This is a genomic window from Anaerostipes hadrus ATCC 29173 = JCM 17467, assembly GCF_030296915.1.
Lineage (GTDB): Bacteria > Bacillota > Clostridia > Lachnospirales > Lachnospiraceae > Anaerostipes > Anaerostipes hadrus.
In genome coordinates this window covers 15,001-72,671 of sequence record NZ_AP028031.1, presented here as the reverse complement: position 1 = coordinate 72,671, position 57,671 = coordinate 15,001, and the positions used below count along the sequence as shown (strand labels likewise).

The window sequence follows — 57,671 nt, the reverse complement described above, 5'->3', positions numbered from 1 at the left end:
ATCATGATTGAGATCCCTGATCATTGTCAGGATCTCATCTGCCGTAAGAGATGTATCCATCTCTCCTTTTGGCTGTGCAAGCATCAATACATACTGTTCCGCTTTAGAAAGCGGTTCTTTGTAAGGATTCACATCCATAAACGGCATGAGGTTATCTGTCGTTTTCAATTCTGTGATCGCATTTTCCAGCTGCATTTCGTATTTGGAAAGGTAAGATGCACTTACCCTGTCAATATCAGTTCTCGGTCCGGAAATGCTTAAGAATTTCATCTTTACGATCATGATGCATTACCTCCTTAACGTCGTTGCTTTTGCACCAGATACTGTAATGTCTCCCGTTGCGATAATCCATAGCGAATACATTCCAGTGCCGTGGTGATCTTATAAATCTCTTCCTCCTTTAAAAATAAATATTGTTGTATACTTGCCAGAGAATACGGATGGTTTCTGTAAGCGATCGTTAAGATATGTTCCACACATTCATTCACAATACTCTCAATCTGCACCTGTTCTCCGAACTCATATTTCTTTCCGTAATAAGTTTCATTTAATCTTCTTTTGAATTCTTCCACTGATGGCGCTTCGACCAGATCTTTAAATTCCTGATTCGAAAGTTTATGTTGAATCGGAATTAACAATGTGTAAATATCTGGTGCGAGCATATGGTAATATTTCTTTGCTCGGTAAATCCATTGAAGATTTAATAGATCGATCTTTGCTCCTAATTCTTTAGTCAGCATTTCCTTATCTTTTTTATCCCAATTTCCCTTGCGTTCTTTCCACATCATAGAAAAATAATATAAATCCAATGCCAGTTCATAATCCGCTAATGTCGATGCCCCTGACTGTCGGATTCTTGACAGTGGTGCGTAATATTCTGTATTCTTCAGGTAATCTACCAGATGATCAATATTCTTTGCCGTCACTAGCTGGTCAATCCGTATCTTTGAATATTTATCAAAAAATGGCTTTTTGTAATTCAGATCAAATGGTACATTACTGTGATTAAATACAATTCTTAAGCAATATCGAACCAAATCTACTTCATACCGCTTCATAAAGATCTTTAAAAAATCTTTTTGCTGCATATCTGCGAAACGATAAAGTCTTGTGTAATCATCATATAATGACTGGATCAGGACTTTTTCGATATTACCTCTGTGATACAGTGATTCATCCATCTGTGTGATAAATTTTCCGTACGATTTTGTCTGTTTCAGATATTCAATGATATCTGTCACTGTATCCATAGAAGCCAGCTGTTCATAATCCTGTGGTTTTAAAAGCTTTGCACGCATTGCTGCGACTTTCGTCACAATTCCGCTGTAGCGCATCACATCTCTCAATGCTATCGCCTCCTATACTTTGATCACCCGCTCTAATATCTGTTTTGCATATTCGCTGTGATGTTCTTTGAAGTCTTGTTTTAAAGATTCTATTTCATTGTTATTCTGTTCTTCTTGTTTCTTTAGAAGTTTTTCCATGTTTGTTGCAAGATCCGACTGAATCTTTAATATCTTTTCGTTCGTCTCCTTTTCCATATCTGCATCAAATGCATCCCTCTTTTTCTGCATCTGCATTTCCATCTGATGCTTTTGTTCCTGCGCATTATCTACGATCGCACGCGCTGTCTTTTCGATCTCTGAAAGTTTCTCTGCTATTCTTTCCATCAGTAAAACCTCCTTTCATACCAACCATTGTAGTCCTTTCTATTTATTTTTGCTAGTATTTTATCTGTTTTTTTACATGTTTTTAGCAATTATTCACAATGTTTTGACAGTTTTCATGCAATGTTTTACAATCTGTTGTATTATTATTTAAAATGATCGACTTTCCCACAATAATTCGCGATCGTCTTAATCAACACCTCAGATTCCAACGGTTTCGCCAAATGCTCATTCATTCCCGCTTCTAAAACTCTCCTACGATCTTCCGTAAATGCATTCGCTGTCATCGCAATGATCGGAATATCTCTGGCATTTTCTTTATTGCTCCATCTTATATATCTCGCTGCTTCTAATCCGTCCATCACCGGCATCATCACATCCATTAAGATAATATCAATTTCTCCTAGTTTCGATTCTTTGAAAATTTCCAATGCTTCTTTTCCATTAAATGCCTTAATTACATTCGCCCCGGCACTCTCCAGAACAAATTCTGCAATTTCCATATTCAATTCATTATCTTCGGCAAGCAATACATTGACACCCTTGATCGATGCTTTTTTTATCTCTTTTGTCTTAAGTTCTTCGTGCTTTATATTATGATCGATCTGAAATGGAAGCTCAATATAAAACGTCGTTCCCACACCTTGCTCACTCTCAAATGAGATTGTTCCTCCCATTTTCTCTACAAGACTTTTTGTAATCGGCATCCCAAGTCCCGTTCCACCATAAACTGTTCGTGCCCCTGCTTTTTCCTGTGCAAATGGCTCATAGATCGTCTTTTGGAATGATTCACTCATTCCAATTCCAGTGTCTTCACATTTAAATCGAATAATAATAGTATTGTAATTTTTCTGAATTTCATTAAATTCTATGCAGATCTTTCCATTATTTTTGTTATATTTGATCGCGTTTGTTAAAATATTCATCACAACTCTTTTTACATGCACTGGACTTCCGATCAAATCTTCATGAATCACATTATATTTATGTACAACTATATTGATTCCTCTCTCTCTAGCCTGTTTTTCAATAACCGTTCGAATCTCTTGAAACAATTGAAAGAAATTAAAACTTCTTCTCTCCAGGATCACTTCTTCCGATTCCAATTTTCCCATATCCAAAACTTCATTGATCAATTCTAGTAAGAAGCCTGATGCTTCCCATATTTTTTTGCGGCATTCTGATTGTTTTTCTATATCACTTTTATAATAATCTCCAACTTCTACCATTCCCCGGATTCCATTGATCGGTGTCCGGATATCATGGCTCATTCTTTGCAGAAATTCTGTTTTGGCAATATTGGCTTTCTTTGCTTCTTTTGCTGATTTTTCTAATTCTTTTTTATACTCTTCTTCTCGTTGTTTCTGAATGCGTTCATATTGTTGATTGGATCTTGCCTTGATCATCATTAAGATTGCCACAAAAATTCCATATAAAATAACCGCTATTCCAATGTTACTCGTCAATGTTTTTACAAGATTCCTGTCTTCTGCATACACGTAAATATAATAATTTCGTCCCTTATCAAGACTTGTAAAATATTGTTTGATACCGTTTCGAATGATTGCAAACTGTCCTACTTTTACACTTTGTCGGATCTCATTAATAATAGAATCTTCCTGTACCTTTGTATCAATTAATTTTTCATCATTTGATGCTATAATATCATTTCCATTTGTGATTACGATCGTTCCATCATTTTCCCGCTTATATCCAGCAAGCACGTTTTGGATTGTAAGATTATTGTTTTTCGCATATTCGGTTTTTACATACTGATATCCTATAACCGTTCCTTTTGCATCCTTTCTTCCATACGATGCCAGATCAATATAGCCTCCATTTTTCAGCTCAATTCTTGCCATATATGATTTTTGTGGATAATTCTTTACATCACGAAGTGTTTCTTTCTCCATGACATAACCCAAAACTTTTTTAAATCTTGGTCCAGTATGATATTGTGCAATTTGTTTATTCTTATCATTTAATACAATAATCCCCGTAAGTCTTTGTTCCCTTGCATACTGTTTTAAATATTCTTTTTCCAATGCCTGTTTATCTGTTTTGAAATTTCTCGCCGTCTGCTGGACTTTTTCAACCATTCTGACAAGACTTCTTGCTTCAACTGCTTCATTAAAACTGTTATACATGGAATATTGATCCTTGATGTATTCCATCGTCGAATGAATCCTGTTTTTGGTATTGTTTGTTTCTATTTTTACGGACACAAAAAGAACTGTCAAGACAACGATCACACAGCCAACAATACTCAATGTCCATAACCTTTTATCCGCTTTATCTCTCAAGGCTGTTCACCTCCAGATATTTTTCTGCATCAGGAACATATTTTTGTAGAATTTTTTTGGCACTTCCATCTTTGACCATTGCTTTTAATGTCTTTGACAGTTCTTTTTCTATTCCTCTTTTATCATTTTTTGCAAACGCAACACCAATTCCAGTCTCAAGAATATCTTCATCAAGAATTCTGTATTTTGCTTCAAAATCAGACATATACTGTCTGATCGAGATCTCATGTGCTGCAATAGCGTCTACATATCCTCTGCTCAGAGAAGTATAGATCAATTCTCTGTTTTCCATACTGTAGACTTGTTTTACTTTTGGTATTTTGGGATCTGTTTGTTTTAGAAATAATTCCTCTGGTTTGGTTGTAGACTGAACCGCAATGATTTTATTCTTAAGATCAGACAACTTATTGATCTTGCTGCTGTCGTTCACTGCGATCACCTGACGGCTCAGCATATAAGGACCTGCCCAGTGATAATCATTTTCTCTTCCTGTCACTGAAAAGCACGCCCATATACAATCTATTTTTCCTTGTTCCACAAGATTTTTCTTATTCTCCCAATCAATATTTACAAAGACCGGCTTATAACCCATACGATGAAAGGCTTCTCTGGCAAATTCTACATCGATTCCTGCCATATTGCCATTCTCATCGGTATAGTTAAATGGCGGATAATTGTCTCCACCGATCATAATCTCTTTGTTCGCATCTTTTGTTGTTTTTCTAGTCTGATCTTTTGTCTTTCCACATGCACAAAGAAAGCAGCCTAATACGAAAAAGACCATGACTTCAATCATAAGCTTCTTTAACTGCATAGTTTACCTCGTATGATCTGTTTGTAAATAATGTCCTAAACTCTTGTAACCATTGCCATCAATCTTCTTTGTTTTGCATATAATTTCACTGTATTAGATACTCTCTGATAGACAATATTGGCATCAAATGGGCGGTTAATATAATCAGAAACTCCCATCTCATAAGCTCTTCTGATATAATTCGCAGAATCCTCACTTGAGATTATAATAACTGGAATATCTGAGATTAAACGCTCTTCTTCCATATATTTCAAAACTTCAAAACCATCCTTTTCTCGCATAATGATATCTAATAGTACAAGCGAAATTTTCATTCCATATTCATCGATCTTATGCAATGCTTCATTTCCACCATCAGCTTCTATGATTTCGTAGGTTTCCTCTAAAATCTCTTTCAAGATCGCACGGTTAAATTCTGAATCATCAACGATCAAAATTTTAGGTTTATTCTGAATTTTTTCCTTTTTAAATATCGTTTTATCACATTCTGTTATGACCTGTGCCTTATGATCTTTTGCCTTATACATCAACTGGTCTGCTTTCGCGATCGCCTCATCGATCTGCCCATCTTCCGATATCACTCCTCCAATACTTGCTGTAAGCTTCAATCTAGAGCAGTTTGGAATCGTTGCATTCTCAATAGCCTCTTGAATCTGAAGCAATTTCCCACGCAAAGTACCTCTTACCATATCCGACAAGATCAATAAAAATTCATCTCCGCCATAACGTATTAACTTATCTGTCTTGCGAATACAATTCTTGATCACATCCGCAACAATACAGAGAACCTGATCTCCCATATCATGTCCATAAATATCATTATACAATTTAAAATCATCCAGATCGATCATCGCAACCCCTGCCGAATTCTGCATATTACGAATCTCATCTTCAAAATATCTTCGATTGTAAACGCCTGTTACCGGATCTATGTATAATTTATCCTGATACCCTTTTAACTTGCCAACAAGTTTGTCCCTTCCATCGGTATCGATCAACGTATCATTCTCAAGATGCTTAACAAGTTCCATAACACATGCTTCATCATCTATTTCCAGATATCTTGAAATGACCAGAAAAACATCCGCATCCAAAAATTCCAGTTTTGTTTTTTGTTTCTTCTCCGCGTATGCTTTCATTGATGTACAATTCTCACATGGTTTATTCTTCTTCCAAAAATCATAGCACTGACACATTCCAATTTTTACTCCGATGCGTGGATCATCTTGCATCTGCTCAAAAAAATCCCCCTCCAAAAACCTGACAACATCAAATACTTTCTCCAGCATTTTAGCTTCTTCTTCTGCCTGTTGTCTGGTTATCTTTATATTCTGGTTCACTTCTTATCCCCTTCCTATTTTTATTTGATATATTCCCCTAATTCACTTAAATACCCTTTTATGATAGCACATCATTTTGTCGTTTTCCATCGAGAAACCTGAATTTTACAAAGATTTCCTAAATTAATATCAAATTTATTTTTTTATATACAAAAAGAAGGGCGATATAACATTAAAGTATGTGTATCTCCCTTCTTATTCTTATGATCTTTTATAATACTTTGCTTAAAAATGCCTTTGTTCGCTCTTCCTGTGGATGGTCAAAAATCTGTTCTGGTGTTCCTTCTTCAAGGATTCCTCCACCATCCATGAAAAATACACGATTGGCAACTTCTCTTGCAAATCCCATCTCATGAGTTACGACAACCATTGTCATACCTTCTTGGGCAAGCTGTTTCATAACTTCTAATACTTCTCCAACCATCTCAGGGTCAAGTGCTGAAGTTGGTTCATCAAACAGCATGACTTCTGGTGATAATGCCAGTGATCTTGCGATCGCTACACGCTGTTTCTGTCCACCAGATAACTGCGCTGGATAATTATCAGCTTTATCACCAACGCCTACACGGTTTAACAATTCCATCGCTTTTTCTTTTGCTTGCTCTTCTGTCATCATCTTGTGACGGATCGGAGCTAATGTAACATTCTCAAGGATTGTCAGATGTGGGAATAAGTTAAAATGCTGAAATACCATTCCAACTCGTTTTCTCATCGCATCTACATCAAAGTCTTTCTCTGTCAAATGCATATCATCGATGACAATATCTCCCTTTGTCGGAGTCTCTAATAAGTTTAAGCATCTTAAAAATGTACTCTTTCCAGATCCGGATGGTCCGATCACGCAAACGCATTCTCCTTTGTCAATATGGCAGTCAATGCCTTTTAACACTTCCAGAGATCCGAAATATTTATGTAAATTCTTAACGTCTATCACTTTGTCTCAGTCTCCTTTCTAATGCGTTTAATCCAAGAGTCAGGATCTTAACGATCACATAATAGATCAATGCTGTTCCAAGCAATGGTGCCAGTGCTTCGAAGATTCTTGAAATTACAAAATCTGATACCTTTGTCAGGTCAACGATCGCTACATATCCTAATATAGATGTTTCCTTGATCAGTACGATAAATTCATTTCCAAGGGCAGGAAGAATATTCTTGATCGCCTGAGGCAAGATAATATCTTTCATTGTCTGTACATAGGATAATCCAAGAGAACGTCCACCTTCCATCTGTCCCTGATCAACCGCCTGAATTCCTGCACGGATGATCTCAGCAACATAAGCTGCACTGTTCAAACCAAAGGTTAAGGAACCTACAAGCAGTCCATTCTGACCTTTTAAAATAACGAAATACATGATCATCAACTGTGTCAATGTTGGTGTTCCACGGATGATATCAATGTACACGTATGCGATCTTCGATAAAAGTGTACTCTTTCCTTTCTGCTCTGCCGTCAAGCGCATTAACGCCAAGATCGTACCAAGTGCTACACCAATAAGAATTGCAATGACAGATACTAAGATCGTCACCTTTAATCCATCAAGATACAGCAGATAGCGCTGCTCGGCGACAAACGCTCTGTAAAATGAATCTAACATTTTGAAACCTTACCTTCCTAATTTCCTAGTTTGCGGAATCAATGTATTTTGCTTTCAGCTTATCATATGTTCCGTCTTTTTTGATTGCTTTGATCTGTTTGTTGATCTCTTCTTTGTATGCTGTGTTACCTTTTGTAATTGCGATACAGTAGTATTCCGCACCTGCAGAGTCAACAACTAATTTTAACTTCTTCGCATTGTTTTTCACAAATTCCTGTGCTGGTTTTTCATCAATAACAACCGCATCAATTGCACCGTTTTTCAGATCCATAACAGCGTCAACACCCTTTCTATAACGTTTTACATCTGTCTTTACGATGACTTTGTTCTTTTCACCAAATTTTTCTCCAGAAGCAATGATGTCACCAGTTGTTCCTTCCTGAACACCAACTTTCTTTCCTTCTAACTGAGATAATTTTTTGATCTTGCTGTCTTTCTTTAAGATAATTGCCTGATTAGATGTATAGTAGCTATCAGAAAAATCTACAGATTTCTGACGTTCTTTTGTCTTTGTCATTCCTGCAATGATCGTATTGATTGAATTAGACTCCATAGCCCCGATCAGAGATTTGAATTCCATGTTCTGGATCTCAACCTTTTTGTCCATACGTTTTCCGATTTCTTTGATCATAGCAATATCGAAACCGTCTGGCTGTTTCTTATCATTCATATATTCGAATGGTGGAAATTCTGCGTTTGTTCCTACGATCAGTTTGTCTGGAACCTTGCTTTCTTCTTTTTTACTACATCCTGTAAACAGCATAGATGCTGCCAGTACACCAGCTAATGCGACTGTTAAAAACTTTTTCATAATCTGTTCTCCTTTTTAATAATAATTTAGCTTTTATGGAATTTTACATTCCATAATTATATACGTAACTTCTATTTTACAATATCTTACGGAATATTTCAAATGCTGACGGCAATGCATACGTATTTTCTAGTTCTTTTTTTAGTACCCAGACGTAATTTTCACTCTGAATCGGTGTTTTCAAGGAAATTCTTACTCCTTCCATGTGCCATTCCACATGACTGAAAATATGTTTTCCCTTTCCTGCTGCTTTTGTCTTTGCATCTTCCATATGATGCTCTGCCATCCATTCCTTGATATCTTCGGCATCCATTTTCTTATCTTCATTCGGGAACTCCCATAGTCCGGCAAGCAATCCTTTGTCTCCTCTTTTATGGATTGCGATCTGCTCTCCGCATTCTAATAAAAATACAGTCTTATGTTCAATCCGTCTTGCCTTCTTTGGTGTCTTGACCGGTAATTGATCAATGAGATCTTCTTTATATGCCTTACAGACTGTATCCCATGGACATTGATCACATAATGGCTGCCCATTCGGCACGCAAACAGTTGCTCCAAGTTCGATCAATGCCTGATTAAAATCTCCCGGTCGGTCTTCCGGCATAAATTCCATGACTCTTCTTCCCATCGCTTTCTTTGTCTTATCTTTGAGAATATCAGAATCATCTCCCCACAATCTAGTCAGCACACGAAGAACATTTCCATCGACTGCAGGAACCTGTAATTCAAATGCGATCGATCCGATTGCTCCTGCTGTATACATTCCAATGCCCTTCAGCGATAATAATTTATCATAATCAGCAGGCAGTTGTCCACCATATTCTTCAACGATCGTCTGTGCTGCTGCTTTTAAATTCCTTGCTCGATTGTAATAACCAAGTCCTTCCCACAATTTCATCAACCGGTCATCATCTACTTTAGCAAGATCATAAACCGTTGGCAGCACTTCCATAAAACGATCAAAATACGGCTTTACCGCTTCCACTCTTGTCTGTTGCAGCATGATCTCGGAAATCCAGATTCTGTATGGATCTTTATTCTCTCTCCATGGTAAGATCCGTTTATTATAATCGTACCAGTGAAGCAATGATCCGCTTAAATCATATCGTTGTTCCATCTATTTTCCTCTTTCTAAATAATATCCTTCAACAAATATACCAGCCCCTATTCTGACTACTCCCATGGGCAAGCCCGTGGGGTTCTGATTGTCAAGTGTAGCTTGTAATCGTACATCATTTTCAGACTTTGGAGTTACAAGTGTAAGTCTATTTAAATCAGAACTTTCATTACCAAGCAGTCCAACGACCACATTGACGGTAAATTTCTACTTTCGTAAGGAAGTATAGTCAATCTCCCTAAATATGTTTTACGCTATCTTAATTCCGCTATTTAATATTTTGATCTTATTAGCCTTGATCCATTCGATCAGGGCTTTTTCTTTGTTGTAACACTTATCAAATTCAGAAATACATTTGTTTTTATCTATATCTTTAGTTCTGTAATCGTAACAGTATAATAAGAATGATGAATACCAATCTCTTTGTACCAATGTTCCGTCAGTAAGTTTATATATTCTATCAGACAGCTTTTTCTTGATATAATCATCTGCTGTATGGTCATATTGACTTGCTCTGTAATTATTAGGTACTTCAATATATATACCACCTGATGTCTTAAATTTCCGCTCTACAGTAGTTTGAAACCCAGAAGGACATCTGTTCTTTATGGATCTGCCAAAACGCTTTTTCTTATGAAACTTACCTTTACTATTGACTGTAGTATCTTTAGTTCGTTTCATAAGTTTACTTGCATTTTTAGGTTCCGTGATAAATACATCCCCAAGACTTCTTAAATGGTTAGCGTCTTCATTTATTGCAAGCTGTCTGTTTATAGCATTGATACGACATAGTTCAGAGTGTTTAGCTTTTAGCTTTTTATAATGATTAGAATATTTCCAAGTTTTGCGGCCTTTTTTAACAGTACCATCATCATTATAGTTTTGCGGATCAGTTGCACGTCTTGACCTGTCCATCGCACGGTAAAGCAGGCGTTCTCTTCTTTCAGAAGTCTGAATACTGTTACCACGCTCTGAAAGATTTTTCAAGCCCACCTCAGTATTTGATGTATACGCAACAGTCTGTGTACCAATATCTGCACCTATAATACCTTTGCCAAACTTATGTCTTGGATTACCAAACCTATCATATTTAGGTTTCGCCTTACCTTCAATAGTAAGATGCAAATACACCCTATATTTTCCACGAATAAATTTAGGTACAAGAGTAGCATAGCAAGGTCTGTATGTATCAATACAGTATGCTTTATCTAAAAATTTATTTATTGCTTTATCATTTATGATCTCTGATCTTAATAAATATTCTAAAACTGCACAAACTTCATCTGTTTGAAATCTATCTTTAACCTGTATCCCAAATACATTTCCCTTTAATTTGAATTTTAATCCATTATCTTTAACAGACATTGAAATGCCACGATTTATCTGTTTTGCCCTGATACAAGGCAACTCACCATATTTAGAAAAATGAATCGTTTTACCATTGTTATAAAGACATTTTTCAATACCACGCCATATATCTTCAGCTTTTGTAAGGGCAAATACAGCATCAATACTATATTTCTTGCCTATATGTATCATAGCGTTTCTGCAATGATCCCATGTGACATTGTATTGTTTTTGCATTTCATTGAGCTGATCTGCTAGATCTCTGCGTTTCTTTTTATCTTTGGTAGAACCATAGAGTTTTAGCAGCTTGCGATATTTTTTAGTACGCATAAGTTGGTCATAATTCTTTCTCATAAGACCAACAAGCTCATTACCTGCTTTTCTGATCTTATCAGAAAGAATCACGACCTTTTGTACATCAGAAGATGGCATATCGGTTTCTACAACCAAGATATGCCTGTCAGAAAGTTTATGAAATTGTTTTAGAAGTTTTTTATATTCTTTATCACTTATCATTTTTCTGCTCCTCAATATACTTAATCACTGTAGCTTCGCTTATATGTCCGACAGTAGATACAAAGTATCCTCTTGACCATAATACTCCACATTTCGCATAGAACTGTTTTAATTTTGGAAATACTTTAAATAATTCGATAGCACTGATACTTTTTAGAGTTCTTACAACATCACAAGGAGCAACTGTCTGCGGAACATCTATGAAAATATGTATATGATCTGGCATCACTTCGAGTGCTTTGATCTTGTATTTATAATCATTACAAATTTTCTGTAATATCTGTTTAAGAATGATATCGACATTTCCTTGTAATACTGAAAATCTGAACTTTGGACACCAAATGATATGATACTGTATCAAATATTTACAATGTGAAGCACTATGATATTGTTCCTCACTCACTGTCTTTTTCTCCTAATTGATATTTTTCCTGAATACCTCTACGCATTAAGTCAAGAAAAGTGATAGTTTTTCCTTCTTCAACAGAATAGATACGAGCAAGATTTTCAAGTTCTGTTTTCCATCCAGTAGGAATGGAAATATTTATTTGTACATTGTCACTTTTAGTTCGTGCCATTATTTTTTCCTCCACGACTTGAATGATATTGTGCAGCATTATTTTGTGTTGTTGTATGCGTGTTTATATCATAGTTGCTCTTACTCATGTTCTGTTTCCTTTCTATATTTTAATATACATAGATTGTATATTTAATCTATGTATATGTCAAGTGAAATGTGGCTTTCATCCCATACGCAAGCGTGTGGGGTTTCGCCACAAATTTATAACAAACCAGTACACAAAACACCATGACGGAAATATCAGGAAAATCCTTTTCCGATCGCTATGCAAAATACATAAACTTCCTGCACTCCCAATTGTTTTAACGCTGTCGTCACTGCTTCCGCTGTTGATCCTGTCGTATAAATGTCATCTATCACCAATATCCTTTTCGGCGTCCCTGCTTTCTGATATTCTTTCAAATTTCCACGAAAAGCTTTCTTTAAATTGTTTTTTCTCTCTCCTGGGCTTAATTGTTTCTGTGGTTTCGTATCATGGATTCTTTCCACAATCTTTGTATACATCGGTTGATCCAACATCTCTGCAATCCCCTTTGCAAAGATTTCTGCCTGATTAAACCCTCTCTTTCTTCTCTTTTTTTTATGAATCGGCACCGGAATTACCGCATCTGCTTTTAGTCGCAGCAATTCCCTGTATTTTCTTTTTCGAATTTCTTCCAAATAATACTGTGCAAATTTTCTCTCATTCTTATATTTGATCGCAGCCAGTGAATCAGTAACTGGTTTCTGGTAAATACATAACCCCATACCACGTTCAAAATTCTTCGGATGCCGTCTGCAGTCACTGCAATATTCTTTTTCCTGATTCTTCATTGATTTTCCACAAGAATAACATGTGGGTTCTTTGATAAAAATCTGCTTTTTACTGCATATTTTACAGATATGTTCTCCTTTGTCCAATAATTCTTTGGCACATAACGGACAGATCGGAGGAAATAGAAATGATAACATAAGATACCCCCTTATTCAATCACATCATTTGATCTTGTTTTAAAATTGTAGAACTTTGTTTTATTTGTATATTTTATCCAATTATACATGTAAGAAAAAGCACCCAAAAATTAATGTGGTGCTCTCTCTTTATTGCCAAATTTGGTGTATTGTCCGAGCCATACAAGCTCTACACTACCTGTTGAACCATTTCGCTGTTTGTCGACGATGATCTCTGCAATTCCTTTCTTCTCGGAATCTTCATTATAATATTCATCACGATAAATAAACATAACAACGTCGGCATCCTGCTCGATCGATCCTGACTCACGAAGATCTGATAGCATTGGCTTGGCTGGTTTTCTCTCTTCAACTCTTCGACTTAGCTGAGATAATGCGATCACTGGTGCATTCATCTCTCTTGCTAATGCTTTTAACGATCTTGAGATCTCTGAAATCTCCTGCTGTCTGGATTCAGAACGCTTACCACCTGACATCAACTGCAGGTAGTCGATAATGATCAGGTCCAGTCCATGAATCTGTTTGTATCTACGACACTTAGATCGTAATTCTGCAATCGTAATACCTGGTGTATCATCAATGATCAATGGAGAACGACCGATCGTTCCCGCACTTTCCATGATCTTCTCCCAGTCGGTTTCCTGAAGATCACCAGTACGGATAGATTGTGAATCTACCATCGCTTCCATCGCCATCATACGGGTTACAAGCTGTTCTTTCGACATCTCCAGACTAAAGATCGCTGTTGGAACGTGATCCCTGACTGCCGCTTTCTGTGCGATATTCAACACAAATGCTGTCTTACCCATAGCAGGACGTGCCGCCACGATGATCAGTTCTGATGGATGTAGTCCCGATAATTTGTAATCAAGATCTGTAAATCCTGTTGCAATACCTGTGACTCGCCCAGCAGAACTTGCCGCTTCTTCGATCGCATCCAGTGTATTTAACACAACTTTGTCAATTGGAACAAACTCTTCTCTTCCACTTGCCTGCTGAAGAAGTCCGAATACATTCTTCTCTGTGTGATCCAAGATCTCGGTCACATCATCTTTACCAAGATAACATTCTGTTGTGATATCTTCTGTAACTTTGATCAATTTACGAAGTGTTGCCTTTTCCCTGACGATCGTTGCGTATTGTTTGGCATTGGCTGACGTTGGAACAACTTCCAGAAGATCCCTGATAAATTCAAGACTCTTCATAGATTCCGGCACGTCTTTTTTCTTTAATTTATTCTGAAGCGTTACCAGATCGACCGGCTTTCCTTCCCGGTATAATTCTGTCATCGCTTCAAATAAGATGCCGTTCTGCTTCTGATAGAAATCATCGGCATTCACAATATCGATAACATCTGCGATCGCATCCCTGTCCATGATCATCGCACCGATCACAGACTGTTCTGCCTCCGGGCTGTTCGGCTGCACTTTCTTGATAAATGCTTCATCCATAAATATGCCCTCTTATTTTTCTTCTACTTTAACTCTTAATGTTGCTGTTACCTGTGGATGAACTTTGATCGCAACATCATGGAATCCAAGATTCTTGATTGGTTCACAATGCATTTTTTTCTTATCTAAATCATATCCTAACTGTTTCTTTGCTTCTGCTGCGATTTCTTTTGTGGAAATAGATCCAAATGTTCTTCCACCTTCTCCAACCTTCATCTTTAATACCAATTGTTTTTCTTCAATCTCTTTTGCTAAAACTTTGGCATCTGCTAATGCTTCTGCAGCCAGTTTATCATCATTTGCCTTTCTTAATTTTAGATCATTTAATGCTTTATTTGTAGCTTCAATTGCTAAATTCTTGCGGAATAATACATTTCTTGCATATCCGTTGTTAACCTCTACTACTTCATCTTTTTTTCCAACTGATTTTACATCTTCTAATAAAATAACTTTCATCGCTTATATCTCTCCTTTTGATATCAAGTATCGTAATGTCTCATGAATAATATTCTTGGCTTCTTCTAATGATACATCGACAAGCTGTGCACCTGCAACTGTCAAATGTCCGCCGCCTCCGAATTCTTCCATGATCTTCTGGACATTCACTTCATCGATCGATCTTGCACTGATATAGACTCTCTCATGAACACCTGTTAATACAAAAGATGCTTCAATTCCATCAATATCAAGTAATTCATTCGCTACCTGTGCGCCAATAACAGTAGGGCTGTCCACACCGATTCCTACCAGTGTTGCGATCGCGAACCTGCCATATAAGATCTCTGCTTCACTGATCGCTTTCGCACGGATTCTGTAAGTTTCCATGCTTTCTCTTGACATCTTTCTTACCTTTGTAAGATCAGCTCCATTTCTCTTTAGATATGCCGCTGCCTCAAATGTTCTGACACCTGTTTTATTCACAAAATTGTCCGTATCTACAAGCATTCCATAATACATGGCATTCGCTTCCATTGGCTCTAACTTTGGTTTTGAATCTACATATTGAAGAATCTCTGCTACCAATTCACATGTAGAAGACGCATATGGCTCTACATATGAAAGTACCGGATTCTTGATCATATCTTTATTCTTTCGATGATGATCTAAGATCACCGTTGTCTTTGTCTGACTTAATAACTGTTCACATTCTGTATAATTTGCATGATTTACATCCACTACGATCAATAACGTGTTTTCATCTGTGATCTCAATTGCTTGTTCGTTATCAATGAACATATCTTCATCATAAATACCACTTTTATTTAATTCATCAACCATCGCACGGACAGAGATCGTTACTTCATTCATAACGATATGTGCCTTTCTTCCCAAAGAAAGTCCAAGTCTGTACAGACCAACAGCTGCACCGATCGCATCTGGATCCGGAATCTTATGTGCCATGATCACGACCTTTTCCTTTGATTCAAGAAGTTCTTTTAACGCATGCGCTTTAACTCGTGCTTTGACTCGTGTGGTACGTTCCATAACCTCACAATTGCCACCATAATAGGAAATATCTTCCCCATCCTTGATCACTGCCTGATCACCACCACGTCCTAATGCCAGATCCATACCTGCACAGGCTGCTTCATAGTTTTCCTGATACGTATTTCCATTAATTCCAAAACTGATGCTTAATGTCATATGCATAGAATTCCCAAGATTGATCGTCTTGATCTCATCAAGAATCGAGAATTTGTTTTCTTTGATCTTGTCCAAATATTTCTGTTCAAATACAACAAAATATTTATCTCTCTCTGTTCTCTTCACAACCCCAGAGACATTCTGGATAAATTTGTTGATCTTACGATCTGCCACTGCGATCAGCATAGATCGTTTCACCGCATCAATATCATCAAGGATTTCTTCGTAATTATCAATATAGATTAAACCAATGACCATTCTCTGATTCTCATTTTGTTCCATATATTTCTTAAGTAATGTCTGATCAAAAAAATATACTGCGATCAGATCGTTGTCCTTAAGCATCTGTCTAGAACAACTGTTATCATTCTCATCAGAGAAATCTTCTACACGAATACGATTCATCTCTACTTTATAGAATAGCGTCTGTTCTTTTTCCTTATCTCCCTCTTTGCATTTCTTTTTATATTCAATATGAGAAATAGAGTGCATCACATCCGACGGAAGCAGATTACGGTTCAGGTTCGGAAAAATCTGTTGCAATGACTTTCCTCGGTTCTCTCCCACAATTTTATGAAATGCATCATTTGACCATATGATCATTCCATTCCCATCAAGCAGTGCATACGGAACAGGAAGCTGTTGTAACAAATAATTCTGCACCTGACTCTGCTCAAACATAAAATCCATACATTCTTTGATGATCTCTTGTTTGCTTCGGGAATAAATGATCATCTGAACAACTAAAAATACGACTAGTGAGACCGCTAAGATCACTCCACATCGAATATCCAAGAAAAAGAACACAATGTCTACAAAAGCCAGAATAAGCAATGCCCATAATGGTCCTTGAAGATACTGTTCTATCTTTGTTTTCTTCATAATGTCCATTTTTTTCTCCTGATTTGATTCTTACAATTATCCTTTATTATAACTCAATTGCATGAATTTGTACATTATATTTAACGAAAGCGAGATATTTGTTCAATTTACGCAATTTTCTTAATTATTTTGACATGTCTGTCGCAGTGCGATCTTGCCCGGAGGGCTTTTTGTATCATAGGGGATTCCATCGGAATTTCTATGATACAAAAAAAGAGCTATACCGCAACATACGTCACAATATAACTCTTCATTATCTGCTTAAAATTATTCAGCTGTATATGGCATTAAAGCTAAATGTCTAGCTCTCTTAATAGCTCCTGTAACAGCTCTCTGATGTTTAGCACATGTTCCTGTAATACGTCTTGGAAGGATTTTTCCTCTTTCAGATACGTATTTCTTTAATGTTGCTACATCTTTATAATCGATTACAGCATCGGCTTCTGTACAGAATGCACATACTTTTCTTCTTCTACGTCCGCCTCTTCTTCTCATTGGAGAATCGCCTTTTGTATAAGCCATGATTTCTACCTCCTATTTAACTAAATGGTAATTCTTCTTCCAAACCATCCGGAATATTCATAAAACCATCGCTTGCTGCGGCACTAGGCTGTGGCGCGCTTGGCTGTGGAACTCCCATATTACTGTTCTGGGCTGCAGTAGCTTTGCTCTCTGCAAAATCCTGCTCTTCGATCACAACTTCTGTTGTGTAAACTTTAACTCCATCACGGTTTGTATAACTACCTGTCTGGATTCTTCCAGAAACAACCATCTTAGTACCCTGTTTTAGATACTTCTCTGCAAATTCTGCTGTGCGTCCGAATGCCACACAGTTAATAAAATCCGCATCCTGTTCACCGTTTCTTTTGAATCTTCTATCTACTGCTAACGTGTATCTGACGATTGCCAAAGGTGTCTCACCTTGTGAATATCTTACATCAGGGTCCCTTGTCAATCTTCCCATTAATACTACTTTATTCATTATTCGGATCCCTCCTGTTAATTACGCATCCTGTTTAACGCATAAGAAACGTAATACAGTTTCCTCAATACGAAGTCTCTCTTCAAGTTCTGCTGGAACTGTAGTTTCGCCTTCGAACTGGATGAAATAGTAGTATCCTTCTTTCATCTTCTGAATTTCGTAAGCTAACTGTTTCTTACCCCATTCATCGACGTTAGTGATCGCAGCACCTGCTGTAGTAATCATTGCCTGAACTTTTTCAACCATAGCTGCACGTTCTTCGTCTTCGATCTTTGCACTTAAAACTAATGCTAATTCATATTTCATCATTACTTGCACCTCCTTTTGGTCTAGTGGCTCTTTCTTCGTGAAAGAGCAAGGATATTTTTATATACCACGAATAATTACTTTATCATAAACTTCTAATCTTGGCAAGCTTTTTTTATAAATCCTCTAAAATTTTTTTCAACCATCTTTCTTGGCACCATCACCTGTCTGCCACATCCAACACATTTTAAACGAAAATCCATTCCCACTCTCAGAATCTCCCATTCATTTATACCGCAAGGATGTGCTTTTTTTAATTTGACAATATCTCCGATCTGAAATTCCATCCATCAAACCTCCTTGTTCTGATCTATCTTTTACACTATAGTTCTGATTATAACAGAAAAAAGAACCAGGTGGTCAATACCCGATTCTTTTTCTACACTTTGAAGAAGAAGTTATTCTCTTAATCTTAGACTTCTGGCGCTGTTGCGTCAATATCCCCCAGATTCATTGCTTCATATTGTTCTAAAATTAAAGTCTGGATCATATTTCTTGTATCAGAATTGATCGGATGTGCAATGTCTCTATATTCACCATCTGCAGCTTTTCGGCTTGGCATTGCAATAAACAGACCTTTCTCCCCTTCGATTACTTTAATATCATGTACCACAAATTCATTATCGATTGTGATTGACACAACAGCTTTCATCTTACCTTCTTTGGCCACTTTTCTAATACGTACATCAGTTATTTGCATGTTGTCATCCTCCTAGTTTCTAATAATATAGCTAAAATTCGCTCTCCGGTCAGGCTCTGGTAACTTCTTCTTTCTCTTAGACCGTATATGCTAATTTTTATTATAACACTATTTTCAGCAAATGTGAACAAAAACTTGTTTTTTATCAGCTTTTTTATTATGACATTTTACTACTTTTTTCTCCATATTCTTATAGTACATATAATATTTTCCAATTTAATCTCCGTCTTGCAAGATTAGTTGCGGTGACTTATAATAAGGAAAACAATGAAACTATATCAACGATTGAAAGAAAGGGCACATGAAAATGTATCAGATAGATTTTAATAAACCAATTCATATTCATTTTATGGGGATCGGAGGAATCAGCATGAGCGGTCTTGCTGAGATCCTTATCAAAGAGGGCTTTTCGATTTCTGGATCCGATATCCATACTTCCGATATCATCAAACACTTAGAAGATAAAGGCGCAAAGGTTTATCTCAGCCAGACTGCTGATAACATTACAGATGATATCGATCTTGTTGTATACACAGCAGCGATCAACTTCGATACCAACGAAGAATATAAAGAAGCCATCCGCCGTAACATTCCTGTCATGAAACGTGCTACACTGCTTGGTCAGATGATGCATAATTATCAGAATGCGATCGCCGTATCTGGAACTCACGGTAAGACAACAACAACTTCTATGTTATCTTATATTTTACTTGCTGGTAACACAGATCCTACGATCAGCGTTGGTGGAATTCTTGATGCGATCAATGGGAATATCCGTGTCGGACATTCCGAGACATTCGTAACTGAAGCATGTGAATACACAAACAGTTTCTTAGAATTCTTCCCTAAGATCAGTATTATCCTCAATATTGAAGAAGATCACATGGACTTCTTTAAGGATCTTGATGATATCCGCCATTCTTTCCGTGAATTTGCCCACAAACTTCCTGATTATGGTTATCTGATCATCAACGGTGAAATTGAGAACATTGATTATATTGTGGACGGATTAAAGGCAGAATATGCAACTTTTGGATTAGAAAATGATTCTTATGACTATTGTGCAAAGAACATCGGGTATGATGCATTTGGACATGCTCGTTTCGATTATTACTATAAAGGAGAATTTATTGACCATATCCAGTTAAATGTCAATGGAGAACATAACGTGAAGAATGCACTAGCTGCCATTGCTGCTGCAAAACGTATCGGCATTGATGTTGATACAATGAAGAAAGGACTTCTTGGATTCACTGGCGCCAAACGTCGTTTTGAACTAAAAGGCACATGCAACGACTTCACCGTTGTTGATGACTATGCGCATCATCCAACAGAGATCCATGCAACTCTGGAATCTGCTAAGAATTATCCACATAACGAATTATGGTGTGTATTCCAGCCTCATACTTATTCCAGAACAATTGCATTCCTTGATGACTTTGCAAAGGCATTAAGCCTCTGTGACCACGTGATCGTCACTGACATCTATGCTGCCAGAGAAAAAGATACTGGTATCGTAAGTTCCAAAGATATCGTGGACCGCATGGCTGATTATGATGTAGATGTACACTATATTAAGGAATTTGATGACATTGAAAAATTTATTTTAAAAAATTGCAAAAAAAATGATCTGTTGATAACTATGGGGGCCGGAAACGTCGATTCTATCGGAAATTCACTCGTAAATAGATAGTTATCCACATTATCCACAGACTTGTACACAATTGTTGATAAACAAATCTGTGGATTTCTTTTGTCCTTTTCCACAATTGTAAACTCTATGTAAATGGCTTATTTCCATTGTTTTACGATTTTTGTCCACATTATCCACATTATCCACAGACTTGTACACAATCAGGGTGTGGATTTCCCTGGTATTTACAATTTCTCCAATCTGCGTTATAGTCAGATTAACGATAATAAAAGAAGGAGAGATTGCCATGAATTACATTAAAGTAACAACCACATATCCAACCGGTGGAACGCTGCTTCCAAACGCATTTGTTGATAATTATATGATCCGTGCGAACGGTGAATACATCAAAGTGTATATTTATCTTCTGCGTATGGTTTCTGACGGTGCAAACTTCAGCATTCCTTGTCTTGCAGATGTACTGGAACTTACGGAGCGTGATGTTACTCGTGCGTTAAAATACTGGGAGAAAGAATCCCTCTTACGCATGGAGCTTAAAGACGGCGAGATCAGTTTTATAGAGCTTCTCCCTGTCAGTGGCAATCCACATTCTCCTGCACAGACTACAAAACAAGAAGACACAGCCCAAGCTACTTCTTCAGCAACTTCTAAGACTACTGTGAAGGATCAGACGATCACTGGTGCTGAACCGATTCCTGCCATGAAGACGCTTTCTCCTGCAGAACTTCAGCGTAAGAGCGAAGATGAGCGTTTTTCTTATCTTCTCTACGTATGTGAGATGTTCTTAGGAAAGCCATTAACTTGTACGGATATGAACACTTTACTTTACATGTATGAAGATCTTAGAATGTCATGTGAATTGATCGAATATCTTGTAGAGCATTGTGTATCAAATGGTAAGAAGAGTTTCCGTTATATGCAGTCTGTAGCGATCAACTGGTACGAAGCAAATATCAAAACTCCTGAAGAAGCGAAAGCATACAGCAAGAATTTTCGTAAGGAATATTATTCTATCATGCGTGCATTTGGATTAAATCAGAATCCAGCCCCTGTTCAGGAAGAATATATGAAACGATGGCTTGAAACTGATGGTTTTGATCTTGCACTGATCATTGAAGCTTGTAATCGTACGATCAATGCGATCAACAAACCTAGTTTTCCATATGCAGATACGATCTTAAAGCACTGGAAAGATAACCACATCGTAACATTGGAAGATGCGAAAAACTTCCATATCCGGCAGAAAGCACCAAAGACTTTCGCTAACAATAACAACCAGAGCAATATGCATAACTTTACGCAGCGTGATTATGATTTTGATGCGTTAGAGCAACAGCTTTTACAGAAACAGTTCGCGGATGAACTCATGGAGAACTAACTTATGTCATTATCAAATAACGATTATCAGGATATCATGCGCCAGTATGAGGAAAGACGGCTTTCTAATTACCGTCTCCATGAACAGCGCAAGAAAGATATATACACAACAATTCCAGAGATTAAAGAACTTGACCGGCAGATCACTGCCAATTCTATTTCTCTCGGAAAGCAGCTGATCGTCCGGGATGATCCTGCTTTGAGAGAAGAATACCGTATAAAGAATCAGGTGCTGATCAGCCAGAAACAGGCTCTCTTAAAAGAAGCCGGATATTCTTCTGATTATCTGGAACCGATCTACTATTGTAAGAAGTGTAAGGACACCGGATATATTGGACAGGAACAATGTTCCTGCTTTCATCAGGCGATGATCGATCACCTGTATTCCGGTTCTAATATGGCTAAGATTTTAGCACGGGAGAATTTTCAGACCTTCCGGGAAGATTATTATTCCGACCAGATGACCAAGCAAGGTCTTCCAAGCCCTAGACGTAACATCCAGAAAGTCGTGGAACACTGTAAAACCTTTATTTCCAAATTTCCAAATCATGACAACATTTTATTTCAGGGTTCCACTGGTGTTGGGAAGACTTTCTTAAGTCATTGTATTGCAAAGGAAATCATGGACCGCGGTTTTACCTGCGTCTATATGACAGCTTTCCAGCTGTTTGATACTTTGGCAAAGCATACATTTGGCAAAGGGAAGGATATGGAACAGGAAACATCTGCTAACCTGATCTTTCAATGCGATCTATTGATCATCGATGACCTTGGAACTGAGATGATCAATAAATTTGTGATCTCACAGTTATTTCAATGTTTGAATGAACGATTGATCCAGGAAAGATCAACGATCATATCCACAAATTTATCTCTGCAAGAATTCAGAAATACTTATTCTGAACGAATTTTTTCAAGGATCATTGAGAATTATTCATGGCAGAAAATCTATGGAGATGATATCCGTTTCAAAAAATCGAACTTGACGTAACTTATTTATAATGTTATAAAAAACTATAGAACAATATACGAAGGAGATAGTATCATGAGACGATCTGACCGTAACTTTACTAAGATTCCAGACGGTAAACTTGGAATCATTGCCCTTGAAGGATGCAAAGAACTTGGAAAAACAATCGACAACTATATCATCCAGTGGAGATCTGAAACTTACAAAGATTTCAAAGACTCTGTTGCCTGTGATGGATATTTAAGAGATACTTATCTTTTAGATGCCAGTTGCCCACGTTTTGGTTCTGGAGAAGCTAAAGGTATCATTCGCGAATCTGTTCGTGACATGGATTTATACATTATTGTTGATGTATTAAACTACAGCGTAACTTACTCTTTAAGCGGACGTGTAAACCACATGTCTCCAGACGATCACTATGCTGACTTAAAACGTATCATCAGTGCTTCCGCTGGAAAGGCTAAGAGTGTTAATGTTATCATGCCTTTCTTATATGAAAGCCGTCAGCATAAGAGAAGTACACGTGAATCTTTAGACTGTGCAGTTATGCTTCAGGAACTGATCAGCCTTGGTGTTGATAATATCCTAACTTTCGATGCACATGACCCTCGTGTACAGAATGCAATCCCTATCAGTGGATTTGATAACATCCAGCCTACTTATCAGTTTGTAAAATCATTAGTTGAACAGTGTGATGATGTTCACTTTGACAACGACCACTTAATGGTTATCAGCCCAGATGAAGGTGCTATGCAGCGTGCGATCTACATGGCAAACGTTGTTGGTGTTGATGTTGGTATGTTCTACAAACGCCGTGACTATTCTACTGTCATTGACGGACGTAATCCTATCGTTGCACATGAATTTCTTGGTGACTCCTTAGATGGTAAGGATGTTCTGATCATCGACGACATGATCTCTTCTGGAGAAAGTATGATCGACGTAGCCAAAGAATTAAAACGCAGAAATGCCCGTCGTGTATTCTGCTTATCTACATTTGGTTTATTTACAAACGGATTAGAAGTATTTGACCGTGCAGTTGAAGAAGGTATTATTGAGAAGGTTATCACAACTAATCTTACTTATCAGACACCTGAATTATTATCTCGTGACTGGTATGCATCTTCTGACGTATCCAAATACGTTGCACTATTAATTGATACATTAAATCATGATGCATCAATCAGTGATCTGTTAAACCCAACAGAACGTATCAAAGAATATCTTGAAAAAAAGAATATGTAATATATAGATAAAGACTTCGTCTTATGGCGGAGTCTTTTTTTTGCAGAATTTTCTTATACACAAAAATCACAGGTATTGAATTACCTGTGATTTTTAATTATCTCAATATTCTTTTTACTGATTCTCTGCTGGCTGTTCTTCTGTCTGTGGTGCTGCCGTTGTAGGAGCCGCTGTCGTAGGCGCTGCCGTTGTAGGAGCTGCTGTCGTAGGTGCTGCTGTAGTTGCTTCTGTGCCCTTTGTGCTGCTCTCTGTCGCTGTTGTTGCCTGTGTTCCTGTCTGCTGTGTAGTCTCTCCTTGGTAATCCGTATAATCTCCACCCATAGAATCTGTAGAAGAGTATTCTGAATGAATCTCATTCATGAAATTACTCCAGATGGATTTTGGATAAGATGCTCCGCTTAATCCTTCCATAATCCTGTTATCATCTCTACCTACCCATACTGCTGTTGTATAGTAAGGTGTGTATCCACAGAACCATCCGTCTTTGTTCAGGTTTGTTGTACCTGTTTTTCCTGCGGTATCAACATTCGGTACTTTTGCTCCTACTCCAGTTCCACCTGTAATTACACTCTTCAGTACATCAGTCATTGCATTTGCTGCACTTGTTGAATATACTCTTCTCTTCTTTGTGGAAGATGACATAACTTCATCTCCATCAGAAGTTGTTATCTTAGAGATACATGTTGGTTCTCTATACACACCATCATTCTTCAATGTAGCATATCCTGCTGCCATCTCTTCTGATGTTGTTCCTTTTCTGAAACCACCAATACATGTCGTATAATACTTATAATCAAAACTTGTCAGATATTTAAAGTTCATATTCTCCAGATATTTTAAACATGTCTTCGGTGTCAACTGTTCATAGATACGCATCGTTGCAACGTTACTTGACTTCTGCACTGCTCTTCTAAGCGTAATCTGTCCGGAATATGACCCATGTGAGTTCCCCACATGATTCTTATCTTTGGAAGACATTGGCGAATCATCTACGGTTGAACTTGGTGACCATCCATGTTCTAAAGCTGGTGCATATACAAGCAATGGCTTGATCGCACTACCTGGCTGTCTTGGACTCTGGAACGCACGGTTTAATGTATAACCGATATTCTTCTGTTCACGTCCACCGACGATCGCTACAACCTTTCCAGTATCATTATCAATACATGTTCCAGATGCCTGTGTCTTATAAATGCCATTCTTATCTTTCTCTGTATATCCAGACAATGCATTGTCTACACTGCTCTGCAGTTGTTTCTGGACATCTGGATCAATGGATGTATAAATATGATATCCTGCACTGTATAAGGTCCTCTTACACTCTGCATACATCTTATCATATTCTTCCTGATATTTTTCCTTCTCAGAAGTCGAACTGAAATCATATTTGAATTCAAATCCCTTCTGTTTCATAATCTCTTTTGTCGCACAATGAATGACATATGTTTCTACGTAATTCTTCTTCTCTGTCTTACTCTTCTGCGCACTCTTTACGTTAATCTCTTCATTGATTGCTTCTTCATACTGGTCTTTACGGATCAGTTTCTGCTCGTACATATCCTTTAGAATCTTATTTCTACGCTTGATCGTATTTTCTTTGTTTGTACGTGGATCATAGATTGTTGGATTATTTGGAATCGCAGATAAAAATGCTGCTTCTGACATTGTCAGATTTTTCGCATCCTTACGGAAATATCCTTGGCTTGCTGCCTGAATTCCATAATAACCATTCGCATAATAAACATTGTTCAGATAGAACTCAAGGATCTGCTCCTTGGAGTATTTCCTCTCTAATTCTACTGCCATAAAGATCTCTTTAACTTTTCTCTTCCATGTCTTCTGACGATTCAAAAAGACAGTCTTCGCAAGCTGCTGCGTCAGAGTACTTCCCCCCTGTGTGATCCTTCCTTTGTGTACCACATAACTTACTGCAGCTCTTGAGATTCCTTTGTAATCCACACCGCTGTGTTTATAGAAATTCTTGTCTTCGACAGAAATTACTGCAGCTATGACATAAACCGGAAGCTCCTTGTACTTCAGATAATATACATCTTTTTCACCTTTAAACTTCAGTAACTGTTTTCCGTTGGTGTCATATACAATACTTGTCTGTGATGCCTTAAATGTCTCCTCACTCGACTGAGCAACGAGTTTCTTGGCTTCACTTCTAAGCTTCATAACCTTTGCCCCAAAAGTAAACCAGCCGATTACGACCAACAACAAAAAGACAACAGAAACTTTCAAAAGAACTTTTTTCTTTTTATGTTTCTTTTTATGCTTTTTCTTGCTTTCGGGAATAATCTTTTTTGTTTCCTTTGTTTCTTCAGCCATATTCCTTTCACCTTTCGTTTGTTTTTACTGTTCTCATTTTCCGGATCATCTCCAGATATATATCTTAATTTTAACATAAAATATATCATAACTAAAATTTTTGTCTCGACATAGTTCGCACTCTAAAGACAAAATCTAATTGGCATATCCGTAATAAACGCTTCCTGCTTGTTTAAATTCACTCTCAAGCTTCTTGCGATTTGCTTTTACAGACTTTCCATTTGTCGGATCATAATATCTTAAATCCGTCTGATTATAACTCATAACTAAGACATATGTGCCATTCTTTCTCTGTGCCACGAAAGATCTTCCCTTACTTATTGCATAAACAAGATCATCCATGCTGCAGTCAGAATAATTAACTGCACGCTTATTGAACACCTTAAATAATTTATCATATGTGCTGCCTGACATCTTCTTAATCTTATCATAGGAAATCTTAATTCCTTCTGATCTTGCCATCATCAGAATACATGCAATGTCTGTCTCCTCTTTATTCTTTGCTTTGATCATCGGGATATTAGATCCTTTTCCATAATTCTGTGCAACACCTTTCTCCCACAAATACATCTGATGATAATTTACAACTACTCCACCACCTTGCTTGGCGACCTTGATAGCTTCTTTCAGATTACTGTAAATTCCTGACAACTTACCGCCTGTATAGACAAATGCATCCCTATATTTATTATCATTTACAGCAAATTTGATCTTTATCTCATCTTCCTGTTCCTCAACATTTGTAGAAAGATAGTTTGGTCTTGTCTGAATATAAACATCATCCGGGAATGCAAGATATAACTGATTCAATCTTGTTCCTGTATACCCGTACTCTAAAACTGCCTTACTCTCCTGTTTATCTTTGTAACGAATATAACTTACATTGATCTTCTTATATCCATTTCCACTCTTCTTAGAATGTGTCAATGCGATCGTTGTTCCGTCTACACTTGTGTTCGTAATATAAGTACCATCTTCTCCATACTCTTTTACAATCTTTTTATTGTTTCTTATATATACATTTGTCAATGGATACATATAAGAACCATCTTTATTCCTTACAACTTCTTTTTTATTTCCAACTCCATAGATAAAATCTTTCTCTATGAATCCAATTGGACGCAGTACCTGATCATCTTTACATGTGATCACTTCTGTTTTCTGTGTGGAAAGATCCACAACTTTCATCTTATTCTTTGACTGATTCAATGCAAGCATTCCATTCTCAGAGATAACTGTCATATCATCTGTAATGTTCTTTGCCAGAATCTTACTCTTTCCAGAGTCAAGATCTACCTGATAAACCGCTCCATCCAAATAGAAATAAAACTGTCCGCTACCACTTAAAAATGCACCTTTTTTAATGTCATTTTTCATCATATCATACTGAATCTGTGTTGGGATAAAGCCTAGTTCCTCAATCTTCTGGTCTGACGCAGTATACTGATAAACAGAAATACCATTCTCTCCTTCATGTTTTCCTCGATTCATATATCCATAAACCAAGAATGCTATATCTCCATTATTCTTCATCTTCATAATCTGAATCGCATGCTTTTGATAGTTGTTGCGACTGTCACGATAATCTTCTCCTTCAAAAGAAAATACTTTGTGCATGTTGGACTTCTGATAGTCATAATACCACAATTCATCTTGGACAACGAATGCTGCTTTCTTTCCGCCATTTTTACTGATCAACTGTTTCTGACTGCTTCCGATTCCCAATAAAATACGATTATTACTACGATCGATCGTATCGTATCGCATATATGCTTCCATATTACGTTCATAATTTAACAGATACATTCTGTCCTTTGCATATCGAACCCTGAAATATTCTGTTGCCTGATAATACTGTTTTGTTCCATCCGTATTCTCTGCTGAAAGAATATATCTCAGCTCCAGTGACGTTACATTTTCAGAAATTTCTTTTACGGTTGCAGGATATACACTTTCAACCTGTGGTTTTAATGTTGCATAAGATACCGCTTCCTGTGTCGATTTCAAGTCAACATTCGCCAGATTATTCGATGTTGTTCCCTCTGCCGTTTCTAAATACTGACTGATAAACTCTGTATTACCTTCTGTCAATGCTGCATCATGGAATTTCTGTGCAAAATCCAGACATTCTTTTAAATGAAAACTAGTTCCATAAATCACACGTGTAAAATAACGGATCGTTTTGTCATTTTGTTTCACTGACAATTCCATTAGATATGTTTTTCCATTTTCCAGACGTTCTTTAATCTTAATGTTTGCCGTCTTTTTTCCTTTGACTTTATGAAATGCTGTATCACCATTTCCAAGGATTGTTTTATTATCTGTATCATAAATCTTATATGACACGACACTGACGTCAGATTTTGCATATGTCAGCATTACTTTTACTTCATTCTCATAAATTGGTGTGATACTGTCACGGATCAAGGATGCATCAACACTTCCCTGATACCCATGCAACTGGTTAATATTCTTTCCATCTGCAGACACTGTTAATAAAGGGATTGTTGCTTGACTAGTTTCTGTAACCCCTTTGTTATTTCTTCCAACTAACATATAATTCCAGATAAATAATGAAATTAAAAATAGAATTCCAAATACTGAAATTTGTATCACTTTACTTTGCTTCATTACTTTCTCCTTTTCCTAATTCCGTGAAGCCTTATAATGTACATTTTATCCGTTTTTGTATATGAATACAACCTTTTTAAGAAATGTTTAAGATGTATGTTTTTCATTTTACAGCGGATTTCATAGTGATTCCCTATGAAACAAGAAAAAACCAGGATTTCTCCCGGCTCTTTCTTTTTATGCTTTAAACATATTTCGTTTTCTTCGATAACGGCATCTTCTATGATAAATCTCTCCTCCAAGCAGCGAAAGGATCATCTGATATAATAATTGTTCTTTCTTCTGACAATCTTGCTTCTCTTGATGATCGATCTTATCATAAATCTTATCCACCATAGTAAGCAGCATCGTTCGATCCATATATTCATCAAACATCCTGCTGCCCTCGTATTCCATCTGATCACAAATATCTTCGATCAGATCCAGAATCTGTCTGGCCAGTGCAGAATACATTCTCGTAATATACTGATAATCGTCTTCCTGCCTCTGTTCCTGTGCTACAAATTCTCTGACTGGTCTTACTTCAGTATCAAATAATGGAAGATCTCCTAAACCATCTCTGTCTGCCATCTTCCTGCTCCTTTTTCTCTATCAATCATATCTTATGATCATTTAGAGAAAATATTGCATGTCCTATTCTTTATTTTCTTCCCGAATACTTCTCACTTCTTCATTGATCGCCAACATCTTGCTGTCTAAAAACGTCACAAGATCTGCACACTCCTTCAATTCTTTCTTAATGTATTCTGGTGTATTACCCTCGTATTTATAATAAATCTTATGCTCCAGAGATGCCCAAAAGTCCATTGCAACCGTTCTGATCTGAATCTCTACTTTGGTAGGTACCACTCTGTCAGATAAAAAGATTGGTACTCTTACGATCAGATGATAGCTTCTGTATCCATTGACCTTGGGATTCAACATATAATCCTTTGTCTTTAGTACTTCTATATCATCTTGTGATGAAATCATATCTACGATTCGATAAATGTCTGGTGTAAAAGAACAAATAACCCTGACCCCAGCGATATCATCAATATATTTCTGAATATTCTCTACTGTGATCTCTTTTCCTTTACGTATCAGCTTTCTTGTGATGCTCTCATCTGTTTTTAATCTTGATTCGATATGTTCAATCGGATTGTACTGGTGCACAAGTTTAAACTCATCATTTAATATCTCTAATTTCGTTCCGATCTCTTTTAATGCAGAACGATATAATAATTTGATCTTTCGGTATTCAAGCATTACATCTTGTACATCAGGTAATTCTAATTCTCTCATATGTCTCACTCCTTACCATGTTTGCTATTCCTATTCTATCACTGTTTCACTTTGTATTCAATAGCATACAATCCGAGTAGTAAGTTCTTAAATACCTAAAAATGGGTAAAAAAAATCCGTGCGGAATGCGTTGTGCTATCTTCCACAGACGTTACCTCTATAGTTAACTCAACCCAGGCACCCTCACGGCACATAGAAGGTTCCACTTAGTGCTGCTTTGTTCCCAACCTGACACGGTTCATGGATTCCTATTGCGTGAGACCCAGATATCAACGCCACTTGTAGAGGGCAGCTCTACAGAAAACAGCCCGAAGCAAACCATCACCTCTGCTATAGCGGATTGCAGAAATAGGGTGCCGCTACCTCCCCGGCTAGCACGGAAGCTTTATGACTTGATTATCTTTGGCATCTTTTGCAAGATGCATATTTGATTATACTAAATACTTTTCTTTTGGTCAATAGTTATTCTTATTTGGTTTTTAGATAAATTTTTTTCGTTCCCCGATATCTTCCTCTTCCTTTTACGATCACATATTTGTGACCTTCTTTTTTGACGATCTTGTAATCTTTATTCTTTTTTAAATGCTTTCCTTTGTAATATAATACGATTCCCTTTGGATTCTTATTTTTAGAATCCGCCTTACAATATCTCAAATGAATCTTGTTTACTGGCTGCATTACTGTATATGCCTTTAAACGCATCGTTGCATGATCTGGGTTCAGATCATTCCATTTTCTATGATCATAAAGATAACTCTGTCCTTTTTTTGTTTTATTAACAAAAGATACCCAGTGATAATCATCATTTTCATCAAAACCAATCTTACCAGAAGATCTTAATTTTACTACAACTGCAAACTTGTCTCCTCTCAGAACCTCTGCTTTTCTTGAAAGATCGATCGTATGCGTTCCGGCCTCTCTGATCGTTCCTGTTACCGGACGTTTTAACATCTTTGTTCCACTTGTTGGTCTTCCATCTTTAGGATTTCTATAAATCTGTATACTGTATTTGACATTTGCAGACCAAGTTACCAGATTCACTGCTTTGATCAGTTCTTTCTTCTTTGCACTTCCTTTTTTCGCTGTAAATACATTTGCGAACTTTTGTCCTTTTTTCAGTTTTAAAATTCCAGGATTCGCTGAACCATCATAGAAATAATTGTATTTATACTCTGAGGCTTTCACAAATTGCCCTGCAACAAATTCACAAAGAGATTTATCTTCATAAGAAATATAGGTATATCCGTTACTTCCTTCTTGATTTCCCCAACTGTTTTTTACGATCCATGCTCCATCTCTGGACGGTCTGGATCCACTGTTAAAATTATCTCTGCTATAACTATCATCCCATCCAACGATCGCAACAATATGATTTGCTGCCTGTCTGGCACTATTGCAGTTGTATGCCTCATGATTCTTTCCGTAATAGGCTGTTTCTTCCCATGTCTCTTCGGGTGCATGGTACGCCATAACTACGGAACCATATCCTATGATATAGGATTTTACTACTGCTGCTTGCGGTGTATCTCCAAGGAAAAATCCATTCTTCAGAATTGCACTGTCTTTTTGTCCTACAGAATCAGATAATCTCCATTTTCCTGTATTAAATGGTGCAATATTTTCTTTTGCAAGACCATACCATCCTGTTAGCGACAACATTGCAAGCAGTGAATTGCCGCCCGCATATCTCCAATCTCCTGAAACTTTTGTTTTGTCCCCTTTGGTATTATTTAATATATCGTTTTTTCGATTGTACATAAAATATCCAAAATGTTTCTCCGAAAAATCTATATTCGTACTTGCGATTCCTTGTTTGATCAGAGAAGTTTCTCCCATCGATGTAATCCCAAACGCCCAGCATAATTCTGTGTTTCCCTGATCTTTCACTGATGTTACCTGTCCAAGTTCTGATGAACTGTAATATGAATCCAATGATCTGGCATTCCTCTTTGGCGTTACAGTTTTTGGCACATCTGGAGATTCAATCTTAATATTCAATGGATGATATCCATCAGACTGTGAGGCATAGATAAAAGAAATATTTAAAGAACTTATCATGCCGACACATAAAATAACTACAATAAGCTTCTTAATCCTTTCCATGTTCCTTGTCCCCCTTCTTCCTTCTTCTTAATTCTTTAAAAAAATCAGACAGCATCTGACTGCACTCTTCCTCTAATATACCACGTTCTATCTCTACTTGGTGATTAAATTTGTCAATCTGTAAAATATTCAATACAGATCCTGCACAGCCCGCCTTTGGATTCATCGCTCCGATCACAACTTTGGGAATTCGTGCCTGTACGATAGCTCCTGCGCACATCTGACATGGTTCCAATGTGATATACATGGTACAATCTTCCAGTCTCCAATCATTAACTTTCTTACTTGCTTTCTGAATCGCAAGAAGTTCTGCATGTGCCAATGTTGTCTTCTTCTTATTGCGCTGGTTATAAGCTCTTGCAATGATCTTGTCATCTTCAACGATCACACATCCGATCGGAACATCTCCGATCGCTGCCGCTTTCTTCGCTTGTTTGATTGCTTCTTTCATGTATTTTTCTTCTTGTGTCACTTACTCTTACCCCTTATATCTATGTCATATTTTTCTTTATTATAACATAGAATGAAGCAAAAAGAGAGTACACGATTGTCAGATTATCAACGTATTGTATCTTATCTGTATGAATATCACCATGGAATCAAGGGTTCCAATGTCGGTTTTGCCAAAATAGAAAAACGCCAAAACCGTCTGAGGGTTTATTTCCATGTAAAAACAAATGATCAGGCATTGGAATACAAAATTTATTTTTATTATTTTCATCAGGGTGCTATGAATGGGATTTATCTTGATACGGTCAAGCGAACTGATGCGATCATTGAATTTAAAAACACATATCCTTTGATCGATGATTTTGATAAAATGGATGGATTCTTGCTGTATTATTCGAATGATCATTTCTTTGGATCGCAGTGGAAAGATCATCCGATCATTATACGAAGTTTTGTACCTGTGGAGTCTGCTGAAAATAAAAATGAGAATACTGAAAAAACGGTACCTCCAGAACCTTCGCCTGAAACCGAAACACTTTCTGAAACTGAAGCTTCTCCTACATCCAGTCTCTCAGAATACATTGAAGCCCTTCAATTAGAAAAGGATGCGAAAGAATTCACACATCCAAATCCACCAAAGGACTTCGACTGGAAGGAGTATCCCACCTTGCCCATGCCTCCTTCTTATAGCCTTGATCCTAGCATTAAGATCGGACTAGAAGATCTTGATCAGATTCCTGATCTTGATAACAACATAAAGACAAATGGTTTTCTCCTTTTAAATTATGGGAATTTCGGCCACTTAATGCTCGCGAAAGATCAAGACAGCGGCCAACGTTATCTTGGAATTCCTGGAATCTTTGATAACGAAAAAGCTTTTATCTCCCGTTTATTTGGTTTTAAGACTTTTATCACGGTGCCGCTAAAACCACATAAAACTGGAAATTTTGGTTATTTTATCTTACCGGTCTAAGATGTTACTTAACTGTGCAAACTGTTCTAAGGTTAATGCTTCTCCACGAACAGATGCAGGTAATTCCATCTCTTCTAATGCCTGTGCTACCTGTTCTTTGGAGAAGTTTAAGCCTCCGAAATTTTTAATTCCATTCTGGAGAGTTTTTCTTCTCTGGTTAAAAGATGCACGAATTAACTGGAATAATAATTTCTCATTTGTAACCTTGATCGGTGCGTCTTTGTATTTCGTAAGACGGATGACTGCAGATCCAACTTTTGGTCTTGGCATAAAGCAGTTTGGCGGCACATTCGCTACCACATATGGTTCTGCATAGTACTGCACTGCGAGTGATAATGCACCATAGTCTTTTGTTCCCGGACCTGACTGCATACGGTCTGCAACTTCTTTCTGTACCATGACAGTAATACTGTCGATCGGCACATGACTTTCAAACAATCCCATGATGATCGGAGTTGTAATGTAATATGGGAGATTCGCCACAACCTTCACTGGTTTCCCACCATTTTTCTCTTCTACGATCTTTGCAATATCGACTTTCAAAATATCTGCATTCAAAATGGACACGTTATCATATGCACTTAATGTGTCTGAAAGAATCGGAATCAGATTCTTATCAATCTCAACTGCCATGACCTCTCTCGCATTTTCTGCAAGATACTGCGTCATTGTTCCAATTCCTGGTCCGATCTCTAACACGAAATCATCTTTGTTCACTTCTGCTGCAGAAATGATCTTCTCAAGAACACGTTCATCAATCAGAAAGTTCTGTCCAAACTTTTTCTGAAAATCAAAATCATATTTCTGAATTACTTCTATTGTATTTTTTGGATTTCCAAGTTTCACTCTTTATACCTCTTTCATACGATACAATTGTCTTGCATTTTCTTCAGTGACTGCGATCAGTTCTTCCTTGTTGATCCCTTTGATCTGACTGAGCGCTTCTGCTACATAATTTAAATTTAGTGAAGAATTTCTCTTGCCTCTATTGGGTTCTGGTGACAGATATGGGCAGTCTGTCTCTAATACGATTCTGTCTAACGGTGTATAAGCTGCAACTTCCTTTAATGTCTTTGCATTCTTAAATGTTACAACGCCACCGATTCCAATATAAAATCCCATATCAAGGAATTGCCTTGCCATCTCTTTTGAATAAGAAAAACAGTGAACCACCCCGCCGATTTCTTCTGCATGTAACGCTTTCATTATATCATAAGTATCCTTTGCTGCGTCCCTGCTATGAATAATGATCGGTAATTTTACATCTCTTGCAAGTTCGATCTGTGCTTCAAACCATTTCTTCTGAATGCTGCGTTCTGGTTCATCCCAGTAATAATCAAGCCCGATCTCTCCGATCGCAAGAATTCGATCCATTGCTGCATATTTCTTTAGTGTATCGATATCTGACTCTTTCAACTCTGCCGTATCACTTGGATGAACGCCGACTGCTCCATACATCATCGGATATCGTGTCACTGCTTCTACGATCCATGTAGACGTTTCCATATTTGATCCTACATCAACGATCGTTCCGATTCCATTGTCCTTCATAGATGCTAACAATTCTTCTCTGTCTTGATCAAACTGTTTGTCATCATAATGTGCATGTGTATCAAATATCATCGTCTCTCTCCCTTTTCTCTTCGTTTCTTTAATCTGACTGTATTTCCGTTGACCGTAAGACAACGGATGCTTCGTAAGAAACTTGACATACGGCTGTAACCATAGTCTTTGATATTAAATCCGCTGTGTTTATCTTTTAATTCTAACGTTACCGCAGAAAGATTATCTAAAGATCCACCATTTTTCTTTACAAAATGAATTACTTCTTCTTCAATCGTTTCTCTGCTTGTCAGTTCTTTAAATTCAACATAACAGTTTGTATCTTCCTGCACAAGCATAAAATTATCCATCTCTTCATCAATTAAAACACTCAACTTTGTATATCCATAATTTCGCACATCAAAATCTGAATATTTTGCATTTAATCGATTTCCAATCTTCCCTAAATCTACTGGTGCATTCCCATTTTCACTGATAATATCTGCAATCGTATATGAAATCTCATCCAGTGATGTAACATTCTCTATTTCATCACTTTCCATATCCTCTTCTTTACCTCTGTCCGCTTCATAAATCAGATTTAGATGGATAAATTTATTACATGCTCTTGTCAGTGCCACAGGTGTCTTTGATTCTCCCATTCCGATCACATACATATGTTCTTCTCGAAGTCTCATTGCAAGTCTTGTAAAATCACTGTCACTCGTAACAATGCAGAATCCGTCTACTTTCTTTCCATATAACAGATCCATTGCATCAATGACCATTGCCATGTCTGTTGCATTTTTACCTGAAGTATAAGAAAATTGTTGCACAGGAATAATAGAATATTCTAATAACAACTCTTCATTCCATCCATTTGCTTTGGACCAGTTCCCATAAATTCTTCGACAAGACGGAAATCCGTAGGCTTCCAGCTCCTGAAAAATGATCGGTGCGTATTTAGGACTGATATTATCTGCATCGATCAGAACTGCAAACTGATTCTTTTCTTCTTCTATCATATTTTCCCTCATATCTAGCTATTGTTTATAGTTCTTTCCTGTAAAATGAAAAAAAGGATATATCCTCTCGAATATATCCTTAAATAAATACCAAGCGGGTGATGGGAATCGAACCCACGTGATCAGCTTGGAAGGCTGGAGTTCTACCATTGAACTACACCCGCATATCTTGTTCGCTGTGTTGTGTTTTCCTCAGCGACAAGTAATACTATACCACCACTTTTTATAAATTGCAAGTGTTTTTTTGAATTTTTTTCATTTTTTTGAATATCTTATGATAAAGGGGTTTTGGGGTATATTTTATGATGAATAAGATCTGGTGTTTTATGATCCTTGCAGGACTCATTGTCAGCAGTTTTAATGGAAAGATCACAACACTTTCTGATACCATTCTTTCTTCTTCCAAAGAGGCTGTGGAACTCTGTATTCTAATGTTTGGAATTGTTGGGTTATGGTCTGGACTCATGAACATTGCACTGTCTCTTGGAATTACTACACAACTTCAAAAGCTGTTAACCCCTTTTCTGACTTTTTTATTTCCAAATCTGAAGAATCAAAAAGCGAAAGAATATATCAGTACAAATATTGTCGCAAATATATTAGGTCTTGGTTGGGCTGCAACTCCTTCCGGATTAAAAGCTATGGAAGAATTACAAAAAGATAACCCTAACAAAAACACCGCAACAAATGAAATGTGTTCGTTCCTAATTCTTAATATATCATCTCTGCAATTGATTCCGATCAATATCATTGCCTACCGAAGCCAATACGGCTCTATCAATCCATCTAAGATCTTAATTCCAGGACTTATCGCTACTTTAGGTTCCACGATCGTTGCTGTTATCTATATCAAATGGAAGGACCGAAAACGATGATCACATTTCTTGCAAATCTTGTCATTCCTTTATTCATATTTACACTTGTTTTATATGGAACCCTAAAGCGTAAGGATATCTATACCCCTTTTCTTGAAGGTGTCATGGATGGATTTAAAATTGTTCTTGAGATTGCCCCAACTCTGATCGCTTTGTTTTTTGCGATTCAAATCTTTCGTTCTTCTGGAGCCTTGGATCTGATTGTTCGTTTTCTGACTCCTATAGGAAAACTATTAAAGATTCCTAAAGAAGTTTTACCCGTGATCTTTGCAAAACTTTTTTCTTCTTCCGCTGCAACTGGATTCCTGCTTGATATTTATAAAACTTCCGGGGCGGATTCTTTGGCTGGATTTATGTCTTCTGTGATCCTTAGTTCAACAGAAACTTGTTTTTATACATTATCCGTGTATTATTCTGTGGTTGGAATAAAAAAGATTCGATATACATTGACTGGGGCATTGCTTGCCGTTTTTGTTGGTACTTTTATCTCTGTATTCATCTCTTATTTTTAACTTTTCCCGATATATTTATGATATAATTTTGACATAAATAAATTTAGATTGCATTATAAAAATCAGCATACACAAAAAACGAGTGTTATCAGCATCTACTACTGATAGCACTCATCTTTTTTATTCCATATCTTTTCGTTTCTCTAATTCTCTCAAACTGACAACCAGATCATAAACTTCCGGCCGTCGTTCTTTCAAATGTTCATCCAAACGATGTCTTCGCTCTTTAAATCTCTGTGCAAGTTCTGGATGTTCTTTCATAATACGTTCATGAATTTCCCTTCGATGTTCCTCAAAACGTGCCGCCAGAGTTCTTTCATCTTTTCCAGAAATATTTACGATTTCTTTTAGATGTTCTTCCAGATGTTCTAACCATTCATCTTCGTCAAAAGCTTCCATATGTGACCAGCTTCCATGTAACAGCTTTTCTACATCTCCATTTTGCTTTAACTGCTTAATCTGATTTGTAATCTGCCTCTCAATCTGATCTTCCGTGTCAGAACCAAATGCCCAGACAAATTCCTGCATACGGTTATCTACACGCTTTCTTGATGCACTGCGTTCTTCATTATCAACTCCGCCTTCTAATGGATACGGACGTTTGATCCCCATATCTTTCAACGCAATATAAATCGTCCTTCTGACACATCCTTCTTCGATCAGATATCCGATTCCAAGCTTTCTCATCTGCTCATTTAAATCTGCGATATGCTCTGTGATATAAAATCTTATTCCTTGCTCTTTCAATGACTTATAAAGAATCTCAATGCGGTCTGCTGCCGTGATATCCATACTTCCAATTCCGCTGGCATCAAGGATCACTGCTTTGATATTTCCTCTGCGTTCAAGTTCCTGCTCAATATCCTGCTGCAACACTCCTGCATTGGCAAAAAACAAATTACTGCTGAAACGATAGATCAACACACCTTCAATCTCGTGAATCTGACGACTCTCAGCTAAATCACGAAAATGCTTATGTCCTGGCTGAATTCCCAGAAAACAACTTGCTGGTTTTGATGATCGTATCACCATTTCTGCAAAAGATAAGATAATTCCGATCAATACACCATTGATCGTTCCAAGTAACAATACCCCAATAAATGCACCCCAGAAAATAAAACATTCTGTGCGGCTGACTTTCCACAGTTTTACCGCCAGTTCAAATTCTGTCGCTCCCAGAAGTGCGGAAATTACGATCGCCGTCAATACCGGAACTGGCAGATATCCAATAAATCCTGTTCCAAATAACAATAATAGGATCATAGATAATCCTGCAACAATACTCATTAACTGTGTTTTTCCCTGATATTGTTCTCCCATCGCCGTTCTTGAAACAGATCCGTTGATCGGACAGCATCCAGTCAATGCTGCCACAAGATTTCCAACTGCAAATGCTAGTAATTCTTGATTATCATTGATACGATATCCATTTTTCTGTGCAAAATTATTCTCTGCAAGAAGTGTTTCCGCCATAATAACGACCGCTACCGACAAACTGATCGTCACCACTTCATCCATTGGAATTAACATAAGATTTGGAAAACTCCATTTTGGAAGTCCTGGTGCTACGGCATCTAATGTCTTAATTCCCCATTCTTTCATTGGCAGAACCTGCGTCAAAACAGCTCCTGCTACCATCATCACAACTGCCATTGGGAATTTCGGCATGATCTTTTTCGCTGCCAACAAGATGACTAATGATAGGATTCCTAAGATCAATGATGGAAGATTGATCTGTTCTGCTGTTTTTTCTATATGCTCTAACAGTTCTAATAATTCTCCAGTTCCTGCTGTTCCTCCCATTAATTTCGGCACTTGCATCAAAATGATCGTCGAACAGATTCCTGTAATAAATCCACCCATAACTGGTGCTGAAATATAATTTACAAGTTTTCCTGCATGCATCAGATAAAATGCGAGCAGCCACAATGCCACAAAAAATGTGATCACTGGCACAACTGCAAGTGCTTCTTTGGAACCACTTTGTATATTCATCCCAAGAAGTGCTGATCCAACCAACGCTGCTGGTGCCGCATCCACTCCAAAGATGAACTGCGGAGATGTAGAAAATAATGCAAATAAAATGATCGGAAATACAGACCCATATAGCCCATAAACCGCAGGTAATCCGGCAATCTGGGAATATCCCATAGAAATTGGAATCGATACTGCCATGATGATGATTCCTGTGATCACATCATTCAACAGATTTTCTCTTTTATAATCTTTTATTGTATGTCCTAATATCATAATTCTGTATGAAACACTCCCAACAAACTATTCTCTGATTTCCATCCAAGATATCTCAATGTTTCTTCCAATCCAGACATCACTTCTAACATATCTCCTACATTTGCACTTGCACCCATATGCCCGATTCGAATGACTTTTCCTGCCAATTCTCCGAAAGAACCTGCCAGCATGATTCCATGTTTTTCTCTCATTCTTTCCAGAATATCATCCGCTGTCATTCCTTCTGGTACATCAAATACTGTAACCGTATCTGAAAATCCACTTTCCAAATGTAATTTTAGACCAAATGCTTCAATGGCTTTTCTTGTCGCATTGGCGATTCTGGCGTGACGTTTGATCAGATCTTTATCCGCTGCAATATTATCTATCGCTGCTTTCAATCCATAGATATCACTGATCGGCATTGTATATGGGAACCATAAATTTTTATAGTAATCTTTGAAAATCGTCAGATTACAATAAAATGATGCGATTGGTGTTTTTCGATTTTCCATAACTTTTTTAGCTTCATCACTGATCGTTACGAAAGTAAGTCCTGGAGGCGCTGAAACTGCTTTTTGAGATCCTCCACATAAGATATCGATCTGTGCTTTATCAACATTGACTTCATTTCCAAACATTCCTGAAACAGAATCTGTAACTGTCATGATTCCATAGGATTTCAATAATGGACAGATTTTATGAATGTCATTTAACATTCCACTTGGAGTATCACAATGAACAACTGTTGCATATTTAAAATCGTGATCTTCCTTCAGATATGCATCTAATTCATCAACATCAAATGCATTTTTATAATCTTTTGTATACATAATAGGAGTTCCACCATACATAGATACAAAATCTGCAAATCCTGCTCCATAAATTCCATTATCAAGAATTAAAACTCTATCTCCCGGCTCTGTCATAGATGCACATGCTGCCTCTAAACCAAGGATTCCTTCTCCGCTTAGGATCAGTGTTTCATTCTTCGTATGAAGCAGCTCACTGATCAGCTCACAGGTTTCCTTGTATTCATCATAGAATTGCGGATCCAAATCTGCATTCGTTGTAGAAAGGCTTCTCGCCAGTCTTACATTTTCTGGCACCTGAACAGGTCCTGGTGTCATAATCTTGTATTTACTCATATCCGTCACTCACTTTCTTTTTTATTTTTATAATCTAATATACCGGGATCACTGCATAGAAAATGCTTTGGCAATCCCGGTATCATTATATCATTTTATTATGCAAACTGTGTAATTCCAATTTTCTTAACTGCAATCTCAATTGGTTCGATCACGATCAGTACAACAACTGCTGCTACAGCAATCTGTACGACATTTCCTGGAACAGAACTGATTGGTGCAATAAAGTTTCCATAAAGAATGATCTCTGCAATATAATATCCAACAATCTTAATTACAAATGCTACAAAGATTGCTGCAACTTTCCATCCATACTGGTCATGCTTCTCTGTCATAGCTCCAACAACATATCCCATGATTCCTACGATAATAAATGTAAATGGTGCCCACGCTGTCCATCCTGACAACAGATCAAATAATCCCATTCCAACTCCACCAGCGATAGCTCCTGTTTTCTTACCGAATAAAATTGCCATAATAAATAGAGGAACATTTCCTAAATGAATCAGACCTCCATTAGCTGCGATCGGTAATCTTACGTTAACAAACGCTGTAAACACATAAGTTAATGCAACTGCCATTGCTGTTATTGCAATAAACTGTACTTTATTTTCTTTCATTTTATTTTCCTCACTTCCTGATTTCTTGTATGATATATAGTTTTTCAAGTACGCTGCGTTCCTTTATTGTGTTATAATTTATCGTGTTATTGGTATTTTTAAAATAGCCAGTTTTTTTATTTTTAATGGTGCCAGTTTATAATTTTCTTTTATATGCAGAATAAATCACTGGTATCAAAACTAAATTTACAATCAATACTGTTCTCCATACATCCACTTTAAATTGTCCAATCTTCTAATTGTCCACACTTTAGACTTCAGGTATATGATAAAAAATAAATAAGCAACCGAAAACACAGCATTGGAATTTTGCCATATTTTGAACAAATTCGCAGCCCAATTGCAATGTCATTAAGTTAAGAATCAGTATTGTTATCTCATCAACAGATATTCATTATGTCTGTTGGTGAGATTTTTATTTTCTGCATTCCAAAAAGACAGATTGATTTCTGCCTACAAAAAGATTATATTAAAGTTGATGTTAGTTGTGTCTGAAAGTGGTAAAAACACTCTGATGTCTGGACTTATCTCGTTTAAACGATCGTCCATCCCTGATCGGAGTCATTTCCATTAATATATGTCCTTCTACATCATTTGGAGTTTTTGCATTTCGGAGATAGTCCTTGCACATTTGGAGTGCATTGGTCATATTCGGCTTATATTGATACTTTCCACGATCTCTTTTATATCGCAAATGTTGGGTGATCGTGGTCGTAAAGTTATAAAAGATCATCTTGGCCCATATCTCCTGTTGCAAAAACTCTATTTTTTTTGAATGAAATTCCAGAAGATTGGCAGAATACTTGATCAAACGAAAAGATGTTTCTATTTTCCAGCGTATACAATAAAGTTTTTTTAATGTTTCTGGTGGAAATTTATTTGCTGGCAGATTCGTGATCAGACATTCTTTCTGTCCATTCGGAAGTACGATCATCACAAAACGCAATGTCATTTTTACATAAGGGTGTTCTTTGTTTATAAAATAGGGTGAATTTCTTGTAGCGACCCTTTTATAAAGCTCTGGATTAGCTTTTGTCCTTTTGTTTTGTGTTTTCGTATAAATATAGGTAACTGTTTTATCAAAAGTACCATCTCTTGGAAATGGATATCCTTTGATCATACTGCCCTGTCCAAAATCTTCTCTTGCACGGATCAGGAAATAGTTTCCATCATGTTGGATCTGTGCCATCAGCAGATAACTTTCATAGCCACGGTCTGCGATAAACAGAGCTTTCTGCGGAAAATTTTTACGTTCCAACATCACAGAAAATACGTGAGTTTCACTATGTGTTCGAAAAGGTTCGATATAAGCATCACAGTATCTTTCATTGATAAGATCATAGATACAGGAAACATGAAACTGATAAGCAGGTCGGGTACAGTCTTTATTGGTACGAACGCGTGCGTATTCTTTATTTTCATTTATTCTGTCCATAGGGACCGTGACACCAGTACCATCAACAGATAAAATATGAAGATGATACAAAGTTTTATCTGGAAACGGGTCATTAAATCTGTAAAAAAGAGTTTGAAATGCAGACAATTTTAATTTTTTTTGCTGTTGAAGAAATGCAGAAGTAGTTGGAGTTTTTTCAACTTTTGGAATGTAGCGTTTTATGCAACGGCCAATGCTGCCAGCATCATAAGTAACAATCGTATTAATGGTATCTTGAAAGGATAGTTTTCTTTTTCTTGTAAAATCTTTTTCTGGATTTTTAACATACGATTTTTGATTTTTAGCCATATCATTTAATATAGTTAAATAACGTTTTTTTACTTTCTGTGCATACTTCATAATCATTCACCTCCTACCTAATACATCACTCTTTATCCTGAGTTTGTCAATATATAAAAACAGAGATAAAAGATAAATTTAAAACTTATCTTTTATCTCTGTTTTTCTTAACTTAATGACATTGCAGCCCAATTGGACGAGTGTCTGAGCTTCAAAGACTTTTGTCTGAAACAAAACTTCAGAGCGAGTTCTCGTAGGAAATTGGGCGGATAAGCGATTTGTTCAAAATGTGAGCAAAATTCCACCGCTGCGTTTTCGGTTGCTTATTTATTTTTTATCATATACTGAAAGACTACAGTTGGCCAACTACAAATTTAAATTTACATATGTTCACGAAAGTAATCATGAAAATACTGCATAACCTTCACCAACAGATCCTGTTCCTGCTCATTAAGCGTATCAAGCAGTCCCTGGATCATACGTTTATGAAATTCTCTGTGATGACTGTACGCTTTCCTCCCCTTCTCAGAAAGAGATATATAAACAACTCTGCGATCTTTCTCTCCGCGTTTGCGATTTACATATCCTTTCTTCAAGAGGTTATTGATAGCGGTTGTAAGTGTACCAACCGTAATGTTTAAATCTCCTGCAATCGTTGACATATTCTTCGGTTTCTTGATCCCGATCGCATCAATAATATGCAGATCTTTGTTCGAAATATCCTTAAACTCATCTGTGATCACGGCTTTCTCTTCTTCATATGAAATTCCGTGGAATAAGTCTACCACCATATTATTTAAACGATCTTTATCCAATCAATTCACCTCCTAAACAACGATTTAAGAGTATTATACCTTTAATTATTGGAATTTTCCACTTCTAAATTGTGTGCTTCTCCAATAACTTTTGCTAAAGCTTCTTTTGCCTGTGTAGGAAGTGCATTGTATCCACCATCTTCTACGTCTTTTTCGAAGACAAAGTTTAGTCTGTCTGTCATTCTTGCTTTTAATGTTTCCACATAATTCATATCATTGAAATCTGAAACATATCCTTCCATCTCAAGCACTTCGATATCTGTAAATGGTCCCCACTGTTTGAATTCTCCAGTTCCTTCTACAACCTGCTCAATTGCGGAAATTGTTGTTGCAGGTTTGATATCTTTACCCATGAAGTCTCCTGTATTAATGATATAGCAGTCTACATTTCTTTCTTTTACAAGTTTTCTAAACTTCTTGTAGTCATTTACAAGAGGGTATGTTCTAAATGGGTTTGCATATGGTTCCACAACCAAACGGTTTGGATCTACTCCAGGTGCCAGACGTTCCGCACTGCTTCGTTTTGTTGCAAGTGTTGCTCCCATAACAGATGCTAAAGAAGCTCCTTTGATCTTAACAATTGGTGGGATTGTTGGGTCTTTCATGATCCAGAAGATTGCATTTACTGGGTCATTGATCTTATCTACACGGTTTGGTGACCATAATTTGGACTTGATCGCACGACCATTTCCGTTACGGATATCTTCTGTGACAAGAACGACTTTTCCTTCGCTATCTCTTGTTGCAGAGCAATTCTGTGCTGTTAATAAGTATTTATTATCTGGGCATCCTGTTGGATAGTCCGCTGTTTTATCAAAATATGTTGGTTCCATTGCAATAGATGCACCTGTTTCTGTATTGATGATAAATGCATCGTCATGCAGAACCTGAATCTCTTCGTATTTATTATTATGTGTTGCATGTGTTAATGTGGATTTTCCTGATCCTGATAATCCGAAGAAAGATGCTACGAATTTCTCTCCATTATCTAATCTGAATTCTTTCTGTCCACCATGGCAGGAAGCATATCCGTTACGATTTGCGATCGCCCATGCAATTGTTAATGTACCTTTCTTATGTTCCCCAAAGTATTTCATACCAAGAAGTGCAGCACAGTTTGTGTCTGTATTAAAATATGTTAATCCTAATGGATGTTCTTCATGTGTCCACTGTGGATCTGAGAAAATATAGATATCTGTCTCATCTGCAACTGGCTGTGAATTCTTATACATTTCATTGTATTCAGGATTCATATACTGGAAATTTAACATCCAGGAATATAAAATATTTTCTTCACCTTCTGGAATTAAAAGATGTGCTTTTACCATAAATTCAGGATCTAATCCGATATATACCTGTGCATGGTACATTGTTGTCCATCTTGTATCATAGATCGCATCCATTAATTTTAAATCCAGATCATTTATATCGACACCAGGTTCACTGGAAATTCTTCTTGCGGCTGCACAGCGTCCAGTCACTGATCCATCATTAAATAATAGAACTTTGGACCCCTCATCTAAACCAATCGCTTCTGGTTTATATACTGGCATATCTGTAACGATCGTTCCAGGCGAATTCTTTGCTAATTCATAAGCCTGTTTTAAATCTTTTACTTCTACAACGTTATTTCCATAGAATGCTGCTTCAATAATGGATCTTGTTTTTGAAAATCCAGGCTTTCCTTTTCCGATTTCTTCATGTGTGTAATAAGCTTTTGTTGACATAAGTTACTCCTCCATTCATAGGTTGCTTTCGATGCGTCTTCTCAAAATGTCAAAACTACATGGGCCTGCATCTAAAATCTCTGTGTGGTACGCTTTTAAGCTGTATTTATTCCCTGCCATTTTCTTATAATCAGTCAAAAGCTCATGAAACTCCTGATAACCGATATAATAAGATAAATAATTTGCAGGATTCTCGATAATCATCTGAAATAATTCATCTGCCTGAGAATCATCCATTCCAAATGATCTTAAATACGCCCTGACATCTTTCTTCTTCCATCCTTCATAATGAACTCCAAGATCAACTCTTGAACAAAGTGCCAGATTGTACTCGTACATCTCCATATTCATCTGTTGATAAATATCGCCATATCCTTCAGCATCCATCATACTGTAACTAAAAACTTCTACATACGTTGCATATCCTTCTGAATATCCAGGATAATCAAGCAGATAGCGCACTGGATCATCGTTCCTTGCCGCATAATATACATTCTGGTATAAATGTCCTGGGTATCCTTCATGTGCCAAAGTTGGATATAACTCTGCAGTCTGTGCCTTATTAATGTAAATTACATTCTCCTTGTAAGAATCAATCTCTGGTACCATATAGAACGCAGGACTGGTATATTCTTCCATGGTTTTGTGCACATATTTTATTTTACAGCTAACTTTTGGTGCCTTTGGATAATATTTTACCATCTTTTGCCTTAGTTTGTTAAGTATATTTTGTGGATTTTGCACAATTTTTATATTTTTTTTATGATTTCTATATTCATTTATGATATTTGGATACTTTTTTTGCAATTTTATAAGTTTTCGAAGGCATTTTTCAATGGATCGATCACTGATTTCGATCATTTCTTCTATCGTTTTATCTGATCCTGTTTTCTGTGCAACCAATACTTTATAATATTCTTTTCCATTTTTATAATAATACAGACCATTTTCATTTTTCCCATTTCCATTTAATGCCTGCAAATGGGAATATAATTTTTCATAAGCAGGCAGCACCTTTGTACCGATCAATTTCTTATTTTCTCTGCAGTATTTCTTTTTCTGAGCTGCATTAATTCCTTTAATATCTGCAATTCTTAAATTAAATGTTGCAACCAACATATTGTTTTCTTTTTGCTTTATGACATTCTGAATCTGCTGCAATACTTCTTTTAAAGACTGATCAGATAGGAATAAATTTCTCTTTACCTGTTCCTTGCTGTATTCGATCAGTGAATCAAAATATCCATCCAGTCCCTTCAATAATTGAAAATAGCTTTTGATATCTTTCTCATTTTTCAGACGATATTCACTTAATGTCAGAAGAATCTGTGCCTGCTGCCCAGATGTTTTCCCAAGGATTCTTTCATAATACGGATACATCGAAAGATTTTTCTGTCTTCTTAAATAATCCATCAAAACCATATATGTATTTTGCTGTTTTTTCGTCAATTCCTTTTGTTTAAATTTTTTTAACTTCTCAATTTCTTTTGAAATTTTAATTTTTTCATTCAAGATACTTCCCTGATTCATGGATGGATAAAGATTTTTCGGTTGTTCTAATCTATATTTTTCTGGATTTTCTAAAAAGAAATGCATCGTGATCTCATTTGTTGATATATTTTCTTTAAAAAACGCATCCGTATACTGATCAAATACTTTTTTTGTTGTATTCTTTTTTTGATCTTTCCATTCTTGGATCAGACTATATCCTCCTAGAAATATCAGACAAATTCCAATCATGATCAACTTTATTCTGATCTTTTTCAATCTCCCTGCAAATTCCATTTTTACCTCCAAATAAACACTTGTTAATATCTTATTTTTTAAAGAAAAAAAATAGACTATCCGCACAAGATGTACTATAATTATAAGGATAGAAACAGAAAATCGGAGGATCATTATGAGTAAGAAACCATATTATATTACGACTGCAATTACTTATACTTCCGGAAAACCTCATATTGGTAACACATATGAGATCATCCTGGCAGACAGTATTGCTCGATATAAAAGAATGGAAGGCTATGACGTATTTTTCCAGACAGGAACTGACGAACATGGCCAGAAAGTAGAATTAAAAGCAGAAGAAAAAGGGGTAACACCAAAAGAATTCGTTGATGATGTTGCCGGAGAAATCAAGAGAATCTGGGATCTTATGAACACTTCTTATGACCGTTTTATCAGAACAACTGATGAAGATCACGAGAAACAGGTTCAGAAGATTTTTAAGAAATTATATGAACAGGGAGATATCTACAAAGGTGAATACGAAGGTTTATACTGTACACCTTGTGAATCTTTCTTCACAGAGAGCCAGTTAGTAGATGGTAAATGTCCTGACTGCGGACGTCCAGTACAACCTGCAAAAGAAGAAGCTTATTTCTTAAAATTAAGCAAATATGCAGACCGTCTGATTGAACACATCAATACACATCCTGAATTTATTCAGCCAGAATCCCGTAAGAATGAGATGATGAACAACTTCCTTCTTCCTGGACTTCAGGATCTGTGTGTTTCAAGAACATCATTTTCATGGGGAATCCCAGTTGACTTTGATGAAGGACACATCGTTTATGTATGGTTAGATGCATTAACAAACTATATCACAGGTATCGGTTATGACTGTGATGGAAACAGTTCAGACAAGTTTAACAAGTTCTGGCCTGCAGATCTTCACCTGATCGGTAAAGATATCATCCGTTTTCATACAATTTACTGGCCAATCATCCTGATGGCACTAGATCTTCCACTTCCTAAACAGGTATTTGGACATCCTTGGCTGCTTCAGGGCGATGGTAAGATGAGTAAATCCAAAGGTAACGTTTTATACGCAGATGATCTGGTTGACTTCTTCGGAGTTGACGCAGTGCGTTATTTCGTTCTTCATGAAATGCCTTTCGAACGTGATGGTGTGATCTCATGGGAATTGATGATCGAGCGTATGAACTCTGACCTTGCAAATATTCTTGGTAACCTTGTAAACCGTACGATTTCTATGTCCAACAAATATTTTGGAGGAATCGTAGAAGACAAGGGTGTTGTAGGAGATTATGATGATGATCTGAAAGCCGTTGTGACAGGTACAAGAGATAAAGTTGCTGAGAAGATGGCTGACCTTCGTGTTGCAGATTCAATGACTGAGATCTTTAACTTATTCCGTCGCTGCAACCGTTATATTGATGAGACTATGCCTTGGGTATTAGCAAAAGACGAAGCTTCAAAAGACCGTCTGGCTACTGTTTTATACAACCTTGTTGAAGGAATCACAATTGGTGCATCTTTATTATCACCATATATGCCTGAGACATCTGAGAAGATCTTTGCTCAGTTAAATACATCTATGGTTGAATTTGATAACCTTGCAACATTTGGAAACTACAAGAGTGGTACAAAAGTAACTGAAAAACCTCAGATCTTATTTGCAAGATTAGATGAGAAAGAAGTTATGGAAAAAGCCAAAGTCTTAATGGAGAAACAGGCTGCTTCTGTCAAAGCTGCAAACGCTGCTGTAGAAGAAGATACTGTCATCGACATTGAACCAAAAGATGAGATCACTTTTGATGATTTCACTAAGATGCAGTTCCAGGTTGGCGAGATCATTGCCTGTGAAGAAGTGAAGAAATCCAAGAAACTTCTTTGCTCTCAGGTTAAGATTGGAAGCCAGGTAAAACAGATTGTTTCTGGTATCAAAGCTTATTATAAACCAGAAGATATGGTCGGTAAGAAAGTTATGGTACTTGTGAACTTAAAACCAGCCAAATTAGCAGGAGTTCTCTCTGAAGGAATGTTACTTTGTGCTGAAAATGATAAGGGTGAATTAGCTCTTGTAACACCAGATAAAGATATGCCAGCAGGTGCTGAAATCTGTTAATTATACTTATTTATTCTCTAGTTTATAAGTAAACAAATGAATTGACAACCAGATTTTGGTATGCTATGGTTTAAGATATAAAATGATTGTAAGACATTAAGGAGGTTTACACATGAAAAGTACAGGCATTGTAAGAAGGCTTGACGAACTTGGAAGAATTACTTTACCGATCGAATTACGTCGTAACTTTGATGTGAACGAACGCGATCCTCTTGAAATATTTGTAGATGACGATAAGATTATTTTAAAGAAATATAATCCTGCAGATATTTTTACTGGAGAAGATATGGATGATCTGATTGACTACAAAGGAAAGAAAGTCTCAAGAAAATCTATCATTGAATTAGCTAAACTTGCTGGATTCGAAATTACTGAAGCGTAATTTTTTGGATCATTTCAATAAAGACAAACAAAAGGTATGGGAATTGATATTATTTTCCCATACCTTTTTTGTTAATATATTTTTATTCCTCTTCCAACAACTGCTGATAAATCTCTCTCTTACCAACACCTCGATCTTTGGCTACCAGTTTCATCGCTTCTTTCTTTGAATATCCCTGATCCATATAACGGTTCATATGCTCTGACAATGGAATCTTTAGAAATTCTTCCTGACTCTGTTCTTTTAATTCTTGAAATGATTTTCCTTCTATGATCATCACACATTCGCCTTTTGGCGGATTTTCTCTATGATAGGCAAGGATTTCCCCAAGCGTTGATTTAAAAACGCTCTCATACTTCTTTGTGAGTTCTCTGCATAATGTCATGGATCTGTCTCCGAGCACTTCATGTAGTTCTTCCAAAGTCCTTACTAAACGATGTGGTGCTTCATAAATGATAATAGATCTTGTCTCATTTTCCAGAGAATCAAGAATCTGTTTTCTTTCTTTTTTATCTGATGGAAGAAATGCTTCAAAACAAAATCTTCTTGTTGGCTGCCCAGAGATGATCAGTGCATTGATCAACGCACATGCTCCCGGTAATGCAGTAACCGTGATTCCTGCTTCATGGCACTGTCTTACCAATTCTTCTCCTGGATCTGAAATTCCCGGTGTCCCAGCATCTGTAATGAGTGCGATATCTTTTCCTTCCTGCAACTGCTTTACAAGAACTTTTGCTTTCTCCACACGATTATACTCATGATAGCTTGTCATCTTTGTCTTAATTTCAAAATGATTTAATAATTTGATACTGTGCCTTGTGTCTTCCGCTGCGATCAGATCAACTTCTTTTAATGTGTTTATCACACGAAAAGTAATGTCTTCCAGATTACCAATCGGTGTCGCACACAAATATAATGTTCCACTCATGCTTATTCCTCCGGATTCATTCCATAAATCTTATAAATTTCTTCTGTGTATTTTCCTTCTTTTTGATAAACGATCAATGGAGGCTCAACTGTCATTCTTGACTTTCCGCCTTTTACTGCTTCTAATAAAAATATATTCGGTTCTTTATCAATGTATGGATGCACAAAACGGATTCTTTTTGGCTCTAATCCATCCTTAGACAGCTGGCATAAAATCTCTGACAATCTGAATGTTCTGTGTACCAGAAACAGCTTTCCTTTATTCTTTAAAAGCTTTTTAGCTGCTGCCGTGATATCCGCAAATGTACAAAGTATCTCATGTCTTGCGATTGCTTTCGTCTCCGACGGATTCTTAAGTCCATGCTGTCCGATCATATATGGTGGATTTGATGTGATCGTGTCAAAACTATCATGCGAAAAAATCGCAGAAGCCTCTTTGATATCACCCTCTACGATCTCTATCTTATCTTCTAAATGATTTAATTTGACACTTCTTGCCGCCATCTCCGCCATCTCTGGCTGTATTTCAAGCCCTGTAAGATGAACAGCCTTCGTCTTTGCCTCCATCAAAATTGGGAGGATTCCAGTCCCCGTACCGAGGTCTAGAACTCTCCCACCATTCTTAACTTGTGCAAAATCTGATAAAAGAACCGCATCCATTCCAAAACAAAATCCCTGTTCTTTCTGGATGATCTGATAACCATTGATCCCAAGATCATCAATTCTTTCTCTTTCCATGTCCTTTATTACATCCTTGATTCTTATTATTGCATCCTTTGCTACACCCCTGACATCCTTGTGGCTTTTTCTTTCTCATCAGAAGATCATCAATCTTATATTCCTGGATTTCTTTATCTCCATTCTCATCTTCCACGATCAGTTTTACCTTCTGTCGAAGTACATCTACTCTCTGAACTTCTCCAACTACGCCATCTTTTGTCTTTAATTTCTCACCAACATTTGGAAGCTTACTATTTAAATACTCATATGTTTCCTGTTCATTCTTAAGACAACACATCAATCTTCCGCAGACTCCTGAAATCTTTGTCGGATTCAGTGACAGATTCTGCTCTTTGGCCATCTTGATAGAAACAGGTGCAAACTCAGATAAAAATGTATTACAGCATAATTTTCTTCCACAGATTCCCATACCACCAAGCATCTTGGCTTCATCTCTGACGCCGATCTGTCGTAATTCAATTCTTGTCCTGAACACTGCTGCCAGATCCTTTACAAGTTCACGAAAATCAACTCGTCCATCTGCCGTAAAGTAAAATAATACTTTATTATTATCAAATGTATATTCTGTTGATACAAGCTTCATATCAAGCTCATGCTCCTTGATCTTATCAAGGCAGATCTTATATGCTTCTTTTTCTTTCTCTCTATTCTTCGCTGCCCTTTCTTCATCTTCTTTGGTTGCGATTCTTAAAACAGGTTTTAATTCATCTCCGATGCATTTTTCCTTTACCTGTCTTCTCTCAGAAACGACTGATCCAAATTCAATTCCTCTGGCAGTTTCCACGATCACGTGGTCTCCTGACTTTACCTGAAATTCCTTTGGATTAAAGAAATATATCTTTCCTGCAGTACGAAATCGCACTCCAATTACTTCTACCATACTTTACCATTCTCCTTTATCGTCACAAGCAGCATTTCGATTGCCACTTCAAAATTAACATTCGCGATCAGTCGCCTTCTAGCCTTTTCTACCTCATCAAGAATATGACTGATTCCCTCAAATGAAATATAAATCTCCTGATCTTTTAGCTGACGGTATTTATCTTTAAATACAAGTTGATTTAAAGATCCTGTTGTCTTAAGAATCAGCATATCTCGATACCATACCATAATGATATCAAGGAAATCATAAATCTCATTCTTATATTTTGTCAGACTCTTCGCATACGATACAACTTCATAAATCTCCATACTCTTCATATGAGTGATCACGTTCATTGTATCATTCAGCATATCTTTAAATTCTTCTGTATCCAGTACATGCAATGCACGTCCAATATTCCCAAGTGAAAATGCTGCTGCAAATGCGATATCTGCATGACTTGCCCCTGTATTGGCTTTTAGATAATCTTCAATTTCGCTTTCTCTGACACTTCCTAATGTCATGGACACACATCTTGAGAGGATCGTATCTAACAATCTATCCTTATTGTTTGTTAATAGAAGAATCACTGCATATGCAGGTGGTTCTTCTAATGTCTTTAATAAGGCATTCTGCGCTCCTGCATTCATTCTATCCGCATCATCAATGATATAAATCTTATAATCTCCGCTATACGGTTTAATATCGATCGTCTCATTGATCCCTTTTCGAATATCATCAACTCTGATTTCATACTTTTCATGAGTAATATAAATGACATCTGGATGATTTAATGAATCCACCTGCTTACATGCTGCACATTCTCCACATCCATCTTTGTGTTCGCACAGAAGTGCCTTCGCAACTGCCTTTGCGATCATCATCTTTCCGCTTCCATCTTCGCCACTTAATAAATAGGCATGGGAAACTTTTCCCGTCTTGATTGCTTCTTCAAAATGAGAAATTATTTTTTTATGTCCTATAATTGCATCAAAACTCTTCATACTACATCACCCTTTACCATGAAATTTTTTGTTGACCTGTGAAACAATCTTCTGATGAATCTCTTCGATCGTCAGACTTCCGTCAACAGTATAGATTCTATCTGGATGCAGGCTCGCAAGTTGTCTGTATCCTTCAACAACCTTCTTATGAAAATCAATTGTCTCGCTTTCCATTCGGTCCAGCTCTGCCTGTTTTTTCTTTCTTGAAATACCAGCTTCTGCATCCAGATCGATCATAATCGTCAGATCTGGCATCGTATCTCCGATTGCAAATTGATTTACTTTGTAAACAAGATCAATTCCCATTCCTCTGGCAATTCCCTGATAGACTGCAGAAGATTCCACAAATCGATCACAGATTACGATCTTTCCATCTTCTAATGCCGGACGAATGACTTCTTCGATCAATTGAGCTCTGGCAGCTGCGTAAAGCAATAATTCCGTCATATGTCCCATCTCAGTAAATTCTTTGTTAAGGATCACATTTCTTACAGCCTCACTGATCGGTGTTCCGCCAGGTTCTCTACATACTATTATATCATAACCTTTGTCAGATAAGTAGTCTCTTAGTAATTCTATTTGTGTTGTTTTTCCAGCTCCATCTGGTCCTTCAACGGTCAAAAATAATCCCATATTTATATCCTCTCATCTATTTATTATATATATTTTATGATCATCCAGTCCTATCACTTTCATATTATATTGCTCATACTGTCTGATCTTATCGATCACATACTTATCGATCACTTCTCCAGGCACAACAAGTGGAATTCCTGGTGGATACAAAAAAATAAATTCCGCTGCAATCTCATCTTTTGCATCATCATAATCAATCTGTATTCGATCTTTTGTTGCAGCTTCTTCTGGTTTTAACATCTTTTTATTTTGATGAAAATCATTTTCCAAAAATAAATACTCTGTATTCTTTTTTGTGATCTCACTGTCGATCTCTTTTAATGCCTGATACAATCTATCGTACCCTTCTTGTGTATCGCACACACTTGTCATTGCAATCACATAATAAAGTTCTGACATTTCCATCTCTAAATGATAGTTGTCTCTTAAAATCTCAAATAGTTCTTCTCCAGATATTGTCGTGTCTTTTACCGAAAACACAAGTTTTCCAATATCATCCGTTGGTACCAGTTTGATATATTTTAATTCTTCTAGTTTTTCACGTAGTATCCACAATTTCTCGTAGTATTGTTGAAAATATCCACGATTTTCATTACATATGTGGATACATTGTTCAATTGATGCTATCAACACATAGGATGGGCTGCTGCTCTGAAATATTGACAATTTCTTTTGCATCATTTCTCTTGTGACACAATCTGTGCACAAATGAAGTAATCCCGTTTGCGTAAATGCGGGCAATGTCTTGTGCAGACTTTGTATCACAATGTCTGCTCCGCTATTTGCTGCACTCTCTGGAAATGCCTCATGATAAATAAAATGAGCCCCATGAGCTTCATCTACGATCAATGGTATATTATTTCGATGCAGAACATCTGATATTCCTTCGATATCTGATACTCTTCCTTCATATGTTGGTGAAACTAGGACCATTGCCTTAATTGAGGTTTCTTTTGTTATGATATTTTCTATCTGTTCCTTCGTAATGCCTTTACAGATTCCATATTCATCAATCTCTGGATAAATATAGATTGGATCAAGTCCCAACAATTCTATCGCGTGATAGACTGACTTATGACAGTTTCTCGCAACCAGTATCTTATCTCCAATATTACACAATGCAGCTATTGCAGCTAAATTCCCCGCAGTGCTGCTGTTTACCAGTAGATAACTCTCTTTTGTTCCATAAATCTGTTTTAAATCATCCATCAATTCTCGAATCATTTCTTCTGGATGGTGAAGATCATCAAATCCTGTGATCTCTGTAATATCAATTTGGGAAATCGCATCTAATAATGGATCGATCTTTAAATTTCTTTTATGTCCTGGCATGTGAAAAGGATAATCTTCTTTGTATTGTAGTTGTTTCAACTTATTATAAATTGATGTCATTTTTTATCCCTTTGTAAACATATTTTTTCATTTTTATTATATCATACTTAATTCCTATTGAATAGGAATTAAAAAAAAGAGTCAACTTTCGGTTTTTTCATTCTTTCTGAAAGTTAACTCTTTGAATTTCTTTATAAAATAAAAAAGATGCCCAGAGCCGGAATCGAACCAGCGACACGAGGATTTTCAGTCCTCTGCTCTACCGACTGAGCTATCTGGGCATACTAATTATTAAAATAAAAAATTGCGGGAGCCGGATTTGAACCAACGACCTTCGGGTTATGAGCCCGACGAGCTACCAGACTGCTCCATCCCGCGATAAAAATTAAGTGGTTGGAGAAGGATTCGAACCTTCGAAGGCGGTGCCAACAGATTTACAGTCTGCCCCCTTTGGCCACTCGGGAATCCAACCATATATATTTTAAACACCTAAATCATAACATAATTATGACCAGGTGTGAAGCCGTTGACCGGACTTGAACCGGTAACCTGCTGATTACAAATCAGCTGCTCTGCCAATTGAGCCACAACGGCATAGTTATTAAATTAAAAAGTGGGACCAATAGGACTCGAACCTATGACCCTCTGCTTGTAAGGCAGATGCTCTCCCAGCTGAGCTATGATCCCAAATATTCAAAAAATAAAGCGACCCGGATGGGAATCGAACCCACGACCTCCGCCGTGACAGGGCGGCGCTCTAACCAGCTGAGCCACCGGGCCTTATTTATAAAGGATATACCTTCAAAACAACATACAAGAATCTTTCTACATCTCTTACACTTCAGCCTTCTTTGGTTAAAGCCTCGACCGATTAGTAACAGTCAGCTCCATACGTTACCGTACTTCCACCTCTGCCCTATCTACCTCGTCGTCTTCAAGGGGTCTTACTACCTTTCGGTATGGGAAATCTTATCTTTAGGGGGGCTTCACGCTTAGATGCCTTCAGCGTTTATCCCTTCCAGACTTGGCTACTCTGCTATGCACTTGGCAGTACAACAGATACACCAGCGGTCCGTCCATCCCGGTCCTCTCGTACTAAGGACAGCTCCTATCAAATTTCCTCCGCCTGCGCCGGATAGGGACCGAACTGTCTCACGACGTTCTGAACCCAGCTCGCGTACCGCTTTAATGGGCGAACAGCCCAACCCTTGGAACCTGCTACAGCTCCAGGATGCGATGAGCCGACATCGAGGTGCCAAACCACTCCGTCGATGTGAACTCTTGGGAGTGATAAGCCTGTTATCCCCAGGGTAGCTTTTATCCGTTGAGCGATGGCAATCCCACTTTATACCACCGGATCACTAAGTCCTACTTTCGTACCTGCTCCACCCGTCGGTGTCACAGTCAAGCTCCCTTCTGCCTTTGCACTCTTCGAATGGTTTCCAACCATTCTGAGGGAACCTTTGAGCGCCTCCGATACCCTTTCGGAGGCGACCGCCCCAGTCAAACTCCCCGCCTGACATTGTCCCCTGACCGGCTTACGGCCACAGGTTAGAAATCCAACATGGTAAGGGTGGTATCCCAACAGCGACTCCGGTACAACTGACGTCATACCTTCTCAGTCTCCCACCTATCCTGTACATACCATGCCGAATCCC

General features: G+C 37.2%; 53 protein-coding genes, 7 tRNA genes, 1 rRNA gene and 1 other RNA gene (2 of these 62 only partly in view). 9 read left to right on the top strand and 53 right to left on the bottom strand.

Annotation, left to right across the window (positions count from 1 at the left end; translation table 11 throughout):
* The 22 genes from QUE18_RS00365 to spoVG all read right to left on the bottom strand — a co-directional run.
* Positions 1-282 carry the start of a V-type ATP synthase subunit I gene (locus QUE18_RS00365; RefSeq protein WP_009203170.1) on the bottom strand. 1,668 nt of this gene lie to the left of the window's left edge, so 282 of the gene's 1,950 nt are visible here — the first part of the coding sequence; it begins with the start codon at positions 280-282; the stop codon falls past the left edge of the window.
* A gap of 14 nt (positions 283-296) precedes the next feature.
* Entirely contained in the window at positions 297-1,346 is a 1,050-nt protein-coding gene (locus QUE18_RS00360; RefSeq protein WP_040344057.1) for a V-type ATPase subunit, read from the bottom strand.
* 12 nt (positions 1,347-1,358) lie between these two features.
* Positions 1,359-1,670, bottom strand: a complete 312-nt coding sequence (locus tag QUE18_RS00355; RefSeq protein WP_008392264.1) for a hypothetical protein — start codon at positions 1,668-1,670, stop codon at positions 1,359-1,361.
* Positions 1,671-1,813: 143 nt separating this feature from the next.
* Positions 1,814-3,970: an ATP-binding protein gene (locus QUE18_RS00350; protein WP_008392262.1), complete on the bottom strand. Its 2,157-nt coding sequence runs from the start codon at positions 3,968-3,970 to the stop codon at positions 1,814-1,816.
* Positions 3,960-4,784, bottom strand: a complete 825-nt coding sequence (locus tag QUE18_RS00345) for a substrate-binding periplasmic protein (RefSeq protein WP_009203174.1) — start codon at positions 4,782-4,784, stop codon at positions 3,960-3,962. The genes QUE18_RS00350 and QUE18_RS00345 overlap by 11 nt, the downstream gene beginning before the upstream one ends.
* Positions 4,785-4,819: 35 nt before the next feature.
* The gene (locus QUE18_RS00340; protein WP_009203175.1) at positions 4,820-6,124 is read right to left on the bottom strand and encodes a diguanylate cyclase; all 1,305 of its coding nucleotides are present in this window, start codon (positions 6,122-6,124) and stop codon (positions 4,820-4,822) included.
* 211 nt (positions 6,125-6,335) lie between these two features.
* A complete protein-coding gene (locus QUE18_RS00335) occupies positions 6,336-7,058 on the bottom strand; it encodes an amino acid ABC transporter ATP-binding protein (protein ID WP_008392257.1) in 723 nt (240 codons plus the stop codon).
* Entirely contained in the window at positions 7,045-7,722 is a 678-nt protein-coding gene (locus tag QUE18_RS00330) for an amino acid ABC transporter permease (RefSeq protein ID WP_008392256.1), read from the bottom strand. Before QUE18_RS00330 ends, QUE18_RS00335 begins: the two co-directional genes overlap by 14 nt.
* A gap of 25 nt (positions 7,723-7,747) precedes the next feature.
* Entirely contained in the window at positions 7,748-8,533 is a 786-nt protein-coding gene (locus tag QUE18_RS00325) for a basic amino acid ABC transporter substrate-binding protein (protein WP_009203176.1), read from the bottom strand.
* A 76-nt stretch (positions 8,534-8,609) separates the two neighbouring features.
* Entirely contained in the window at positions 8,610-9,650 is a 1,041-nt protein-coding gene (gene mutY / locus QUE18_RS00320) for an A/G-specific adenine glycosylase (RefSeq protein WP_009203177.1), read from the bottom strand.
* A gap of 249 nt (positions 9,651-9,899) precedes the next feature.
* Positions 9,900-11,513 carry a hypothetical protein gene (locus QUE18_RS00315; RefSeq protein ID WP_009203179.1) on the bottom strand — a complete coding sequence of 538 codons (1,614 nt, stop codon included), beginning with the start codon at positions 11,511-11,513 and terminating at the stop codon, positions 9,900-9,902.
* The gene (gene tnpA, locus QUE18_RS00310) at positions 11,503-11,916 is read right to left on the bottom strand and encodes an IS200/IS605 family transposase (RefSeq protein WP_009203180.1); all 414 of its coding nucleotides are present in this window, start codon (positions 11,914-11,916) and stop codon (positions 11,503-11,505) included. The genes QUE18_RS00315 and tnpA overlap by 11 nt, the downstream gene beginning before the upstream one ends.
* Positions 11,909-12,091: a hypothetical protein gene (locus QUE18_RS00305; RefSeq protein ID WP_009265569.1), complete on the bottom strand. Its 183-nt coding sequence runs from the start codon at positions 12,089-12,091 to the stop codon at positions 11,909-11,911. The genes tnpA and QUE18_RS00305 overlap by 8 nt, the downstream gene beginning before the upstream one ends.
* A gap of 242 nt (positions 12,092-12,333) precedes the next feature.
* A complete protein-coding gene (locus tag QUE18_RS00300; protein ID WP_009203182.1) occupies positions 12,334-13,044 on the bottom strand; it encodes a ComF family protein in 711 nt (236 codons plus the stop codon).
* A 110-nt stretch (positions 13,045-13,154) separates the two neighbouring features.
* Entirely contained in the window at positions 13,155-14,495 is a 1,341-nt protein-coding gene (gene dnaB, locus QUE18_RS00295; RefSeq protein ID WP_008392252.1) for a replicative DNA helicase, read from the bottom strand.
* A 12-nt stretch (positions 14,496-14,507) separates the two neighbouring features.
* Positions 14,508-14,951, bottom strand: a complete 444-nt coding sequence (rplI, locus tag QUE18_RS00290; protein WP_008392251.1) for a 50S ribosomal protein L9 — start codon at positions 14,949-14,951, stop codon at positions 14,508-14,510.
* A 3-nt stretch (positions 14,952-14,954) separates the two neighbouring features.
* Positions 14,955-17,030: a DHH family phosphoesterase gene (locus QUE18_RS00285; RefSeq protein ID WP_009203183.1), complete on the bottom strand. Its 2,076-nt coding sequence runs from the start codon at positions 17,028-17,030 to the stop codon at positions 14,955-14,957.
* 258 nt (positions 17,031-17,288) lie between these two features.
* On the bottom strand, positions 17,289-17,543 hold the full coding sequence (gene rpsR, locus QUE18_RS00280; RefSeq protein WP_008392249.1) for a 30S ribosomal protein S18: 255 nt from the start codon (positions 17,541-17,543) through the stop codon (positions 17,289-17,291).
* Between the two features lie 16 nt (positions 17,544-17,559).
* Positions 17,560-18,003: a single-stranded DNA-binding protein gene (locus tag QUE18_RS00275; RefSeq protein WP_009203184.1), complete on the bottom strand. Its 444-nt coding sequence runs from the start codon at positions 18,001-18,003 to the stop codon at positions 17,560-17,562.
* 21 nt (positions 18,004-18,024) lie between these two features.
* Positions 18,025-18,312, bottom strand: a complete 288-nt coding sequence (gene rpsF / locus QUE18_RS00270) for a 30S ribosomal protein S6 (protein WP_009203185.1) — start codon at positions 18,310-18,312, stop codon at positions 18,025-18,027.
* Positions 18,313-18,404: 92 nt separating this feature from the next.
* Complete coding sequence (locus QUE18_RS00265) at positions 18,405-18,596, bottom strand: DUF951 domain-containing protein (RefSeq protein WP_008392244.1); 192 nt, start codon at positions 18,594-18,596, stop codon at positions 18,405-18,407.
* A 125-nt stretch (positions 18,597-18,721) separates the two neighbouring features.
* Positions 18,722-19,009: a septation regulator SpoVG gene (spoVG, locus tag QUE18_RS00260; RefSeq protein WP_008392243.1), complete on the bottom strand. Its 288-nt coding sequence runs from the start codon at positions 19,007-19,009 to the stop codon at positions 18,722-18,724.
* Between the two features lie 307 nt (positions 19,010-19,316).
* Between spoVG and murC the strand changes: the two genes are divergently transcribed.
* The 4 genes from murC (at position 19,317) to QUE18_RS00240 (ending at position 24,255) form a co-directional block, all read left to right on the top strand.
* The gene (gene murC / locus QUE18_RS00255) at positions 19,317-20,702 is read left to right on the top strand and encodes a UDP-N-acetylmuramate--L-alanine ligase (protein WP_040344071.1); all 1,386 of its coding nucleotides are present in this window, start codon (positions 19,317-19,319) and stop codon (positions 20,700-20,702) included.
* Between the two features lie 247 nt (positions 20,703-20,949).
* Positions 20,950-22,041: a DnaD domain protein gene (locus QUE18_RS00250; RefSeq protein ID WP_009203188.1), complete on the top strand. Its 1,092-nt coding sequence runs from the start codon at positions 20,950-20,952 to the stop codon at positions 22,039-22,041.
* A gap of 3 nt (positions 22,042-22,044) precedes the next feature.
* A complete protein-coding gene (locus QUE18_RS00245) occupies positions 22,045-23,031 on the top strand; it encodes an ATP-binding protein (protein ID WP_040344061.1) in 987 nt (328 codons plus the stop codon).
* A 54-nt stretch (positions 23,032-23,085) separates the two neighbouring features.
* Complete coding sequence (locus QUE18_RS00240; protein ID WP_008392237.1) at positions 23,086-24,255, top strand: ribose-phosphate pyrophosphokinase; 1,170 nt, start codon at positions 23,086-23,088, stop codon at positions 24,253-24,255.
* Positions 24,256-24,369: 114 nt separating this feature from the next.
* On the opposite strand, the gene QUE18_RS00235 is transcribed toward QUE18_RS00240, so the two are convergent.
* The 7 genes from QUE18_RS00235 to tadA all read right to left on the bottom strand — a co-directional run bounded on the left by QUE18_RS00235 (position 24,370) and on the right by tadA (position 33,076).
* Positions 24,370-26,586, bottom strand: a complete 2,217-nt coding sequence (locus QUE18_RS00235) for a transglycosylase domain-containing protein (protein ID WP_009203190.1) — start codon at positions 26,584-26,586, stop codon at positions 24,370-24,372.
* Between the two features lie 135 nt (positions 26,587-26,721).
* Entirely contained in the window at positions 26,722-29,217 is a 2,496-nt protein-coding gene (locus tag QUE18_RS00230) for a cysteine peptidase family C39 domain-containing protein (RefSeq protein ID WP_009203191.1), read from the bottom strand.
* A gap of 177 nt (positions 29,218-29,394) precedes the next feature.
* A complete protein-coding gene (locus QUE18_RS00225; protein WP_008392233.1) occupies positions 29,395-29,787 on the bottom strand; it encodes a hypothetical protein in 393 nt (130 codons plus the stop codon).
* Positions 29,788-29,850: 63 nt separating this feature from the next.
* Positions 29,851-30,501, bottom strand: coding sequence for a GTP pyrophosphokinase (locus QUE18_RS00220; protein WP_008392232.1), 651 nt, complete (start codon positions 30,499-30,501; stop codon positions 29,851-29,853).
* A 116-nt stretch (positions 30,502-30,617) separates the two neighbouring features.
* An RNA gene (ffs, locus tag QUE18_RS00215) (signal recognition particle sRNA large type) lies at positions 30,618-30,881 on the bottom strand.
* 88 nt (positions 30,882-30,969) lie between these two features.
* Positions 30,970-32,604 carry a lectin like domain-containing protein gene (locus QUE18_RS00210; protein WP_009203192.1) on the bottom strand — a complete coding sequence of 545 codons (1,635 nt, stop codon included), beginning with the start codon at positions 32,602-32,604 and terminating at the stop codon, positions 30,970-30,972.
* Complete coding sequence (tadA, locus tag QUE18_RS00205; RefSeq protein WP_009203193.1) at positions 32,591-33,076, bottom strand: tRNA adenosine(34) deaminase TadA; 486 nt, start codon at positions 33,074-33,076, stop codon at positions 32,591-32,593. The genes QUE18_RS00210 and tadA overlap by 14 nt, the downstream gene beginning before the upstream one ends.
* 51 nt (positions 33,077-33,127) lie before the next feature.
* Between tadA and QUE18_RS00200 the strand changes: the two genes are divergently transcribed.
* Positions 33,128-34,027, top strand: coding sequence for a DUF6128 domain-containing protein (locus QUE18_RS00200; RefSeq protein ID WP_009203194.1), 900 nt, complete (start codon positions 33,128-33,130; stop codon positions 34,025-34,027).
* On the opposite strand, the gene rsmA is transcribed toward QUE18_RS00200, so the two are convergent.
* From rsmA to QUE18_RS00180, 4 genes are all read right to left on the bottom strand, one after another.
* Positions 34,016-34,873 (bottom strand): 16S rRNA (adenine(1518)-N(6)/adenine(1519)-N(6))-dimethyltransferase RsmA, encoded by an 858-nt coding sequence (gene rsmA / locus QUE18_RS00195; protein WP_008392227.1) that lies wholly within the window; start codon positions 34,871-34,873, stop codon positions 34,016-34,018. The two genes, QUE18_RS00200 and rsmA, sit on opposite strands and share 12 nt — an antisense overlap.
* 3 nt (positions 34,874-34,876) lie before the next feature.
* Entirely contained in the window at positions 34,877-35,650 is a 774-nt protein-coding gene (locus tag QUE18_RS00190) for a TatD family hydrolase (RefSeq protein WP_008392226.1), read from the bottom strand.
* Positions 35,647-36,594 carry an NYN domain-containing protein gene (locus QUE18_RS00185; RefSeq protein WP_015530602.1) on the bottom strand — a complete coding sequence of 316 codons (948 nt, stop codon included), beginning with the start codon at positions 36,592-36,594 and terminating at the stop codon, positions 35,647-35,649. Before QUE18_RS00185 ends, QUE18_RS00190 begins: the two co-directional genes overlap by 4 nt.
* A gap of 93 nt (positions 36,595-36,687) precedes the next feature.
* Positions 36,688-36,758: transfer RNA gene (locus tag QUE18_RS00180), tRNA-Gly, on the bottom strand.
* Positions 36,759-36,896: 138 nt separating this feature from the next.
* Here QUE18_RS00180 and QUE18_RS00175 point away from each other — a divergent pair.
* Positions 36,897-37,469 (top strand): spore maturation protein A, encoded by a 573-nt coding sequence (locus tag QUE18_RS00175; RefSeq protein ID WP_009203195.1) that lies wholly within the window; start codon positions 36,897-36,899, stop codon positions 37,467-37,469.
* Positions 37,470-37,573: 104 nt separating this feature from the next.
* The gene (locus tag QUE18_RS00170) at positions 37,574-37,981 is read left to right on the top strand and encodes a nucleoside recognition domain-containing protein (RefSeq protein ID WP_330380005.1); all 408 of its coding nucleotides are present in this window, start codon (positions 37,574-37,576) and stop codon (positions 37,979-37,981) included.
* Positions 37,982-38,101: 120 nt separating this feature from the next.
* On the opposite strand, the gene QUE18_RS00165 is transcribed toward QUE18_RS00170, so the two are convergent.
* The 7 genes from QUE18_RS00165 to QUE18_RS00135 form a co-directional block, all read right to left on the bottom strand.
* Positions 38,102-40,231, bottom strand: coding sequence for a SulP family inorganic anion transporter (locus QUE18_RS00165; protein ID WP_009203197.1), 2,130 nt, complete (start codon positions 40,229-40,231; stop codon positions 38,102-38,104).
* Complete coding sequence (locus tag QUE18_RS00160) at positions 40,228-41,361, bottom strand: pyridoxal-phosphate-dependent aminotransferase family protein (RefSeq protein ID WP_009203198.1); 1,134 nt, start codon at positions 41,359-41,361, stop codon at positions 40,228-40,230. The genes QUE18_RS00165 and QUE18_RS00160 overlap by 4 nt, the downstream gene beginning before the upstream one ends.
* Before the next feature lie 98 nt (positions 41,362-41,459).
* Complete coding sequence (locus tag QUE18_RS00155) at positions 41,460-41,981, bottom strand: ECF transporter S component (RefSeq protein ID WP_009203199.1); 522 nt, start codon at positions 41,979-41,981, stop codon at positions 41,460-41,462.
* Positions 41,982-42,462: 481 nt separating this feature from the next.
* Complete coding sequence (locus QUE18_RS00150) at positions 42,463-43,776, bottom strand: IS4 family transposase (RefSeq protein ID WP_242852700.1); 1,314 nt, start codon at positions 43,774-43,776, stop codon at positions 42,463-42,465.
* 320 nt (positions 43,777-44,096) lie between these two features.
* A complete protein-coding gene (locus QUE18_RS00145; RefSeq protein ID WP_008393797.1) occupies positions 44,097-44,507 on the bottom strand; it encodes a MarR family winged helix-turn-helix transcriptional regulator in 411 nt (136 codons plus the stop codon).
* A gap of 65 nt (positions 44,508-44,572) precedes the next feature.
* On the bottom strand, positions 44,573-46,258 hold the full coding sequence (locus QUE18_RS00140; protein ID WP_008393796.1) for a phosphoenolpyruvate carboxykinase (ATP): 1,686 nt from the start codon (positions 46,256-46,258) through the stop codon (positions 44,573-44,575).
* A gap of 15 nt (positions 46,259-46,273) precedes the next feature.
* Entirely contained in the window at positions 46,274-48,043 is a 1,770-nt protein-coding gene (locus QUE18_RS00135) for a DUF885 domain-containing protein (RefSeq protein WP_242852733.1), read from the bottom strand.
* A gap of 115 nt (positions 48,044-48,158) precedes the next feature.
* Between QUE18_RS00135 and metG the strand changes: the two genes are divergently transcribed.
* Together metG and QUE18_RS00125 are read left to right on the top strand one after the other, a co-directional pair.
* Positions 48,159-50,129 carry a methionine--tRNA ligase gene (gene metG, locus QUE18_RS00130; protein WP_009203993.1) on the top strand — a complete coding sequence of 657 codons (1,971 nt, stop codon included), beginning with the start codon at positions 48,159-48,161 and terminating at the stop codon, positions 50,127-50,129.
* 112 nt (positions 50,130-50,241) lie between these two features.
* Positions 50,242-50,511, top strand: a complete 270-nt coding sequence (locus QUE18_RS00125; protein WP_008393791.1) for an AbrB/MazE/SpoVT family DNA-binding domain-containing protein — start codon at positions 50,242-50,244, stop codon at positions 50,509-50,511.
* Between the two features lie 82 nt (positions 50,512-50,593).
* Here the strand turns inward: QUE18_RS00125 and rsmI are convergent, their stop codons facing one another.
* The 13 genes from rsmI to QUE18_RS00060 all read right to left on the bottom strand — a co-directional run.
* The gene (rsmI, locus tag QUE18_RS00120; protein WP_009203992.1) at positions 50,594-51,439 is read right to left on the bottom strand and encodes a 16S rRNA (cytidine(1402)-2'-O)-methyltransferase; all 846 of its coding nucleotides are present in this window, start codon (positions 51,437-51,439) and stop codon (positions 50,594-50,596) included.
* 2 nt (positions 51,440-51,441) lie between these two features.
* On the bottom strand, positions 51,442-52,176 hold the full coding sequence (locus QUE18_RS00115) for a tRNA1(Val) (adenine(37)-N6)-methyltransferase (protein WP_008393788.1): 735 nt from the start codon (positions 52,174-52,176) through the stop codon (positions 51,442-51,444).
* Entirely contained in the window at positions 52,157-53,059 is a 903-nt protein-coding gene (locus tag QUE18_RS00110; protein ID WP_008393787.1) for a PSP1 domain-containing protein, read from the bottom strand. Before QUE18_RS00110 ends, QUE18_RS00115 begins: the two co-directional genes overlap by 20 nt.
* Positions 53,053-54,045, bottom strand: coding sequence for a DNA polymerase III subunit delta' (gene holB, locus QUE18_RS00105; protein WP_009265717.1), 993 nt, complete (start codon positions 54,043-54,045; stop codon positions 53,053-53,055). The genes QUE18_RS00110 and holB overlap by 7 nt, the downstream gene beginning before the upstream one ends.
* Before the next feature lie 6 nt (positions 54,046-54,051).
* Positions 54,052-54,678, bottom strand: coding sequence for a dTMP kinase (tmk, locus tag QUE18_RS00100; RefSeq protein WP_008393785.1), 627 nt, complete (start codon positions 54,676-54,678; stop codon positions 54,052-54,054).
* Positions 54,679-54,690: 12 nt separating this feature from the next.
* The gene (locus QUE18_RS00095; RefSeq protein WP_009203989.1) at positions 54,691-56,073 is read right to left on the bottom strand and encodes an aminotransferase class I/II-fold pyridoxal phosphate-dependent enzyme; all 1,383 of its coding nucleotides are present in this window, start codon (positions 56,071-56,073) and stop codon (positions 54,691-54,693) included.
* Between the two features lie 148 nt (positions 56,074-56,221).
* Positions 56,222-56,294, bottom strand: a tRNA-Phe gene (locus QUE18_RS00090).
* Positions 56,295-56,317: 23 nt separating this feature from the next.
* Positions 56,318-56,391 (bottom strand) — tRNA-Met (locus tag QUE18_RS00085).
* A 12-nt stretch (positions 56,392-56,403) separates the two neighbouring features.
* Positions 56,404-56,485: transfer RNA gene (locus QUE18_RS00080), tRNA-Tyr, on the bottom strand.
* Positions 56,486-56,534: 49 nt separating this feature from the next.
* Positions 56,535-56,607 (bottom strand) — tRNA-Thr (locus QUE18_RS00075).
* A gap of 20 nt (positions 56,608-56,627) precedes the next feature.
* Positions 56,628-56,700, bottom strand: a tRNA-Val gene (locus QUE18_RS00070).
* A 19-nt stretch (positions 56,701-56,719) separates the two neighbouring features.
* Positions 56,720-56,793: transfer RNA gene (locus QUE18_RS00065), tRNA-Asp, on the bottom strand.
* A gap of 71 nt (positions 56,794-56,864) precedes the next feature.
* Positions 56,865-57,671, bottom strand: a 23S ribosomal RNA gene (locus QUE18_RS00060) (it continues 2,081 nt past the right edge of the window).

What these genes read in the sequence shown, in the direction of transcription:
- spoVG (WP_008392243.1), bottom strand. Translation starts at nt 19,009, where the DNA reads ATGCAAATAACTGATGTACGTATTAGAAAAGTGGCCAAAGAAGGTAAG.
- murC (WP_040344071.1), top strand. Translation starts at nt 19,317, where the DNA reads ATGTATCAGATAGATTTTAATAAACCAATTCATATTCATTTTATGGGG.
- QUE18_RS00200 (WP_009203194.1), top strand. Translation starts at nt 33,128, where the DNA reads ATGAAGCAAAAAGAGAGTACACGATTGTCAGATTATCAACGTATTGTA.
- dnaB (WP_008392252.1), bottom strand. Translation starts at nt 14,495, where the DNA reads ATGGATGAAGCATTTATCAAGAAAGTGCAGCCGAACAGCCCGGAGGCA.
- QUE18_RS00225 (WP_008392233.1), bottom strand. Translation starts at nt 29,787, where the DNA reads ATGGCAGACAGAGATGGTTTAGGAGATCTTCCATTATTTGATACTGAA.
- QUE18_RS00355 (WP_008392264.1), bottom strand. Translation starts at nt 1,670, where the DNA reads ATGGAAAGAATAGCAGAGAAACTTTCAGAGATCGAAAAGACAGCGCGT.
- QUE18_RS00285 (WP_009203183.1), bottom strand. Translation starts at nt 17,030, where the DNA reads ATGGACATTATGAAGAAAACAAAGATAGAACAGTATCTTCAAGGACCA.
- QUE18_RS00245 (WP_040344061.1), top strand. Translation starts at nt 22,045, where the DNA reads ATGTCATTATCAAATAACGATTATCAGGATATCATGCGCCAGTATGAG.
- rpsR (WP_008392249.1), bottom strand. Translation starts at nt 17,543, where the DNA reads ATGGCTTATACAAAAGGCGATTCTCCAATGAGAAGAAGAGGCGGACGT.
- QUE18_RS00250 (WP_009203188.1), top strand. Translation starts at nt 20,950, where the DNA reads ATGAATTACATTAAAGTAACAACCACATATCCAACCGGTGGAACGCTG.
- QUE18_RS00230 (WP_009203191.1), bottom strand. Translation starts at nt 29,217, where the DNA reads ATGAAGCAAAGTAAAGTGATACAAATTTCAGTATTTGGAATTCTATTT.
- QUE18_RS00305 (WP_009265569.1), bottom strand. Translation starts at nt 12,091, where the DNA reads ATGGCACGAACTAAAAGTGACAATGTACAAATAAATATTTCCATTCCT.
- QUE18_RS00125 (WP_008393791.1), top strand. Translation starts at nt 50,242, where the DNA reads ATGAAAAGTACAGGCATTGTAAGAAGGCTTGACGAACTTGGAAGAATT.
- QUE18_RS00265 (WP_008392244.1), bottom strand. Translation starts at nt 18,596, where the DNA reads ATGGAATTTCAGATCGGAGATATTGTCAAATTAAAAAAAGCACATCCT.
- mutY (WP_009203177.1), bottom strand. Translation starts at nt 9,650, where the DNA reads ATGGAACAACGATATGATTTAAGCGGATCATTGCTTCACTGGTACGAT.
- QUE18_RS00315 (WP_009203179.1), bottom strand. Translation starts at nt 11,513, where the DNA reads ATGATAAGTGATAAAGAATATAAAAAACTTCTAAAACAATTTCATAAA.
- QUE18_RS00235 (WP_009203190.1), bottom strand. Translation starts at nt 26,586, where the DNA reads ATGGCTGAAGAAACAAAGGAAACAAAAAAGATTATTCCCGAAAGCAAG.
- rpsF (WP_009203185.1), bottom strand. Translation starts at nt 18,312, where the DNA reads ATGATGAAATATGAATTAGCATTAGTTTTAAGTGCAAAGATCGAAGAC.
- QUE18_RS00115 (WP_008393788.1), bottom strand. Translation starts at nt 52,176, where the DNA reads ATGGAAAGAGAAAGAATTGATGATCTTGGGATCAATGGTTATCAGATC.
- QUE18_RS00345 (WP_009203174.1), bottom strand. Translation starts at nt 4,784, where the DNA reads ATGCAGTTAAAGAAGCTTATGATTGAAGTCATGGTCTTTTTCGTATTA.
- QUE18_RS00145 (WP_008393797.1), bottom strand. Translation starts at nt 44,507, where the DNA reads ATGGTGGTAGACTTATTCCACGGAATTTCATATGAAGAAGAGAAAGCC.
- QUE18_RS00165 (WP_009203197.1), bottom strand. Translation starts at nt 40,231, where the DNA reads ATGATATTAGGACATACAATAAAAGATTATAAAAGAGAAAATCTGTTG.
- QUE18_RS00330 (WP_008392256.1), bottom strand. Translation starts at nt 7,722, where the DNA reads ATGTTAGATTCATTTTACAGAGCGTTTGTCGCCGAGCAGCGCTATCTG.
- QUE18_RS00140 (WP_008393796.1), bottom strand. Translation starts at nt 46,258, where the DNA reads ATGTCAACAAAAGCTTATTACACACATGAAGAAATCGGAAAAGGAAAG.
- QUE18_RS00190 (WP_008392226.1), bottom strand. Translation starts at nt 35,650, where the DNA reads ATGATATTTGATACACATGCACATTATGATGACAAACAGTTTGATCAA.
- QUE18_RS00160 (WP_009203198.1), bottom strand. Translation starts at nt 41,361, where the DNA reads ATGAGTAAATACAAGATTATGACACCAGGACCTGTTCAGGTGCCAGAA.
- QUE18_RS00095 (WP_009203989.1), bottom strand. Translation starts at nt 56,073, where the DNA reads ATGACATCAATTTATAATAAGTTGAAACAACTACAATACAAAGAAGAT.
- QUE18_RS00220 (WP_008392232.1), bottom strand. Translation starts at nt 30,501, where the DNA reads ATGAGAGAATTAGAATTACCTGATGTACAAGATGTAATGCTTGAATAC.
- QUE18_RS00185 (WP_015530602.1), bottom strand. Translation starts at nt 36,594, where the DNA reads ATGATAGAAGAAGAAAAGAATCAGTTTGCAGTTCTGATCGATGCAGAT.
- QUE18_RS00150 (WP_242852700.1), bottom strand. Translation starts at nt 43,776, where the DNA reads ATGAAGTATGCACAGAAAGTAAAAAAACGTTATTTAACTATATTAAAT.
- QUE18_RS00175 (WP_009203195.1), top strand. Translation starts at nt 36,897, where the DNA reads ATGATGAATAAGATCTGGTGTTTTATGATCCTTGCAGGACTCATTGTC.
- holB (WP_009265717.1), bottom strand. Translation starts at nt 54,045, where the DNA reads ATGAAGAGTTTTGATGCAATTATAGGACATAAAAAAATAATTTCTCAT.
- QUE18_RS00110 (WP_008393787.1), bottom strand. Translation starts at nt 53,059, where the DNA reads ATGGTAGAAGTAATTGGAGTGCGATTTCGTACTGCAGGAAAGATATAT.
- QUE18_RS00240 (WP_008392237.1), top strand. Translation starts at nt 23,086, where the DNA reads ATGAGACGATCTGACCGTAACTTTACTAAGATTCCAGACGGTAAACTT.
- QUE18_RS00275 (WP_009203184.1), bottom strand. Translation starts at nt 18,003, where the DNA reads ATGAATAAAGTAGTATTAATGGGAAGATTGACAAGGGACCCTGATGTA.
- QUE18_RS00135 (WP_242852733.1), bottom strand. Translation starts at nt 48,043, where the DNA reads ATGGAATTTGCAGGGAGATTGAAAAAGATCAGAATAAAGTTGATCATG.
- rsmI (WP_009203992.1), bottom strand. Translation starts at nt 51,439, where the DNA reads ATGAGTGGAACATTATATTTGTGTGCGACACCGATTGGTAATCTGGAA.
- QUE18_RS00155 (WP_009203199.1), bottom strand. Translation starts at nt 41,981, where the DNA reads ATGAAAGAAAATAAAGTACAGTTTATTGCAATAACAGCAATGGCAGTT.
- tmk (WP_008393785.1), bottom strand. Translation starts at nt 54,678, where the DNA reads ATGGGATTATTTTTGACCGTTGAAGGACCAGATGGAGCTGGAAAAACA.
- QUE18_RS00325 (WP_009203176.1), bottom strand. Translation starts at nt 8,533, where the DNA reads ATGAAAAAGTTTTTAACAGTCGCATTAGCTGGTGTACTGGCAGCATCT.
- QUE18_RS00210 (WP_009203192.1), bottom strand. Translation starts at nt 32,604, where the DNA reads ATGGAAAGGATTAAGAAGCTTATTGTAGTTATTTTATGTGTCGGCATG.
- QUE18_RS00300 (WP_009203182.1), bottom strand. Translation starts at nt 13,044, where the DNA reads ATGTTATCATTTCTATTTCCTCCGATCTGTCCGTTATGTGCCAAAGAA.
- metG (WP_009203993.1), top strand. Translation starts at nt 48,159, where the DNA reads ATGAGTAAGAAACCATATTATATTACGACTGCAATTACTTATACTTCC.
- QUE18_RS00170 (WP_330380005.1), top strand. Translation starts at nt 37,574, where the DNA reads ATGGATGGATTTAAAATTGTTCTTGAGATTGCCCCAACTCTGATCGCT.
- rplI (WP_008392251.1), bottom strand. Translation starts at nt 14,951, where the DNA reads ATGAAAGTTATTTTATTAGAAGATGTAAAATCAGTTGGAAAAAAAGAT.